We start from the raw sequence: 55,496 nt of genomic DNA, 5'->3' as shown, positions 1-55,496 counted from the left end.
GGGCAGCGTCGGCAGCAGCTCGTACGGGTCCGGGGCGATCGGTCGTTCCAGGGTCATCGGGACGGCGTCCTTCCGGGTCTGGGCAGATACCTGCCCTTCATACCCCGTTTCGGGCCAACGAACGACCGACTGCGTCGGTTGTCCGGCAGCATCGGCCGGACGCTATGGTTGGCTGCCTGCAACTTTCCACGGGGGGAATACTTGCTAGGGATCTGGCGCGATTTTCTGGTCGCCGTCGTCACCGCGCTGCGCAAGCCGGACGAGCAGGCCCTCGCCGAGGAGCGCCGCCGCGCGATCGAGCGGCTGGCCGACGAGACGATCCGCGAGGCCCGACGGGACGAGCCCGAGGGTACGTAGCCGCGAAGCGAGTTGTGTTTTTAGCGTTTGTGGCGCATGCTCCACTCATGGTGACGACGGGTGAGGACCTTCTGACCACCGGCCAGGTTGCCAAGCTGCTTGGATCTTCGCGCCAGCAGGTCGTCAACCTGTGCGAGCGTGGAGAACTGCCGTTCGTGAAGGTCGGCGCACATCGGAGGATCAGGCGAGACCAGGTTGAGGCGCTGCTGCGCCCGAAGCCGGAACTGACTCGTGATCAGCTCAAGTCGCTGTGGCTGCACCAGGCGGTAGCGGGCAGTTTGGTCACCGACCCGGACGCGGTACTGGGCAAGGCCAGAGAGAATCTCGACCGACTCCTGCGGCAGCACCGAGAAACCATGACCGAGGTGTGGCTGAAGCGCTGGCAAGACAAGATCAACGAGGGTGTGAATGCCGTCCTCAAGGCGCTGACCTCGGATGATCCGGAAGCTGTTGAGCTACGACAGAACTCGCCCTTCGCTGGGGTCCTGTCACAGCCACAGCGCAAGAAGGTTCTTGAGTCCTTCACCCGCAGTGGCTGGGAGCGAGCCGCGTGAGGCGCGAGCAACTGGAGCACGTCCTGCGATCGGCGTGCCAGATCGTTGGAGACCCGGATGTCCTTGTCATCGGCAGCCAGTCGGTGCTGGGGGCGATCCCGGAGAGCAGACTTCCGCTGGAAGCCACCGCCTCGATGGAGGTCGACGTGGCATTCTTCGACGACCCGGACGACCACAAGGCGGACCAGGTCGACGGCGCTATCGGCGAATTCTCGCTGTTCCACGAGACGAACGGGTACTACGCCCAGGGCGTGAGCGTGTCGACCGCGAGGCTGCCCGACGGGTGGCGGGATCGGCTGGTTCTGGTGGAGTCCCAGAGCACCCAGCCGGGGCGCGGGTACACGCTCGAACCGCACGACTGCGTCGTGTCAAAGCTGGTAGCTGGCCGGGAGAAGGACCACGCCTTCGCCGACGCCCTGATCCGGGCCGGGATCGTCGACCCGGCAGTGGTCGCGGAGCGGATCGAGATGGTCGACGTCCATCCCTTGGTGCTGAAACGACTGAGGGACTGGATCGCCACCTACCTGCCGGCAACCTGACGGCTACGCGGCACTCTGCTGCTCGTCGGCGGAGGGTGTGGGATTCGAACCCACGAAGACATCGCTGCCTTACCGGTTTTCAAGACCAGCGCCATCGGCCACTAGGCGAACCCTCCCGGACCGCCACCCGCGGATGTACGGCCGTGGACAGTCTGCCACGCCGCCCGCCGGCCGGCTCGGCGTCCCTCCCGGAAGCGCCGGTCAGGCGGGTGCCGCTGCGTCCACTGTGGCGCGGACCGGAGTCACTCATGGGCATCGGGGCGTGCATCGCCAGCGTGCAGCGTCGTGATCGACTCGCGTTCCAGGGCCAAGCACCGACGACCGGCGCGCGCACCGGGGTGCGCCTGCGTCCTGCGGGGGCATCGGGTAAGACTGAGGCCATGCGAGCCATCACCGTTCCGCAGCCCGGTGGACCCGACGCGCTGGTCTGGGCCGAGGTCCCCGACCCGGAGCCCGGCCCGGGCGAGGTGATCGTCGCGGTGCGGGCCAGCGGAGTGAACCGTGCCGACCTGCTGCAACGGCAGGGGCACTATCCGCCGCCGCCGGGTGCGCCCGCGTACCTCGGGTTGGAGTGCTCCGGGGTGATCGACGCGATCGGCCCGGAGGTGACCGGGTGGGCCGTCGGCCAGGAGGTCTGTGCGCTGCTGGCCGGCGGCGGGTACGCCGAGCGCGTCGCCGTGCCCGCCGGGCAGCTGCTGCCGGTGCCGGCCGGCGTGGACCTGGTCGACGCCGCGGCGCTGCCGGAGGTGGCCTGCACGGTCTGGTCGAACGTGGTGGGGGTGGGCCGGCTCGGCTCGGATGACACGCTGCTGGTGCACGGCGGGGGCAGCGGGATCGGCACGTTCGCGATCCAGTTCGGGGCGGCCCTGGGCGCCACGGTCCTGGCGACCGCCCGCACGGCCAAGCACCCCCGCCTGCGCGAGCTGGGCGCGGCGGAGACGATCGACTATCGGGAGCAGGACTTCGTCGAGGAGGTCCGCAAGGCCACCGACGGCCACGGCGCGGACGTCATCCTCGACATCATGGGCGCGTCCTACCTGGGCCGGAACGTGGCCGCGTTGGCGACCGGCGGCCGGCTCGTGGTGATCGGGATGCAGGGTGGTCGCAAGGCCGAGCTGGATCTCGGTGCGCTGCTGGCCAAGCGGGCCAGCGTCGCGGCGACAGCGCTGCGCTCCCGGCCGCTGGCCGAGAAGGCGGAGATCGTCCGGGGCGTACGCGATGAGGTGTGGCCGTTGGTCGAGGCCGGCGCGGTCCGCCCGGTGGTAGACCGGCGGCTGCCGATGGCCGAAGCTGCCGAGGCGCACCGGCTGGTCGAGTCGAACGACCACGTCGGGAAGGTGCTACTCACCATCGGATGAGGCGCGGGGCAGCATGAGGCGGGCGCCGGGGCCCTCGCCGGCCAGCGTGTCTCCCGGGTTGTAGAGCGTGCAGCGTTGCAGGGACAGGCAGCCGCAGCCGATGCAGCCGTCCAGGTCGTCGCGGAGTTTGGTCAGCAGCCGGATCTTCTCGTCCAGCCGGCCGCGCCAGCTCGCGGAGAGCCGCTCCCAGTCCTGCGGGCTGGGCGTACGGCGGTCGGGCAGCGATTCCAACGCCTCGCGGATCTCGTCCAGCGAGACGCCGACCTGCTGAGAGATGCGGATGAAGGCGACCCGCCGCAGTTCGGTGCGGGCGTAGCGACGCTGGTTTCCGCCGGTGCGATTGGCGCGGATCAGACCGAGCCGCTCGTAGTAGCGCAGCGCGGACGGCGCGACGCCGGAGCGGACGGACAGCTCGCCGATCGTCAATGAGTCGTGCATCACCCGGTCCTTGAATTGAAGTGCACTTCAACTCAGAGGCTAGTGGCATGGCAACCACAGTCACCACCGACAGCGGCGCCCGGCTCCCCGGGCTGATCCGGCGCCTGACCGGCGACGAGAAACACGCGCCGAGCGCCCACTCCACCATCGACGTGATCCAGGTCCTCTACGACCGGGTGCTCCGGGTCAGCCCCGACACCGTCGACGACCCGGAGCGGGACCGCTTCCTGCTCTCCAAGGGGCACGGGCCGGCGGCCTACTACGCGGTGCTCGCCGCGCACGGCTTCGTCCCGGAGACCTGGCTCGACGACCTGGGCGGGCCGGACAGCCGGCTCGGTCACCACCCGGACCGGACGCTGGTGCCCGGGGTCGAGATCGGGGCCGGCTCGCTCGGCCACGGGCTCGGACTGGGCGTCGGCACCGCCCTCGGGCTGCGGGCCCAGGGCCTGCTCACCCCCCGGGTGTACGTGCTGCTCGGCGACGCCGAGCTGGACGAGGGCTCCAACCACGAGGCCATCGCGTACGCGGGGGCGACCGGCCTGGACAGCCTCACCGCGATCGTGGTGGACAACTCATCGGCCACTCACGGCTGGGCCGGGGGAATCGCCAGCCGCTTCACCGTCAACGGCTGGACCGCCGACACCGTCGACGGCCGGGACCACAACGCCCTGTACGCGGCGCTGACCGGGCAGCGACGAGGACGACCGCACCTGGTGGTCGCCCGCATCGAGAGCGAGGGATGACCACCATGCGAACCGCCTTCATCGACACCACCACCGCCCTGCTCGACGAGGACCCCCGTGCCGCTCTCGTGCTGGCCGACATCTCGGTCAGCCAGTTCGCCCCGGCGGGTCGCCGGCACCCGGACCGGGTGCTCAACGTCGGCATCCGCGAGCAACTGATGATCGGCGTGGCCGGCGGCCTGGCTCTGACCGGGCTGCGCCCGATCGTGCACTCGTACGCGACGTTTTTGGTCGACCGGGCGTACGAGCAGATCAAGTTGGATCTGGACCACCAGGGCGTGAGCGCGGTGCTGGTCAGCATCGGTGCCTCGTACGACGCCGCGGAGGAGGGCCGCACCCACCAGTCACCCGGTGACGTGGCGCTGTTCGACTCGCTCGGCGGCGGTTGGACCGTGCGGGTGCCCGGTCACCCGGACGAGGTGGCGCCGCTGCTCCGGGACGCCGCGGCGGGCGACGATCCGGTCTACGTGCGGCTCACCGAGCAGCGCAACGCCGAGGCGTATCCGGACACCGACCGACTACGGGTGCTACGGCGGGGCGGGCTGGACGCGCCTGTCGTGGTGGCCGTCGGGCCGATGCTCGGTGCCACGCTCGACGCGACCGAGGGAATGGACGTGACAGTCGCGTACACCCACACTCCCCGGCCCTTCGACACGGCCGGGCTGCGCGCGCTCGCCGGGACCGACGTGGTGCTCGTCGAGCCGTATCTGGCGGGAACGTCGAGCGCGGTCGTCGGCCGCGCCCTGGCGGACGTGCCGCACCGGCTGCTCACCCTCGGAGTGGGCCGGGCCGATCTGCGGCGGTACGGCGACGCCGCCGACCACGCCCGCTGGCACGGCCTGGATGCCGCAGGTCTACGGCGGACGATCAGCGCGTTCCTGGGATCAGCGCGCGGATGACGCGGCGGGACGGCGGCGGGCGCGTTCGCGACCGAGGATCCAGATCGCCTCGACGCCGTCCTTCCAGGTGATCTTCTTGCCCTCTTCGCGGCCGCGCGCCCGGTAGCTGATCGGCACCTCGTACGGGCGGATCCGGCGGCGCAGCAGCTTGCCGGTCACCTCGGCCTCCATGCCGAAGCCGCGCGAGCGCACCTCCAGCGACCGGTAGAGCGCCACCGGCATCAGCTTGAAGCAGGTCTCCAGGTCGCCGATGTACGAGTTGAAGAGGACGTTCGCCGCCATCGTGACGCCCTTGTTGCCCATCACGTACCAGAAGCTGTAGGCGCTGTGGCTGCCAAAGGTGCGATTGCCGTAGACCACAGTGGCCCGCCCGTCGAGCACCGGGGCGAGCAGCTTGGGGATGTCCTGCGGGTCGTACTCCAGGTCGGCGTCGAGAATGACCATGTATTCGCCCTCGGCGCTGTCGACCGCCGTCTTGATGGCCGCGCCCTTGCCCGCGTTGCGCTGGTGGGTGATGACCCGCAGGCGGGCATCGTCGGCACGACCGAGGACCTCGCCGGTGCCGTCCCGGCTGCCGTCGTCGACGATGACGAGCTCGATCTCGCAGGGGTAGTCAACCGCCAACGCCTGCTTGAGGGCATCCGCGATGCGTTCTTCCTCGTTGTAGACCGGCATGAGGATCGAGAGCTTCACGGGAATCTCCACGGTGGCGACGACACGTCGGGCATAGCCTAGCCTGGCTGGTCAGCCCGACGGTGGCCGCCACCGTCGGACAGCCGGCGTGGCGAATTCAGCCGGATGGTGTTTACTTCCCGCCATGTCGGCTGCCGGCTCCCTGCTCGCGGTGCTCCCCGCCGCCTCGGTGCTCCTGCTCACGGTCGCGACGAAGCCCCGCGGGGTCGACGCGGTGACGTCGTCACGACTCGCCGCGGTGCGCGCGGCCCTGGTCGCCGGGGCGTACGCGGTGCTCGTCGTCGAGGTGCTCGGCGTGCTGCACGCGCTGACCCGGCCGGCGTTCATCGCCGCCTGGCTGCTCTTCCTGCTCGCCACCGCGACGGCGGTGGGCCTGCGCTGGCACCGGGACACTCCGCCCGCCGAGGTGCCCGCCGCGGCGGCCCGACGGGTGCCGGTCGGCGCGGTGGTGACCGTCGGCGCCGGCCTGGAGACGTCCGTCCCGCTCACCGACCGCGACCCGGCGGGCGGGCGCGACGCCACGCCGGTCCAGACCGGTGAGGTACGTGCCGGCCTGCGCAGGGCAGCCGAGATCTGGCGTACGGCGAGTCGGGGCGAGCGGCTGCTCGCCGGCGGCATCGGCGGACTGGTGCTGCTGGAGTTGCTGGTCGCGCTGCTGGCCGAGCCGAACAACTTCGACTCGCAGACCTACCACCTGCCCAAGGTCGAGCACTGGGTGGCCCAGGGTGATCTGGACTTCTGGCCCACCGCCATCCACCGGCAGGTGACCATCCCACCCGGCGCGGAGTACCTGCTCCTGCACCTGCGCCTGCTCACCGGCTCCGACGCGCTGCACAACCTGGTGCAGTGGGCCGCCGGGGTGCTCTGTCTGCTGGTGGTCGCGCGGATCACCGCGCAGCTCGGCGGCGGCCGGCGGGCTCAGTTGATCACCACATTCGTGCTGGCCAGCACCCCGATGGTGGTGCTACAGGCGACCAGCACGCAGACCGACCTGGTCTGCGCGGCGTGGGTGGCGTGCGCGGCGACCCTCGTCCTGGACGGGCTGCGTCGGCGGACCGGTTGGGGGACGCTGGTCGGCCTGGGCGCGGCCACCGGGTTGACGGCGGTGACCAAGACCAGCGGCCTGATCGCGGTGGGCCCGCTGCTGGTGCTGTGGGGCCTGGCCCAGCTCCGGCTGGCCCTGGCCGACCGGGAACCGGCCGCCGGTCGGGTTCGGCCGGTCGGTCCGGTGGTCCGCGTCGTCGGTGGCTCGGCGCTGATCCTGGTGGTGGCGGCGCTGGTGGTCGGCCCGTTCCTGACCCGGGTGACCGCCGAGTTCGGGCATCCGCTGGGCCCTCCGCGGCTGCGGGAGTCGATCCCGATGGAACGGCACGATCCGGCGTCGGTCCTGGTCAACGCGCTACGGATCGGGCACACGGCGTTCGACACGCCGCTGGCGCCGCTGCGCAGCGCCAGCGCGGACGCGATCATCGGTGGTGCGGAGGCGATCGGTGTCGACCCCCAGGACCGGGCGATCACCTTCGGTCGGGAGGTGTTCCCGGTGCCCGCCTGGTACCCGGACGAGGACCGGGTGGCGTTCCCGATCGCCGGGGCAGTCGCGTTGCTCGGCGCGCTGGTCGCGCTCGTCCGCCCGCGCCGGCTCGACCCCGGGCAGGTGGGGCCGCTGCGCTCGTACGCCGTGGTGGTGCTGACCACCGTGCTGCTGCACACCGCGATGCTCAAGTGGCAGCCGTGGGGCAACCGGCTGCTGCTCTACGCCCTGGTCCTCGCCGTGCCGCTCGCCGGCCTGTGGTTGGACGCGCTCCTGCGCCGCCATGCGAGCCCGGAGCCCGGGGTGACGGCCCGGCGGCGGTCGGTGGCCACGGTGGTGACCGTCGCCGTGTTGGCCACCTCGGCGCTGGCCGGGGTGCTGGCGCTGTCGTACGGCTTCCCGCGCCGGCTCGTCGGCTCCGGCTCCGTCTTCACCACCTCGGACTGGGACACCCGGTTCCTGCGCCGGCCGCAGTGGGCCGACGAGTTCCGCTGGGCCGCGACCGCGGTCCGCGACAGCGGCGCGCGGCGGATCGGGCTGGTGGAGCAGAACGACAACTGGGAGTACCCGTGGTGGCTGCTGCTGCGCCATCCGGACGGCGGCTCGCCGGAGCTGGTGTCGTTGCAGTCGGTTCTGCCGGAACGGCCGCCGGCCGACCCCGCCTCAGTGGACGCGATCGTCTGCACCGGCAGTCAGCCGGCCTGCGCCAAGCTGGTCCCGGCCGGCTGGCGGTTGGAGTTCCGCGGCTACGTGGGCTACGCCCTGCCGCCCGGCCGCTGATCAACAGCCGCGCAGGGACGGGCCCCCGGGCTTACACCCGGGGGCCCGTCGCTCACTTGTCGCGCGGGATGAGGATGAGCCGGGCGACGCCCTTGTCACCGTCCTTGACGCCGGCGACGCCGAGCTTCGCGCCGACCTTGACCTCGCTCGGCTGCACCGTCGCGCGCCGCTCGACGACCCGCAGGTCATCGCCGAAGGTCCAGGTCATCGTGAAACCGTCGGTGGACTTGACGGTCATCGAGTCGCCGTCGATGGCGGTCACCTCGCCGCGCTGGACGGCGACCGTCTGCGTACCGTTGTCCTTGGTCTGCACCACCGCCTCGCCGTGCAGGGTGTTCTTGCGCAACTGCACGCGGGCCTGGTGGCGCTTGCGCCACTCCTCGCCGCGCTTCTGCCGGTCCTTGTCGCGGGCCGTCGGGGAGGCGCCCGGCGTCGGGGTGGCCGGGGCGGCGACGGTCTGCACGTCCAGGTCGGTGGCGTCGAAGCCCATCGCGGTCAGCGCCTGGCCCTCCACACCCATCGCGGCGGCGACCTCGACCGCGGCTTCCCGCGCGGGCTGGCTGGCCACCTCGGCCGCGCCGCAGCCGCTGACGCCGAGCGCGACCGCCGCGAGCAGTGCCGTGGTGCCGATGACGAATCCCCAACGTGGCATGACTCTCCCTCTCGTCCGTGGAGCCCTCAGCCTTCCCCGCGTCCACGAGCGGACCGTCAGGCCGATGTTCGGGTCAGGTAAGGATCACCGGGCAGCCGGACCGTGAAGGCGGCCCCGCCCTCGGGCGCGTGACCCGCGACGATCTCCCCGCCCAGCCGGCGGACCAGCCCGGCGGCGAGTGCCAGCCCCAGCCCGCTGCCCACCTTGCGCACCCCCCGGTAGCGCTCGTGCAACGCTCCCCGCTCGAACGCCACCGCCAGGTCGTCGTCGGTGAAGCCGGGTCCGCCGTCGCGGACCTCCAGCACACCGCCGTCCGCCGGGTCCGCACCGACCGGCCGGACCGCGAGCACCACCGGCGCCCCCGGGGGTACGACCCGCAGCGCGTTCTCCAGCAACCCGTCCAGCACCTGCCGGATCCGACCCGGATCGGTGTACGCGGACACCGGCTGACCGGGCGTCTCCACGCGGAACGACACACCCACCGCGGCGCACCGACCCGACCAGGTCGGCTCGGCGTCGACGGCCAGCCGGGTCAGGTCGACCGGCACCGGTTCCAGCGGAAAGTCGGCGGCCTCCAGCCGGGCCAGCGCCAGCAGATCGCCGATCAGCCGGTCCAGGTGCTGGGCCTCGGCCAGCATGGTCCGACCGGTGCCGGCGGTGCCGTCCGCGTCGATGACGCCGTCGGCCAGCGCCTCGGCGTACCCCCGGATCGCGGTCAGCGGGGTCCGCAGCTCGTGCGAGACGGAGAGCAGGAACTCGCGCTGCCGGCCCTCGCTGGTGGTCAGGGCCGCGGCCAGGCCGTTCAGCGCCTCGGCCAGGTCGGCGACCTCGTCCGGCGGTTCGACCGGCACCCGGACGGCGCGGTCCCCGGCCCGCAGTCGGGCGGCGGCGGTGGCCGCGACGCGGATCGGTCGGGCCAGGCGGCGGGCCAGCAGGAGGCCGGCGACCACGCCGGCGGCCAGCCCGGCCAGCAGCGGCAACCAGAGGCTGAGCAGCACCTGCGCCCACAACCCGTTCGACGAGGCGCGGGACAGCACCACCCCGTTGCCGCCGGGCAGCGCCCGGCCCTCCACCAGGGCGCGGTGGCCGTTGACCGGGCGGCGGGCCGACACGTTGCGGCCCTGCCCGATCCGCTGCACCACGCGGGCCGGCAGGCCCGACCGGTCGACGGCCCCGCGCCGGATCAGGTACGCGTCGATGCCCTGGTCGCGAAGTTGCTGGATGAGCCGCTCCTCGTCGGCGGTGCGCCCCCGGTCCAGCCGGGTGCGCAGCACCTCGGCGGCGAGTCGGGCCTGCGCGGCGAGCGCCTGCTGGTCGCGTCGCTCCGCGCCGCGGATCGCCAGTGGCACCGCGACGATGGCGGTGACGAGCACCGACACCAGTGCCACCGCGCAGGTGACCAGCACCGCGCGGGCGGTCAGCGTCCGGCCGAGCCGGCTGCGCCGGGGTGCGGCCGGCGGGCGGGCGCCGACCACCGGCAGTGCCATGGTCGGCGACTCGGCGCGCACGGGCTGCTCAGGCATCGACCGCGTACCCCACGCCCCGGTGGGTGCGGATGACGCTGGCCGGGCCGAGCTTCGCCCGCACCTGGGCGACGTGCACGTCCACCGTGCGGGTTCCGGCGTGCGCGGCGTAGCCCCAGACACCGGCCAGCAGCTCCTCCCGGGTGAAGACCCGGCCGGGCCGGGCCATGAGGTGCGCCAGCAGGTCGAACTCGGTGGAGGTGAGCTGCACCGGTACGCCGGCGGCGGTGACCGTCCGCCGGGCCGGGTCGAGGGTCACCGGGCCGACGATGCGCGGTCGTTCCGCGCCCTCGGGGCCCCCTGCGGTGCGGCGCAGCACCGCCCGTACCCGGGCGACCAACTCGCGCGGGCTGAACGGCTTCGTGACGTAGTCGTCGGCGCCCAGCTCCAGGCCGACGATCCGGTCCACCTCGTCGTCGCGGGCGGTGAGGAAGATGACGGGCGTCCAGTCACCGGCCTCGCGCAGCCGGCGGCAGATCTCGGTGCCGGGGAGGCCGGGCAGGGCGATGTCGAGGACGCAGGCGACCGGACGCAGCCGGCGGGCGGCGCTCAGGCCGGCCTCGCCGTCGCGTTCCAGGTGTACGCCGAACCCGTCCCGGGTGAGGTAGAGCCGGACCAGGTCGGCGATGGCCGGCTCGTCCTCGACCACGAGGACGAGCCCGCGGTGCGGCGGTTCGACGGTCACCGGCCCATGATTGCCGACCCGGTCGGCTCGGCGCGATCGGTGCGTGTTCGGGTTCGGTAAAGGCGACGTGAAGGGCGGCCGGCCGGTCGGGCGTCAGCGCGCGACGGCGGGGCGGAACGCGCTGGGTCGGACGGCGGCCGGCGTGTCGCCGATGGTGGCGACGATCCGCTCGCGGGGTGCCCGCAGGCGGGTCCGGAAGGCGTGGTTGAGCAGCGCGTCGAGCTGCCACACCTGCTTCGGGTGACTGGTGCGGACGAGGAACCGCTCGCGGATCCCGTCGATCGCGGTGGCGGCCAGCTCGACCGACCCCAGCCGGGGGTCCGGGCTCCAGGTGACGTTGCTCAGCTCGCGCAGCTCGGTGTTGAGGTGCAGGCGCAGCCGGTGCAGGAGCCGGGTCTGCTGGGTCACCACCAGTCGGCGGTGGGTGAGCAGCAACAGGTAGTCGCCGGTGACCGGGCGGTCGGGGCGGCTGCAACGGGTGACCAGGATGGTGGCGTCACCGGAGCCGACGCAGCGTCGGAAGACCGGCATGTGCCGGCTCACGGTCTGCACGGCAAGGCCGGCCTCGGTGGCGGCCGGGAGGAACGTTCGGGAGAAGACGTCCATGACCTGCCCAACGACCTCCCCGGCGCGGTGACGTGGGTCACGTCCAAATTTTGGAAGTTCCACGCCGCGCGTCGCACCGCCTGTCCGACTTCCGACTTGGACGGATGCCGGTCAGTGGTCGGGCTGAAGCGGGGTGGCGGCGAACAGCTCGGCGAGCCATCCGGGCACCGCCTCGGCGTACTCCGCGCGGGCCGGGTCGGCCGTGTCCAGAGCCCGCCGCCAGGAGAGCGACCGGCTCACCGCGCCCAGGTTCATGGCCAGGTCGGCGGCCTCGACAAGGGTGCGGCGATCGTAGCGGTCGGTCCACGCCTCCAGGTAACCGTCGCGCAGCCGGGCCAGGCCGGCGTCGTCCGCCGACAACGCGGTGGCGTACCGGATGGAGCGCAGGGTCACCAGCAGCGTGCCGAACGGGTGCGCCACCGAGGCGTCACCCCAGTCGAAGTAGCGGTACCCGGCCGGGCCGGCGAAGACGTTTCCGTCGTGCAGGTCGTCGTGCTGCACGGTGGCCGGGATGCCGATGTCCGCGAGCCGGCGACACCGCTGCGCGTACGCCGGAAGCTCCGCCCGCAGCCGCTCGTACGTCGCGACGGCGAGCCCGCCCTCCGCGCCGACGCGCAGCGACTCGTGATCGTCGAGCAGTTCGGCGAGCAGTTCGGGCAGCACCTCCGGGCGGTGGTCCGGGACGCCGAGGGCGACCAGCTCGGCGGCGTGCGGCGCGGTGGCGAGTTGGAGTGCCGCGTACCCGGGCAGCGCCCGCTCCCAGTGCGCCAGGTCGGGGTCGCGGCCCAGCACGTCACGCAGCGACTCGCCGCCGTCGGGAAGCAGCGACCAGCCCCGCTCCCGGTCCACCCCGATCGGGGCCAGCACCCGCTCGGGCGTCAGCCCGGCCAGCGTCGCGATGAGGACCGCCTCGTGGGCCGTGCCCCGGTTGTTGGCCTTGAACCAGACCGGCCCGTCGTCGGTCGGCACCCGCCAGACCAGCGACCACGGCCGGACCCGCGGCTCCATCGGCCCGGTGACCCGGCGACCGGCGTTGCCGAGTTGCTCGTCGACCCAGGATCGGGCCTGCGCCTGCCACTCGTCGCTGGACCAGTCGGGAGCGCGCTCGTCGGCGATCGTCGTCACGATGGGCACCCTAGGCTGCGTGCCCGACGCGGGGCGAGACCATTTCCCGCCGATGCTCCTCGGCCGGCGGCGAACTGCGGGCTCAGACCAGCGCGATGCTCCTCGGCCGGCGGCCGAGCTGCGGGGGTCAGACCAGCTCGACGATCGTGGCGTTGGCCATGCCGCCGCCCTCGCACATGGTCTGCAGGCCGTAGCGGAGCCCGTTGTCCCGCATGTGCTGCAGCATCGTGGTCATGATCCGGGCGCCGGAGCCGCCGAGCGGGTGCCCGAGGGCGATCGCGCCACCGCGCGGGTTGAGCCGCTCCGGGTCGGCCTCGGTCTCCGCCAGCCAGGCCAGCGGCACCGGGGCGAACGCCTCGTTCACCTCGTACACCCCGATCTCCTCGATGCCCAGCCCCGCGCGGCGCAGCGCCTTCGCGGTGGCCGGGATCGGCGCGGTGAGCATGGTGACCGGGTCGTCGGCCGCGACCACGGCGGTGTGGATGCGGGCCAGCGGGCGCAGACCGTGCCGGCTGGCCCACTCGGACGTGGTCACCGCGAGCGCGGCGGCGCCGTCGGAGATCTGGGACGCTGATCCGGCGGTGACCACGCCGTCGGCGCGGAACGGGGTGGCCAGTTCGCCGAGCTTGTCCAGCGAGGTGTCCCGGCGGATGCCCTCGTCGGCGGTGAACTTGCCACCGTCGGCGAGTGGCACCGGAGTCAGCTCCGGGGCGAACGCCCCGGCGTCCTGCGCGGCGGCGGCCTTCTCGTGGCTGGCGAGCGCGAACTCGTCGAGCTGCGTACGCGAGAGGCGCCACCGGCGGGCGATCAGCTCGGCCCCGACGCCCTGGTTGAAGGGCAGCGGCGCGTCGTCGGCGAAGCCCTCGACACCCCGGTAGCGGGCGCGGAGCTGGTCGCTGAACGGCATGCCGCCCGCCACACTGGAGCCCATCGGCACCCGGGTCATCGACTCCACCCCGCCGGCGACCACCAGGTCGGCCTGGCCGGAGAGGACGGTCGCGGCGGCGAAGTGCAGGGCCTGCTGGCTGGAGCCGCACTGCCGGTCCAGCGTGGTGCCGGGCACCGTCTCGGGCCAGCCGGCGGCGAGCACCGCGTTGCGGGCGATGTTCCAGGACTGCTCGCCGACCTGGGACACGCAGCCCCAGAAGACGTCGTCGACCTGCGCCGGGTCCAGGCCGGTGCGCTCGGCGAGGGCGCGCAGCACGTGCGCCGACAGGTCGACCGGGTGGACACCGGCGAGGCTGCCCTTGCGCCGCCCGACCGGGGTACGCACCGCGCCGACGATGACCGCGTCACTCATGTTTACTCCCCGGTAACTTGGGCTGCCCCGATCCTACGTCGTCCGTGGAACCTTCGTCCGCCCGCGGGCCGAGGTGCCACGACTCCCGGCATCCGCCGACCGCTGGCATGCTGGGCGGGTGGACGAGATCTCCCCGGTGCGGCAGTGGCGGGTGCCGACGAACCTGCCGGTGGCCAAGCTGGCCGGCGCGGTCCTGCTTGTCGCCCTCGGTCTGCTCTTCGCCGACGGCGACCCGATCCGGCTGGTCGTGGCCGGTGTGGCCGCCGCCGCGCTGGCCGCCTGGGCGGTACGGGACCTGGTCGCGCCGGTCCGCTTGACGGCCGATCCGGCGGGGCTCACCGTCATCCACGGCTTCGCCGGCCGGCGGCTGCTGCCCTGGGCGACGGTCGAGGCGATCACCGTGGACCGCCGGCAGCGGTGGGGGCTGACCGGCGAGGTCCTGGAGATCGACGCGGGCGAGTCGCTGCACCTGTTCGGCAGGTACGACCTGGGGGCCACCCCCCAGGAGGTGGCCGCCGAGCTGCGCGCCGCCCGCCGGCACCCCTGAACCGTCAGCTCAGCAGTTGCGCGGTGCGGAACAGGATCAGGCCGAGCAGGATCAGCAGGATGATCGCGCCGCCCACGGCCTGCACCAGCGTGCGTCGACCCCGTGGCGCGTACGCGAGCACCACCGCCATCGCCCCGCCGACCACCAGGCCGCCGAGGTGCCCGGGGATGGAGATGCCCGGCACGGTCAACGTGAACACCAGGTTGATCACCAAAATCGGGATCACCTGGGAGATGTCCCGGCCGAGCTTGCGCTCGATGATGATCAGCGCGGCGAAGAGGCCGAACACGGCCGTGGACGCGCCGGCCGTCGCCGAGTTCTGGGCGCTGAACAGGTAGGCGGCCACGTTGCCGCCGAGGCCCGCGACCAGATACAGCGCGCCGAAGCGCAGCGGCCCGAGGTTGGCCTCCAGCGACCGGCCGAGCACCCACAGCGCCCACATGTTGAGCAGCAGGTGGATCACGCCGTAGTGCAGGAACATCGCGGTGATCAGCCGATACCACTGACCCTCGGCGATGCCGCCGAGCGTGCCGTCGGGGAAGACCGCCAGCCCGAGCACCGAACCCCAGTTGGTAAGCGGGGTCCCGCCGCCCATCAGCCCGCCGAAGCCGGAGCCGCCGACGGCCGCGTCCCCGCCCCGGTCGGAGGCGATGGACAGCAGCATGACCAGCACGTTCAGGGCGATGATGCCCTTGGTGACGTAGCCGTGCCGGCCGGCCGTACCGCCACCGAAGGCGGTACGCGCCGGCCGGACACTACGACGTCCCTCGTTGACGCACTCCGGGCACTGGTGCCCGACGGACGCCTCCCGCATGCAATCCGGACAGATCGGCCGGTCGCAGCGGGTGCACCGGACGTAGGTCTCCCGACCAGGGTGCCGGTAGCAGACCGGGGTGGTCGGCGGGGACTCGCTCACCGGGCCGATCCTCCGTCCGCCACCGCGCGGTTCACCGACGCTGGCCGGCGCGGTGCTCCGGAGCGCTCAATCATGCGAGCAAAGGTACCTCGCGGGTTCGTCAGGCGGCAGACCGCTCGATCTCGACCCGCTCGATGACGACGTCCTGCAGCGGACGGTCGCTCGGGCCGGTCGGGGTGTTCGCGATCGAGTCGACGACCTTCACCGACTCCTCGTCGGCGACCTGGCCGAAGATGGTGTGCCGGTTGTTGAGGTGCGGGGTCGGGGACACCGTGATGAAGAACTGCGAACCGTTGGTGCCCGGTCCGGCGTTCGCCATCGCCAGCAGGTACGGCCGGTCGAAGCGCAGCTCCGGGTGGAACTCGTCGGCGAACTTGTAGCCCGGCCCGCCCCGACCGGTGCCGGTCGGGTCGCCCATCTGGACCATGAAACCGCTGATCACGCGGTGCGAGATGGTGCCGTCGTAGTACGGCCCACTGCCCGGCTGACCGGTACGCGGGTCGGTGTATTCCCGGTTGCCCTCGGCCAGGTCGATGAAGTTGCGGACCGTCTTCGGAGCGTGGTTTCCGAAGAGCTCCAGCCGGATCGGGCCAGCGTTGGTGTGCAAGGTGGCGTAGACAGCCTCGGCCACGGGTACTCCTCACTCGTTGGTCAGTTCCATGCGGATCCTCCCATGTGCCCGATCTGGCATCGCGGAGGCATCCGAAGGTGGAGGATGACGAAGGAACAACTCCCAGGAGGTAGGACCGTGTTTGGAATCGGGCGGCGTCAGTCCCAGGGTCAGCTCGCCAAGGCAGAGCTGAACCAGAGCATCAGCCACCTGATGCAGGCAGCCAACCACGCCGCCAAGGGCGCCAGCGCGACCGTCGGTCCGCGGGTCCAGGTGGCCCGGGGCTACGTCGGGCCAGCTGCGGTGAAGGTGCGCGACCGCGCGTCGACCGGCTGGGGAACCACACTCACCACGCTGGCACCGCTGGCGGCGGCCGCCCGGGACGGCGCCGCACAGGCAGGGCCGATGACCAGGAAGGCCAAGTCGAAGACCATGCGGATCACCGGTAAGAAGAAGCAGCCGCGCCGTCGCGGCTCGATGATGACCGGCCTGCTGGCCGCGGGCGCCATCGCCGGCCTGGCCGGTGCGGTCGCCCTGCGTCGCCGCCGGGAGCAGCAGGAGTGGGCGGAGTACGACCCGACCCGCACCCTGGAGCCGATGCGCGACGAGGTCGACTCGATCGAGGTGCGCACGCCGGCAGCGCCGACCGCGGCCAAGGGGACCGACGGGTCCGCCATGGCGGGGGTGACCGGCGCCGGCAGCTCGGCGGTGGCCGGCGGCGACAGCGCCAGCACCACCGACACGGCCAAGCCGGGCAGTGTCCGCCCGACCGGCAAGGTCCCGTCGGTCGCCGAGGGAGCCACGGACGTCTCCGGGCGCCCGACCGACGACCTCAACAAGGCGCTGGGCAAGGACACCGCCCGCACCAACGGCCGCCGCTGACCCCCGGCACAGCAGCGCAGCGAGCGCCGGCGACGCGGGTTCTTCCCGCTCGCCGGCGCTTTCGCGGTTTCTTGCCGGCTCTTTCGCGGTTCAGAGCCTTTCGCGCCGGCCCTCGCTGCCGCAGGTCAGAGCCAGCCGTTGCGGCGGAACCAGCGGTAGAGGGCCAGGGAGACACCGAGCATCAGGGCCAGGGCCACCGGATAGCCGTACGTCATCTTCAGCTCGGGCATGTTGTGGAAGTTCATGCCCTCGACGCCGGCGATGGAGGTCCACACCGCGGCGATGGCCGCCCACGCGGCGATCTTGCGCATGTCGTTGTTCTGGTCGACGGTGACCTGGGCCAGCCGCGCCTGGAGGATCGAGTTCAGCAGGTCGTCGTACGAGTTCACCTGCTCGACGGTGCGGCTCAGGTGGTCCTGCACGTCCCGGAAGTACCGCCGGATCTCCTTGGGCACATCGCGGTTGACCTGGGAGGTCACGTTCATCAGCGGTCGCTGCAACGGGATCACCGCCCGCTTGAACTCCACCAGCTCCCGCTTCATCTGGTAGATCCGCTGGATCCGGCCGTGGCTGTTGCGGTCGAAGACCTCGGCCTCCAGCACGTCCAGGTCGTCCTCGAGCTGCTCGGCCACCTCCAGATAGAGGTCGACCACCCGGTCGGTCACGCCGTACGCCACCGCCCACGGGCCCTGGAGCAGCAACTCCTGCTTGGTCTCCAAATCGGCGCGGACCGGCGAGAGCCGGCAGGCGTCACCGTGTCGGACACTGATCAGGAAGTTCGGGCCGATGAAGAGCATCACCTGACCGGTCTCGACGACCTCGGAGGTCTCGGTCAGCTCGGTGTGCTCGCAGTACCGGGCGGTGCGCAGCACCAGGAAGCTGACGTCGTTGAACCGCTCCAGCTTGGGTCGCTGCTCGGCCTTCACCGCGTCCTCGACGGCCAGCTCGTGCAGGCCGTACGTCTCCGCGATGGCGGTCATCTCGGCCAACTCCGGCTGGTGCAGCCCGATCCAGACGAAGCCGTGCTCCTCCCGGCGTGCCGCCTCCAGCGCGTCCGCGTACGTCCAGTCGCCGGGCTGCCGCTTGCCGTCGATGTAGAGCGCGCAGTCGACCACTCCGCTGCGGCCGGTGCCGGTGGGGGCCGGAGTGGGCGGCGATCCGTCGGCGTTGAGCATCCTGGTCACCGCCCGGACCGGGGACGGCCAGGCCCGGGGTCGCAGCACCCGGGACGTGTTCGGCGGGACCGTCCGGCCCTGCTCTGCCCGATCCGTCATCGCGACACCTCCCCGCGCTCGCCTGCGGCTTGCAGGCTACGCCGATGGTCGCCACCGGCAGGTGTGACGGCGGTCGCGGGTGCGGCGCCGGGCGGGCCGGGCCGCATCGGGGGGTGAAGGACGACACGGCCCACCCGGCGCCCGTGGGGGCGGGGGTTGTGCTGCACGCGTGGCCCGAGGTGGCGGCGGGGTGCCCCCCGCTGCAGCTGACGGGTGACGCTCGCAGCATTGTGAGCCGCCGGCCGCCCGCTGGGGAGTCCCGGGACGGCCGGCATCGTCGTTCTGTCGGAAACCCGACAGAAATCAGCTCCGGATGGCGTCGACAGCGGACGCGAGCCGGCGGACACCTTCGTCGATCTTGTCGGCCGTCACGGCCGAGAAGGCCAGCCGCAGGGCGTGCCGCCCACCGTCGAGAACGAAGTCACTGCCCTTGACCACTGCGACACCGTGCTCGGCCGCCGCCGGGGCGAGCTTGTCGACCAGCACGTCCTCGGGGAACTCCACCCACAGGAAGTAGCCGCCGTCGGGCTCCACGAACCGGGCCTGCGGCAGGTGCCGGCGCAGCGACTCGGCCAGCACCCGGGCGCGTTCGCCCAGCGCCGACCGAACGGTCTCGATCGAGCGGTCGATGTCGCCGGAGACGCAGAACTGGTGCACGATCGCCTGCGACACCATGCCAGGCGAGATGTAGAGGCTCGTCGCGTTCTTGGCGATGTCGGCGATCAGATCCGCCGGACCGACCAGATAGCCGACCCGCACGCCCGGGCAGACGGTCTTGGTGAAGCTCGACGCGTGCACGACCACGTTGCGGGTGTCCAGCGAGAGCATCGACGGCAGCGCCTCGCCGCGGAAGCGGATGTCCGCGTACGGGTCGTCCTCGAAGATCGTGAACTCGTACTCGGCCGCCAGGTCGAGCAGTTCGCGGCGCTTCTCCAGCGACAGGGTCATGCCGGCGGGGTTCTGGTAGTTCGGGATGACGTGGGCGAGCCGGGGGCGGACCCCGGACTCCAGCAGCTTGCGCAGCTCGGCGGTGTCCAGACCGTCCGGCTGGACCGAGATGCCGTGCAACTCGCTGCCCATCCGCTGGAGGTTGAGCAGCGTGCGGTCGTACGTCGGACGCTCCACCACCACCGCGTCGCCGGGACGGACCAGGTGGTCGAAGAGGAAGGCGTCGGCCTGGAGCGAGCCGTTGGTGACCAGCACCTGGTTGGCTTCCACCCCGTGCTTCTCGGCGATCCACTTTCGCAGCGGAAGGTAACCGACGGAGGTGCCGTACGCCGTGACCCCCGCGGGATCGGCGTCGAAGGCGCGTACGGCGGCGGCCTTGAGCCCCTCGACATCGACGATGTCCAACGAGGGCGCCCCACGGGCAAAGGAGATCAGCTGCTCGGCGGTCATGGATATTGAGCGTACGGGCGGCGGCGGGCGACGCGCGGACGGCACGGCGATGTCCGCATCCTGAGCCACCGGGACGGGTGACCCGGGTCGGCCGGTCGACGTCAGATCAGACCGGAAGTGCGAGCGAGTCGTGCTGCGTCGCCCGGGAAAGGCCCTCAAACTGCACGCCGAGCGCGTCGAGGAGCTGGCTCCAGTCGAAGTAGGAGCGCCACGCGACGATCCGGCCCCGGCGGGCCCGGACCACGTCGGCAACCTCCCAGCTCACCGACCGGCCGGTCGGAGCGACGGTGCCGTACGGCGAATGCAGGGTGCCGGTGTGGGTGCCGTGCAGGCGCAGCTCCACGGCCGCGCCGCCGGACGTGCGCACCGCGCCCAGCGGGTCGACCCGCAGGTCCGCGAAAGCGCCCGTCCAGGTACGCAGCAGCGCGGGCAGCTCGATCGGCCGGACCGTGACACCCGGCATGGCGTAGAACGCCTCCGGGGCGTACAGGTCCGGCAGTCGGGCCACGTCCCGCCGCAGAAGCATCGCGTACTGCTGCTCGACCAGGCGCTCCGCGTCACGCATCGGGCCCTCCCCCACGGGCCACGGCATCTCCGCGCCCGCGAGGGATCCTTACCCGTCGATCCGGCCTGGCACACCTCGCGCGGGTCAGGTCGTGGCGGCCACCTGACTCTCCGCCCAGACCCGCATGATGTCCCGCACCGAGATCACCCCGGCCACCTCCCGGCCGTCGAGCACCACCAGGTGCCGGAAGCCGCCGCGGGCCATCGCGGCGGCGGCCTCGGCGACCGTCCACTCCGGCCCCGCGTAGACCACGTCCCAGGTCAGGTGGGCGCCGGTGCGTTCGGTGTCGCAGTCGAGGCCCGCGCCGATGGCCTTCAACACGTCGCGTTCGGTCATGATCCCGATTCCCTCGGACTCGGGGTCGATCACGACCGCCGACCCGACACCGCGGGCCGACATCATTCGGGCCGCCTGACGCAGCGTGTGCTCCGGACCGACGACGAGGACCTGGCTGGACATCGCTTCCCGTACCTGCATCACACATCACCCCTTTGGGACGGTGGCATTCGGTACGCACATGGTCGTCCGTGGATGTTTCCGGGACAAGACCGGACATCGTCGCGATGCGGCGTCGCTCGCTACTGTCGACGCGTGTCCACCGAGCCCCTGCGCTGCGCCGGCGCGCTGATCGTCGACCACGACGGCCGAATCTTCTTCCAGCGCCGCTCACCCCACCGACGCCTGCTTCCCAACTGCTGGGACGGCAACGACGGTCTGATCCGGCGGATCGCGGAGGAGGGCTTCGCCGCCCTGCGGTCGATCGATCGGTGAACACTGTCGAGCTGGCGCCGCACCGGGTCGCCGGGCTGCTCGCCCCGGCCGTGGACCGGACCTTCCGCGCCGGCATGCTGGCCGGCCGCGACGGCGGGGGCGCAGAGCTGAGCCAGCGGTACGGCGGGCCGACGGCGAACGGCTTCCTGGTGGACCTGCGCACCCGGCTCGCCGCGCCGGGCGGCACCGTCGACGGGCCGGGTTTCGCGGCGATCACCCGCTACGCCGACCCGGTCACGGTCCGCCGGGCGGTGGACAAGCAGGTGGCGTACGGCATGCTCCACCGCCGCCCGGACGGGTCCCTCTGCGCCACCGAGCGGGGCACCGCCTTCCTCACCGAGCTGTACCAGGTGCACGCCGAGGTCACCGAGGAGCTGTGGGCCGGGCACGACGAACGGGTCACCCGGCTCGTGGCGGCGCTCGGCCGGCTGCTGACGTACGCCCTGGTGCTGGCCGACACCGACGGCGACCGGAACGGGTCGGCGTTCGCGGCGCTGGCGCCCCCGCACGAGCCGGACGGCACCCCGCCCGGCGTGCTGCTGCTCAACCGGCTCGGCACGCTGCGCCACCACCGGGCCGACGCGCACGCCGCCGCCTGGACGGCCGCCGGACACACCGCGTCCAGCGTCGCCGCCCTACCCGCCGGCCCCGAGCGGCTCGCCATCGAGCTGGAGACCGACCGCCGGGCGGCCGGTCCGTACACCGCGCTCGACGCAAAGGAGCGGCTGACCATGCTCGCCGACCTGGCCGCGCTGCCCGGCTGACCCGGTTGGCCGGAGCGGCACGGCCGGCCGGCGCTATCCTCCAGCGGTGACGGGAGCAGGACGAGGGAGGATGTCGCGATGATCGGAATGGTGCTCGCGGCCGGAGCGGGACGACGGCTGCGCCCGTACACCGACACCCTGCCCAAGGCGTTGGTGCCGGTGGACGGCGAGACGACGATCCTGGACATCGCGCTGGGCAACCTGGCCGAGGTCGGGCTCACCGACGTCGTGATCGTGGTCGGCTACGCGGCGGACGCGGTCCGCGAGCGGCAGGCCGACCTGGAGAAGAAGTACGGGGTCACGCTCACCCTGGTGCACAACGACAAGGCCGAAGAGTGGAACAACGCGTACTCCCTCTGGCTGGCCCGGGAGTACTTCGCCCGCGGGGTGCTGCTGGTCAACGGGGACACCGTGCACCCGGTGAGCATCGAAAAGACGCTGCTGGCCGAGCGCGGCCCGGGCATCCTGCTCGCCGTGGACACCCTCAAGCCGCTGGCCGAGGAGGAGATGAAGACCACCTTCGACGCCGCCGGCCAGCTCACCCGGATCACCAAGATCATGGACCCGGGCGAGGCGTACGGGGAGTACATCGGCGCGACGCTGATCGAGCCGCAGGTCGCCGACGCCCTCGCCGACGCGCTGGAGGCGACCTGGCGACGGGACCCGAACCTCTACTACGAGGACGGCTACCAGGAGTTCGCCGACCGGGGCGGGGAGGTGCGGGCGGCGCCGATCGGCGACGTCCCGTGGGTCGAGGTCGACAACCACGCCGACCTGGCCCGCGCGCGGGAGATCGCGTGCCGCTACTAGCTCGGAGCGTCCTCACCCCGCTGCACATCGACGTGCGACGCGGGGCGGTCGCCGACCTGGGCGCGATCCTGGCCGACGGGCGGATCTCCTCCGGGGGTGACGTCGCGGTGGTGGTCGGCCCGGGTCAGGGCGCGCAGATCGCGGAGCTGATCCGACCGTCCCTGCGCTCGGCGGACGTGTTCACCGTCTCCGGCGGGACGCTGGACGCCGCCGACGACCTGGGCGGCAAACTCCGCTCCCGCTCGTACGACGCGGTCGTCGGCATCGGCGGCGGCAAGACCATCGACGTGGCCAAGTACGCGGCGACCCGCCGAGGGCTGCCGATGGTGTCGGTGGCGACCAGCCTCGCCAACGACGGGATCGCCTCCCCGGTGGCCAGCCTGATCACCGACGGGATCAAGGGCTCCTACGGCGTGCACATCCCGATCGGGGTCATCGTCGACCTGGACTTCGTGGAGAGCGGTCCGGACCGGCACAACCGGGCCGGCATCGGCGACGTGATCAGCAACATCAGCGCACTCGCCGACTGGGAGCTGTCCCGACAGGTACGCGGCGAGCGGGTCGACGGGCTGGCCGCCTCGCTCTCGCGAGCGGGCGCCGAGGCGGTGCTCAACCACCCCGGCGACATGAGCGACGACGCCTTCGTGATCGTCCTCGCCGAGGCGTTGATCTCCAGCGGCCTGGCGATGGCGGTCGACGGCACCAGCCGTCCGTGCAGCGGCGGCTGCCACGAGATCATGCACGCCGTCGACTCGCTCTTCCCCGGCACCGCCTCGCATGGCGAGCTGGCCGGGCTGGGCGCGCTGTTCTGCACCTGGCTGCGCGGCGACCTGCGCCGCTTCGGGGAGATGTCGGCCTGCCTCGCCCGGCACGGCCTGCCCCGACTCCCCGCCGAGGTGACGCTCACCGACGACCAGTTCATCGAGGCGGTGCAGTTCGCCCCGCGTACCCGACCGGACCGGTACACGATCCTCGAGCACCTGGCCCTGTCGCCTACCGAGACGCGGGAGCGGCTGGCAGACTACGCCGGTGCAATCCGCGACCAGCTTGACTGAGCCCCGTCCCACAGTCGCCGACTTCCACCGGGTGAACCGGGGCGGCGGCCTGTTCAGCGAGTCGATCAGCCAGTGGCTGGGGGCCGTCTTCGCGCTGGTCGCGCAACGCCTCGGGCTCCGCCCGACCGCGCTGACCATCACCAACCTGGTCCTCGGCCTGGCCACCTCGGTCAGCGTGGTGGCGCTCGCCGGGCCGGTCGCTGACGGGGACGTACCGGCCTGGGTGGTCGGCCTGCTCGCCCTGATCGGCTGGCAGGTCGCGTACTCCCTGGACTGCGCCGACGGGCAGCTCGCCCGGGTGACCGGCCAGGGCAGCGCGGCCGGCGCCCGGGTCGACGTGCTCTGCGACGTGGCCGCGCAGATCGCCCTGGTGGCCGCCCTGGCCGCCACCGCCGTGGCGCAGGAGCCGTCCACGCCGACCTGGCTGGTGGCGACCTTCGCCGGCACCTGGATGGTCAACCTGGTGACCTCGGTGATGCAGTCCGGCCCGAACGCGGCCAGCATGGTCACCTCGACCTCGTTCCCGGTGCGCCTGGTGAAGCTGGTCCGCGACTACGGCGCGGTGATCTTCGTGGCCGCCCTGGTGCTGATGATCGCCCCCGCGCTGCTCTTCTGGGTGATCGTGGCGTTCACCATCGTCAACGGCGGCTTCCTCCTCGCCAGCATCGCCTTCTCCGCCCGCGCCTCCTGGTAAGGAAGGGCCCCCTACTATCGCCTTTTGCATAGGAAGGGCTCCTTATTAACCACCGCTGGGCGGCGCCTCCGTCGCCGACACCGCTGCCATCACGATGAGGACGCCGGTGTCGGCTTCGAACAACTCCGCCGACAAAGCTCCCTGCCTAACACTTGAGCGCTGCATGAACTCTCGGCAGATCCAGGTGCCTGGGCTTCGGCTGCCGCGTCCCGCCTTGATCGACTCCGTTGGGGCAAAGTGGGGGTATCGACCGTGCGGGAGGCAGGGGCCGCCGGCATGCGAGGTCGAGTGGGAGCCGTAGGCCGGGGGTCAATGAGGGCGGGCCACGCCGGCGTAGATGTCCAGGTGGCGCTTGATGACGACATCGGGGTGGAAAGTCTGCTCGTACCGCAGCCGGGCCGGTGCGGCGAGCGCGGCGGCACCGGCCCGCGCGACCGGGAGCGCTGCGGCCAACGCGGCCGGGTCCGGCGTGACCACCCAGCCGGCGGTGCCGGTGACCAGGCCGGCCGGCACCCCAGACGGACCGGCCGGCGGCGCGGAATGGCCTGCGACGGCCGAGGCGACGGCGGCCGGGCCGGTGCCGGCGGGCTCGTGCGGGGCGTCCGCTCCGACGAGGTACGGGATGCCGCCCAACGCGGTGCCGAGCACCGGCCGGCCGCTGGCCAGCGCCTCGATGATCACGGTCGGCAGGACGTCGTGCCACATCGAGGCCGCGATCACCACGGCGCTCGCCTCGACGGCGGCGCGTACTCCGGCGCGGTCGAGCTGACCGAGGTAGACCACGTCGGGTCGCTCGGCAGCGGCAGCCTCCACCAGCGGGCGCAGCTCGCCGTCGCCGGCGATCCGCAGCGTCCCCAGGGTGCCCACCGGATGGCGACGCCAGGCGTCCAGCAGCAGGTCGACACCCTTCTCGGGCGAGAGCCGGGCCATGTAGAGGAAGCCGTCACCCAGCGGGGCCGGCCGGCCCGGATCGGGTACGGCATTCGGCTTCACCACGATCCGATCGTCCGGAATGCCGTAATCGCGGAGGTGGTCGGCGATTGCCGTGGTGAGGGCGATGAACCGGTCCACCGAGCGCCAGGTACCCCGGTGTACGGCCAGGGTGGTCGCCATCAGCGCGCTCTGCGCCGTCGAGTCGCGGTAGCACCGGTGCTTGATCGCCGGCACGCCCAGCGCCCGACCCTTGCAGTCCTGGCAGATCACCCCGTCGCGGAAGTAGATCCCCGACGAGCAGACCTGCCGGTAGTTGTGCACCGTCTGCACCACCGGCACGCCGTGCCGGTGCGCGGTCCGCACCACCCAGGGCGAGATCAGGGGGTACGGGTTGTGCAGGTGCAGGACGTCCGGGCGGTGCTCGGTGAGCAGCCGGCTGAGGTCCTGCTGGGCACGCGGCGCCCAGATCGGCGAGATCGGCAGCAGCGCCTTCGCCGCCTTCGACATCGACGGGATCTCGTCCGAGCTGCGGATGAAGGGCAGCACCTCGACGCCGGCAGCGGTGAGCTGAGCGATCTCCGAGTCGACCATCGTGTTCTCGCCGGAGGGCTGAGCTTCCCGGTACCGGTTGTGCGCCACCACGATTCTCAAAGAGCTCGCCTTTCGTTCGCGACTGCGGGACTCGCAAGCTCATTCCTCGCGCTCACCGGAAAGAAGGCTACCGTTGGTTGGTGCCCGAACTACCGGAGGTTGAGGCGCTCGCGGGTTATCTGCGGCAGCGCGCGGTGGGGCGGCGTGTCGACCGGCTGGAAATCGCCGCGATCAGCGCCCTGAAGACGTACGACCCGGCACCCGCCGCGGTCGCTGGTCGGGCGGTGGTCGACGCTCGCCGGCACGGCAAGTTCCTCGACGTGGTCGTCGAGGGTGATCTGCACCTCGTGGTCCACCTGGCCCGGGCGGGCTGGCTGCACTACCGGGAGGCGTTTGGATCGACGACGCCGCTGCGACCCGGCAAGGGGCCGATCGCGGTGCGCGTCCGCCTCGACGACGGGTCCGGCTTCGACCTCACCGAGGCGGGCACCCAGAAGAAGCTGGCCGCGTACCTGGTCACCGACCCGGCCACCGTGCCCGGGGTGGCCAAGCTGGGCCCGGACGCGCTCGCCGCCGACCTGCCCACCTTCGCGGAGCGGCTGCGCAGTCGGCGTGGGCAGGTCAAGGGGGTGTTGACCGACCAGTCGGTGCTGTCCGGGGTGGGCAACGCGTACTCGGACGAGATCCTGCACGCCGCGAAGCTGTCCCCGTTCGCGATCACCGACCGGCTCACGGACGCCCAGCTCGCCACCCTGCACGCGGCGACCCGCCAGGTGCTCGGTGACGCGGTCGAGCGGTCCCTCGGCCAGCGTGCCGCCGAGCTGAAGGGTGAAAAGCGGTCCGGGTTGAAGGTGCACGCCCGCACCGGGCTGCCCTGCCCGGTCTGCGGAGACACCGTGCGGGAGGTGTCCTTCGCCGATTCGAGCCTCCAGTACTGCGCGACGTGCCAGACGGGCGGAAAGCCGCTCGCTGACCGACGGTTGTCCCGCCTTGTACGGTGAGTAATCCCACTCGGCGACTACGGAGCGGAATCGGCCAGACTGAGCCGAAGCTCCCGTCCACCGTTCTCGCCACACGCGCATCCATCGGTATAGTGGCCCGGTCCCCGGCTTCTGAAATGGTGCGGAGCCGGCCAGATCCCGCCGGCACCATCGGTCGCCAATCTCCTTCGGGGCGACGACCGGTCGGAGCCCGCGTGGGAGACTGGGACGGTGGGCGACCCGGGCCCTCACGCCGAGTGAGCGGCCCGTGTCATGCGGGAGGACATGGGTGAGGTGACGGCAAGCCTCCAGCGCCCGGTATCCAACGAAGGCCGGAGCAGACTCGTGCGGCACGTCGACAGCTTCGAGATCCAGCCGCCGACGCCGCCGTCACACAACGGCGTCCCCCGGTCGGCATGGGCCAGGGCGCGACGCCGTGTCTCCCGCTGGCACCGCCCCTACACCGCCATCCTGCTGCTGCTCGACTTCGGCGCGGCGGCGTTCGCCAGCTGGATCGCGATCCAGCTCTTCGACCAGGCCGCCTCCGGCTTCTCCGGCACCAACCAGAATCCGACCTGGTTCCACACCGTCTCGTACCTGCTGCTGCCGCTGGGCTGGGTGGTCATCCTCTGGAGCAACCGGGCGTACGACCGGCGCTACCTGGGGCTCGGGCCGGACGAGTTCAAGCGGGTCATCCGGGCCGCCGTCACGGTCGCGGCCAGCGTCTCCTTCCTCGCGTTCGCCACCAAGACCGCGCTGTCCCGGTGGACGGTCGGCACGGCCCTGCTCGGGGCGCTCCTGCTGATCCTGTGGGGCCGCCTCGTGGCTCGCTGGGCGCTGCACTACATCCGTCGGCGGGCCGGTCAGGCCGCGCACCGGATGGTGCTGGTCGGCACCCTGCCGGAGTGCCTGGAGGTCTACGCGGCGGTCACCCGCAGCCCGAACGCCGGGCTGGTCCCGGTCGCCATCCACATCACCGACGGGTATGCGGCGGCGCGCGGGATGCCGACGCCGGTGCCGGTGCACGCCGGGCGCGACGTGCTGGCCCTGGTCCGGGAGGTCGGCGGGGACACCATCGCCGTCTGTGGGTCGGCCAGCGCCGAGCCGGGCGAACTGCGCCGGCTGGCCTGGCAGTTGGAGGGCTCCGGCGTCGACCTGGTAGTCGCACCGCAGTTGACCGACATCGCCGGCCCTCGGGTGCACATCCGGCCGATCGAGGGTCTGCCGCTGCTGCACGTCGAGGAGCCGACCCTCTCCGGGCCGGCGCTGCTCGCCAAGAACCTGATGGACCGGGTCGCCGCCGGCTTGGGTCTGCTGCTGCTGATCCCCCTCTTCGTCGCCATCGCCGTGGCGATCCGCATCTCCGACCCCGGGCCGGTGTTCTTCCGCCAGCCTCGGGTGGGGCACGAGGGGCGCACCTTCCGGGTGTGGAAGTTCCGGACCATGTACGTGGACGCCGAGGACCGGCTGGCCAGCCTGACCGACCAGAACGAGACCGACGGCATGTTGTTCAAGATGAAGCAGGATCCCCGGGTCTTCCCGGTGGGCCGCTTCCTGCGGGCCTCGTCGCTGGACGAGCTGCCGCAGTTGATCAACGTGCTCTGGGGTGAGATGTCGCTGGTCGGGCCCCGCCCGCTGCCGGCCGACGACGGCGACTTCCTGGGCGACGTGCGGCGTCGACTGCTGGTCCGCCCCGGCATGACCGGTCTCTGGCAGGTCTCCGGCCGCTCCGACCTGTCCTGGGACGAGGCCGTCCGGCTGGACCTCTACTACGTCGACAACTGGTCGCTGGCGTACGACCTGAGCATCCTCTGGCGCACGGTCGGCGTGGTGCTCGCCCGCAAGGGCGCGTACTAGCGCCCAGGGCCGCGAGCCGTCAGGATCGCTGCGTGGGTGGCAACCTCTCCGCCGTCGTCGGCGTCGTATCGCTGGTCACCGCGCTGACCGCGGCCCTGCTGGCGGTGCTGCGGCTGCGCGCCCGGCGCGGCATCGCCACCGCCACGCAACGGGCCACCTACGAGGTGCTGCACACCGCCGGTCTGGCCGCCGAGCCGCTGCGGGCGGGGTTGAGCGCGGCGGGCGCGACGAAGGCCGTACGCCATCTGCGGGCCCTGGTGGGCGCGGTCGGGCTGGCGCTCACGGACGCCGACGAGGTGCTCGCCCTCGACGGGCGCGGGACGCACCACGGTGAGCAACTGCTGGCGGCGGCCCAGCGGTCGGTGGCCACCGGGCGCTCGACGGTGCTCGGGGAGTCCGACCTGCGGTGCGATCGGGTCGACTGCCCGATCCGCGGTGCGGTTGTCGCGCCCCTGCACGGGGCGGACGCCCGGGTGGTCGGCGCGCTGGTGGCGATCGCCGACAGCGCGCCGGCGCCGGGACTGGTCCAGGCCACCTTGGAGACGGCGCACTGGGCGGGCAACCAGCTCGCCCTGGCCGAGCTGGACTCGTCGCGGGAGCGGCTGGCGAGGGCGGAGGTCCGGGCGTTGCGGGCGCAGATCAGCCCGCACTTCATCTACAACGCGTTGACCGCGATCGGCTCGTTCGTCCGCACCGACCCGGAGCGGGCACGGGAGTTGATCCTGGAGTTCGCGGAGTTCACCAGGTACTCGTTCCGGGCGCACGGGGAGTTCACCACGCTGGCCGAGGAGCTGCGGTCGATCGACAGGTACCTGACGATCGAGCGGGCCCGGTTCGGCGACCGGTTGCAGGTGCGGTTGCAGATCGCCCCGGAGGTGCTGCCGGTGACGCTCCCGTTCCTCTGCCTTCAGCCGCTGGTGGAGAACGCCGTCCGGCACGGGTTGTCCCGCAAGCCGGGCGCGGGCATGGTGAGCATCGAGGCCCGGGACGCGGGCGCCGAATGCCACATCACGGTGGAGGACGACGGGGTGGGAATGGACCCGACCACGCTGACCGCCGGCATCGCCGAGCTGGCCCGCAGCACCGGTGACCCGGGGGACGACCCGGGCCAGCACGTCGGCCTCTCGAACGTCGACGAGCGGCTGCGGTCGGTCTTCGGGGACCGCTTCGGTCTGGTCGTCGAGACCGGGCTGGGCTCGGGCACCCGGGTGAGCATGCGGGTGCCGAAGTTCCACCCCGGCGTACGGGCCGGTTCGTGAGCGAGCGCAGCGAGCGAATGCGGGCGACCCGGTGAACGCCTCCGGTTTCCTCCGAGTGCTGGCGGTGGACGACGAGCCGCCCGCGCTCGACGAGTTGGCGTACCACCTGCGGGCCGACCCCCGGGTGGCCCGCCTGCACACCGCCGGGGACGCCACCGAGGCGCTGCGGCTGCTGCGCGACGGTGATGTGGACGTGGTCTTCCTGGACATCCGGATGCCCGGCCTGGACGGCATGGAGCTGGCCCGGGTGCTGCGCCGGTTCGCCCGACCGCCGGCGATCGTGTTCGTCACCGCGTACGACGACGGGGCGGTGGACGCGTTCGACCTGGGCGCCACGGACTACGTGCGCAAACCGGTACGCGCCGAACGGCTGGCCGAGTCGCTGCGGCGGGTGATCGGCTCACGGGTGGTGCCGTCGCATCCGGCGGCGCTGGCCCGGGCCGAGGAGGACCCGACCATCCCGATCGAGTTGGCCGGCACCACCCGGATGCTGCCCCGCTCGGCGGTGCGCTGGGTGGAGGCGCAGGGGGACTACGCCCGGCTGCACACCGCCGAGGGGTCGCACCTGGTGCGGGTCTCACTGGCCACGCTCGCCGAGCGATGGGCGGACGCCGGTTTCGTCCGGGTGCACCGGTCATACCTGGTGCAGTTGAAGTTGATCGCGGAGCTGCGTTTGGTGAACTCCGGGTACGTGGTGGTGGTCGACTCCACCGAGCTGCCGGTGAGCAGGCGGCACACCCGGGAGTTGAAGGACAAGCTGGTCAGGGCCGCGAAGCAGGACTGGAGTCGCTGACGCGGGAATACCTCCGACCTTCCCGTACGTTGTACGATAGTCCGTACGACTATCGGGAGGCCGCCGTGCACGACGCCCCGTTCGACGCCGAGACCGAGTTCGACAGCCAACTAGACCAACTGGTCCGACTGGACTACCCGGCCCTGGCCGGGATGCCCGAGAGCGCCTTCCGCGACCTGGTCGCCCCGCTGCGGGCCCGCGCGGTCCACGGCGCCGCCGGCCTGCCCGCGCCCACCGCCGCCCGGGTGCCGTTCCTGCTGGTCATCACGCGCGACCTGATCGGGGTGGAGCCCCGGCTCGCGCTCACCACGCTGGCCGGCAAGAACAAGCCCGGCTTCCTCGATCGGCACTACGCCGAGGACGACCTGCCGCGCTTCGACCCGATCAAGGAGCTGGAGGTGCCCGCCGGGCCGGCGTACCTCCTCTTCGACGTCGACCGTGGCGAGGAGTTCCGCAACCTCGCCCCCGCCGCGGCGATGGAGGGCATGACCGCCCAGGACCGGCTGCCGCTCACCATCGACGAGGGGCTCGCCTTCATCACCCTCCATCCGGCCGCGCTGGCCAGCAACAGGTGCTTCTCGCTCGTCGGCTCCCGGTGCGGCGACAAGCGGGTGCCGGCCCTGTGGATCAGCCAGGGCGCGCCGAAGCTGGGCTGGTGCTGGTACGGCAATCCGCACACCTGGCTCGGCTCCGCCTCGGCCCACCCGGTACGCGTCGGCCTGGAGTAACCGCTGCCGTTCCACGGAGGACGGTCGCCCGGTCGGGAGTTCCACGCCCATCGCCGGTGACCTATCCCCCGTGGGCCGACCTCGTACGGCGCGCAGGGACAGTGCGGGCGGAGCATGCTCAGGCCGCCCCACCACCCTCACGTTGGGATATCGATGCAGCTATTCCCAGCCCGCCGCGCCCTGCTGGCCGGTGCCATCATGGCAGCGCTCGTGCTGCCCGGCGCCACCCCGGCCCAGGCTGCGGCGACGGGCGCGGTCAGCGGACGACTGACCACCAGCGCCGGCACCGCCGCCGAGGTTCTGGTCCAGGTCTACCCGACAAGCTGGCGCAGTTTCCCTACCGGCCAGCGGCAGCATGTCCATGGACCTGGTCGTGCCGACCAGCTGACGGGTTCGACGTAGCGGGGCCGGTGGCACCACGCCACTGGCCCCGCTGCGTACCCGAATGAACGTGTGCGCTCAGTCCGGGAGCGGAAAGCGCGTCCAGGTCCTTCCGTCGCTGGTGAACAGCACGTGGTCCGCCCCGCTCACCGTCATGTCGTCCCGGCCGTAGAGCCAGGCGAGGCCCGGAGAAGCCCCGATCCCACCGTCGTTACGGCGGTACGCCTGCACGTTCGTAAAGTGCCGTCCCTCGTCTTGGCTCGTCCACAGCCGCGAGGTGAAGGTCGGAGGTGGAGTGGACTCGGGGGTAAACGTGTCCGACTCCGCAACCAGCAGAGCACCGTCCGCACCCACGGTGATCCGCAGCATCTCCTGTGTGTCGGGCAGATCCGTGCCGACGTCCGCCCAACTCCTGCCGCCGTCCGTGGTGCGCAACAACTGGACCGGCCCTGCCACCGCCGTCGGCGGCGTTCCCGGCGGTGCCGGGGGATCGACCAGCAGGTACGCCTCCTGCTTGTCGATCCCGACCACGGCCCGGACATCCGCCCCCTTCGCCGGCTGCCAGGTCGTCCACGTGGCGCCCCGGTCCACGCTCCGAGCAACGAGCATGACGTCGAGGCCGCCCGGCCAGTAGGTCACCCAGATCGCCCCGTCCGCAGTCGGGTAGATGCTGCGCGGCCGAGAGGGCGACGGCGGTTCGCCGCTGAGTTGGTAGACCGTCCCCGTCGTCGGGTCCACGGCCAGTGGTTGCTGGATCACGCTACCGCTGTCCTGGCTGAACACGGCACGGGCCTGCGTCGGAAATGCGGTCACCGCCACCATCGCCTGCGCTGCCTCCCGCCAGCTTCGCCCGTAGTCGGTGGAGAGCCTCAACAGCACACCGTCCCGGATGAGGTACGAGCGGTCGCTGAGAACGGCAAATTCCAGGTCGGCTTCCTCCCCGCCGTAGCCGTCGGCCCGACAGGACGTGGCCTGGTAGCGGGCCGCGTCGTAATCGGTCCAGCTGACGCCGCCGTCCCGGGTGTGCGCGAAACGGATCGCGCACGTCGAGTTGTGCACCGCCACTCCGGAATCCGGACCGGTCAAGAAGACCTCGCCACCCCGTGCCCGCGCAGGTGGAGGAGGGGCCGGCCTGGTCCAGCCGTCCTGGCCGCGGCCGGCGGTCAGCGGCACCACCGCCATGGCCGCGAAGACGACCACGAGAGCCAACGTCATCCCGCCGGCTCGCCGGCGCCGACGAGATTGGGCGACCGACATCAGGTCGTCCAGGGACGGTTGGCGAACGACGTCGGTGATCGCGTCGACGTCGAAGCCGCCGAACTCATGATTGGACATCGACCCTCCCGGTGTTCGTGCTGTCAGTTGCGTCGGAGTCGGTTGCGTCGGAGTCGCTGAGCAGCGACGCGAGCGCCTGCCGACCCCGGGAGAGGCGGGACTTGACGGTGCCGGCGGAAACGCCGAGCGTCGCCGCCACCTCGTCGATCGGCAGGTCGACCAGGTAGTGCAGGGCCAGCGCGTGTCGCTGCCCCTGGGGCAGTTCGCGCAACGCGGCGAGCAGCGCCAGGTGCTCGGGTGAGCGGTCCGCGACCGCCGGGGGCGGACCGATCCGACGCAGCAGCCCGTCCAGCACCCGCCGCCGCCGGTGACGACTACGGGCGACGTTCACCGCGACCCGGCGCAACCATGCCTCCGGGTTGTCGAGGCGGGTCAGCCGACCGGGTGCCGCCAGCGCCCGGGTGAACGCCTCCTGGACCGCCTCCTGCGCCTCGCACAGGTCGCCGGTCACCGCGTAGAGCTGGACCACCAAGCGTCGGAAACAGCCGGCGTAAAGCTCGACAATCAGATCACCGTCGGACACCCTCACCACCCCTCTTCACCTGTCCCACTCCTGGGCCGAGGGAAAGGTTCCGGGCGACAGTCAGAAGATGTCGGCCAGCGGCAGGGCCAGGGGGAACGGCTCGTCGGTGCGGTAGATCTCGCCGACCGGGAGGAGCGCTTGGTCGCGGTAGCCGCCCGGGCCGTTCGCGAGGACCGTCAACGTCTGTTTCCGGGGCTCCACCAACCAGTACCGGCCGATGCCGGCGGCCGCGTACTCGTGGCGTTTGAGCACCAGGTCCCGGCCAGCGTTGCTCGGCGAGATCACCTCGACGACGAGGAGCACATCGCTCGGGTCGAGCGCGGCGCCGCCGCTGGCCAGCGCGCTCTCCCGAGCGACGAAGAGATCCGGCACGAAGTACGAGGAGCGTTTGGCGCTCACCCCGATGTCCTGACCGACGAGCAGGCCGGCGGGGGCCTGCCGGTCGAGGATCCGACGGAGGCGGTTGGCGATCGCACCGTGGAAGACGTCCGCATGGGGGGACACGAGCAGGCTCCCGTCGAAGATCTCGTAGACCTGGTCGTCCTCGGGAAGAGCCTGGAGGTCGTCCACCGTCCAGGCGTCGCCCCAGCCGGGCCGGGCAGGATTGGTCACCGTCACACCTCCTCTCTACCGGACCACCCTGACAGCTGGCTCGGTCGTCCACAACGAGGCTCGGGGTTCGCTGAGGCCAACCGCAGCGGACCCCGGGTTATCCACAGGGGTGAACCGTTCTCCACAGGTTATTCACAATGCCACCCACTGATCTCCACGGTGGCTCCCTACAGTCAGACCCCATGAAGGAACGCCGCGTCCTGGTCGTCGAGGACGAACGCACCATCGCCGAGTCGGTCGCCGCCCGACTCCGCGCCGAGGGTTTCGCCGTGGAGATCGCCGCGGACGGCCCCAGCGCGGTCGAGCGGTTCCGGACCGGGCAACCGGACCTCGTCGTCCTCGACGTGATGCTGCCCGGCTTCGACGGCCTGGAGGTGTGCCGGCGGATCCAGGCCGTCCGGCCGGTGCCGGTGCTGATGCTCACGGCCCGCGACGACGAGACCGATCTGCTGGTCGGGCTCGCGGTCGGCGCGGACGACTACCTCACCAAGCCGTTCTCGATGCGGGAACTGGCCGCCCGCGTACACGTGCTGCTGCGCCGGATGGAACGGGCCGCGACTCCCGCCCCGCCCGCAATCCGCCTCGGCGACATCGAGATCAACGAGGCCGAGCGGCGGGTTCGCCGCTCCGGCGAGGACGTGCACCTCACTCCGACCGAGTTCGACCTCCTGATTCACCTCGCCGGGCGGCCCCGCACGGTGCTGCCCCGGGAGCGGCTGCTCGCCGACGTCTGGGGCTGGGCCGAGGGCACCGGCACCCGAACCGTGGACAGCCACGTCAAGGCCTTGCGGCGCAAGCTCGGCGCCGATCTCATCCGGACCGTGCACGGCGTCGGGTACGCCCTGGAGGTGCCCGCGTGACCAACCACCGACTGGTGGACTGGCTGGATCGGGTGCTGCCCCGCCCGCTGGACCCGGTCCGCTCGATCAAGATGAAGCTCGGCGTCCTGCTGGTCGCCTCCTGGGCCGTGGCCATCGGCTACTTCTGGTACGGCATCGGTTGGCTCCCGCCGGGCACCTCGATCACCGTCATCTGCATCGCGCTCGTCACCTCGCAGGTGCTCGCCCACGGGATGACCTCGCCGCTGCGCGAGATGACGGCGGCCGCCGGGGCGATGGCCCGCGGTGACTACACCCGTCGGGTGCGCGCCACCTCCCGCGACGAGGTGGGTGAGCTGGCCCAGGCGTTCAACAAGATGGCCGAGGACCTGCACGCCGCGGATCAGCGCCGACGCGAGCTGATCGCCAACGTCTCCCACGAGCTGCGGACGCCGATCACCGCGCTGCAGGGCGTACTGGAGAACATGGTGGACGGGGTGGCCGAGCCGGAGCCTGCGGCCCTGCGCGCGGCGCTGTCCCAGACCGAACGGCTCGGGCATCTCGTCGCCGACCTGCTCGACCTGTCCCGTCTCGACGCCGGGGTGGTGCCACTGCGCCGGGTCCGCATCGACGTCGCGGACTTCCTGGACGAGGCGGTGGAACATGCCACCGCCAGCGCCGCCGGGGCGGGGCTCGACGTGGACTTCCAGCTCCGCGACCTGGCGGCGCCGCTGACGGTACGCGCGGACCCGTGGCGGCTGCACCAGGTGTTCGCGAACCTGCTGGACAACGCGGCGCGGCACAGCCCACCCGGCGGCACCGTGCGGGTGAGCGCCGAGGAACACGCCGGCCAACTCCACTTCGAGGTGAGCGACGAGGGGCAGGGCATCCCGACGGCCGAGCGTTCCCGTGTGTTCGAGCGGTTCACGCGCGGCGACCGGGCGGCCGGCGGCGGGACCGGCCTGGGCCTGGCCATCGCCCGCTGGGTCGTCGAACTGCACGGCGGCCAGATCGGGGTCCTCGACCCGGTCGGCGCCGCCGGGAACTCCCAGCCCGGTTGCCGCATCCGGGTCACCATCCCGAGCAACGGGCCACACCGAGAAGAGGCCGCATGACCAGCCCCGGCAGCATGTCCGCACCGGCGACGGGACCGACCGGTCCGGCGACCGGACCGGTCGGACCGCAGCCCACCCCGCCCGGCCAGACCGGTCAACCCACTCCACCCGGCCAGCCCGGTCAGTCCACCCCGCCCGGTCAGCCCGTCCAGGCCGGTCAGCCCCGGTCCGGTCCCGGCCCGACGCCCCCGCCGGTGGCCGGCCGGCCGCACCCCTGGCCGCCGCAGCCGTGGCCGTCCCAGTCCGTTCCACCTCGGCCACCGTCACTGCTCGCGCAGCGCTGGCCGGGACCGACCGGCACCGCCCGTCCGCTGCTCCTGGGCGTGTTGACGGCGGCGGCGGTCGTCGGCGCCTCGGCGCTGACGGTTGTCCGTCCCGGACTGGGCTGGCTGGTCGCCGCCCTCGCGGCCACCGCCGCGCTCGCCACCGCCGGTTTCGTCCGGTCCGGCACGCCGTCCCCGGCGCAGGTCACCGAACGGGCCGCGCCCACCGCTCCGGGGTCACCGCCGGCACCAGGCTCATCGCCGGCACCGTCGCTGGCCAGCTCCGGGCCGACGTCCGCCGCCACGCCATCCGCGACGGAGAAAGCAACTCTCGCGCCGGCCACGACCGCCGTGCCGCAAGCGTCGCCTCCGGCCGCCGCGCCTGCCGCTCCCTCAGGGCCCGACACCACCGTGACGCCCGCCACGGCACCACCGCCGGCCGCCACCAGCGCCGCACAGCCGCCGACGGCCACGCCGGCCCAGCCGGCCGCAACGGCTGCGCCGACCCCGACCGCTCCGCCGATCCCGACCGCTGCGGCGGCATCGTCCGCGGCCGCGACCACCGTCCGTCCCGGTGCCACGGGGGCACCGGGGCGGGCGGCGCAGGTCGCCTGGACCGCCGCGACGGTCGCGCTGGTCGCCGTCGGTACGGTCCGGGCCGCCGGCTGGCTCTTCGTGCTCTGCCTGCTCGCCGCCGCGGTCACCGCGACGCTCGCGGTGACCGGTGGCCGGACCCCGTTCGGGATGCTGCTGGCCGCGACGCTGCCGCCGGCCGCGACGGTCCGCGCGCTCCCCTGGGCGGTACGCGGGCTGCACCGCACCCGCTCGTCCGGGCCTGGGATCGGGCGGATCGTGACCAGCCTGGCGATCTCGGTCGGTCTGCTGACGCTGTTCGGCCTGCTGTTCTCCTCCGCCGACGCGGTCTTCGCCGATCTGCTGGCGGGCCTCCTGCCGGACATCTCGCCGGGCAGCGTGGTCGGCTGGTTGGTACGCCTCGGGCTGATCGGCCTGGGCCTGCTCGGCGGCGCGTACCTGGTCAACCGGCCGCCCGACCTGGACAGTCTGCGGGCGAAGCCGGGCCGGCCGGTGCACCGGCTGGAATGGGCCCTGCCGCTGGTGCTGCTCGACGCCCTGTTCGCCGCCTTCGTACTGGTGCAGTTGACCGTGTTCTTCGGCGGCGCGGGGCACGTGTTGCGCACGGCCGGCCTCACCTACGCCGAGTATGCCCGGGGCGGGTTCTGGCAACTGCTCGCCGTCACCGCGCTCACCCTGCTGGTGATCGCCGTCGCGGCCCGCCGGGCACCGAAGGCCACCCGTGGCGACCGGCTGCTCGTCCGGGTGCTGCTCGGTGTGCTCACGGCGCTCAGCCTGGTCGTCGTCGCCTCGTCGCTCTACCGCATGCAGGTCTACGCCGACGCGTACGGCGCCACCCGGCTGCGGCTCTTCGTGGCGACCGTCGAGCTGTCGCTCGGAGTGCTCTTCGTCCTGGTCGGCGTGGCCGTGGCGCGGCTGCGGGCCGACTGGCTGCCTCGACTGGTGATCGGCACCGCGGTGCTGGCGCTGCTGGGGTTGGCCCTGGTCAACCCGGACCGACTGATCGCCGACCGGAACGTCGACCGGTACCTCGAAACCGGTCGCGTCGACCTCACCTACCTCTCCGGGCTGTCGGCCGACGCCGTACCGGCCCTGGCCCGGCTGCCCGAGCCGATGCGCACGTGCGCGCTTCGGGAGATCGCCTTCGAGTTGCCCGACGACGGGTTCTGGGCGACGAACCTCGGCCGGGAACGGGCCCGGTCCGTCCTGGACGCGACCCAGGTGACCAGCAGCACGACGAACTGTGCCGTTCAGGTGCGCTGGTGAGCGCGAACGCTTGACAATCGCGCTGGGCGGGCAAGACTGCCGGGGTGGCCGAGCAACTGTCTGACGTGGGGTCGGGCGCTGCGGTACCGCCGCCCCGGCGCGCCCGGATCGTGCTGGCCGACATCACCCGGCGGGACACCCGCTCCGAGCGGACCCGCGCCGAGCTGGCCCAGCAGACCCAGGTCGGCGAGGCGCTGGTCCGCGGTCTGGTCCGGGCGCAGCTCGCGCTGGCGTTGCGGCTGTCGCTGGTGGTCGTCATCGGGCTGGGCGGGCTGCCCTGGCTGTTCGCCATCGCACCGTCGCTCGGCCGGACCACCGTGGCCGGCGTCAATCTGCCCTGGCTGCTGCTCGGGTTGGTGTCGTTCCCGTTCCTGATCGCGGTGGGCTGGGCGTACGTGCGGCTGGCCGAACGCAACGAGCAGGACTTCACCGACCTGGTGCAGCGGCCGGAGCGCTGACGTGGGCAACGACTACGTGGTTCCGGCCATCGTCGCGGTCACCCTGGTCACCGTGGGGATCGGCTTCTACGGGCTGCGGCTGGCGCGGACCACGTCCGACTTCCTGGTCGCGTCCCGGGCGATCAGCCCGACCTGGAACGCCGCCGCCATCGGCGGGGAGTACCTGTCGGCCGCGAGCTTCCTCGGCGTCGCCGGCCTGGTCCTCAAGTACGGCGTGGATGTCCTCTGGTATCCGGTCGGGTTCGCCGCCGGCTACCTGGCCCTGCTGCTGTTCGTGGCCGCGCCGCTGCGCCGCTCCGGCGCGTTCACGCTGCCCGACTTCTGCGAGCTGCGGCTGGGGTCCCGTCGCCTGCGCATCCTCGCCACCGCCTTCGTGATCTTCATCGGTTGGCTGTACCTGGTGCCGCAGTTGCAGGGCGCCGGGCTCACCCTGGCCACGGTGGCCGGCTCCCCGTACCCCGTGGGCGCCCTTCTGGTGGCCGCCGTGGTCATCGCGAACGTGGCGCTCGGCGGGATGCGGGCGATCACCTTCGTGCAGGCGTTCCAGTACTGGCTCAAGTTGACAGCTCTCGCCGTACCGGTGATCTTCCTGGCGTTGCAGTGGCAGGCCGACGGCCGCCCGGCGGTGACGCCGCCCGACGGGCCGACGTTCCGGGCCGCGACCACCGTCGTGGTCGAGCACCGCGCGACCCTCACCATGGCCGACGGCGACATCCGAGAGGTACGCCCCGGCGACGAGCTGTCCTTCGCCGCCGGTGACCCGGTGCCGGAGGTGTCCGGGGTGGCCACCGACGCGGGGGACTGGTTGCTGCCCAGCGCGGCCGGCGACGACGACCGGGGCCTGTTCGGGACGTACTCCCTGATCCTGGCCACGTTCCTCGGCACGATGGGCCTGCCGCATGTGCTGGTCCGTTTCTACACCAACCCCGACGGCGCGGCGGCGCGGCGGACGACGCTGGTGGTCCTGGCGCTGGTCGGTGCCTTCTACCTGCTGCCCACCCTGTACGGGGTGCTGGGCCGGATCTACACCCCGCACCTGCTCATCAGCGGGCAGACCGACGCGGTGGTGGTGTTGCTGCCCGGCGCGGCCCTCGGTGACGGGCTGGTCGGGCGGCTGCTCGCCGCGCTGGTCGCGGCGGGAGCGTTCGCGGCTTTCCTCTCCACCTCGTCGGGGCTGCTGACCAGCGTCGCCGGGGTGATCTCGACGGACGTGCTCGGCCGGGGCTCGGTGCGCGGCTTCCGCCTGGCGACCATCATCGCCGGGGGTGTGCCAACGGCGCTGGCCCTGCACATCTCCGGGTTGGACGTGTCCCAGGTGGTCGGGTTGGCCTTCGCGGTCGCCGCGTCGAGCTTCTGCCCGCTGCTGGTGCTCGGCATCTGGTGGCGAGGGCTGACCGACCTGGGCGCCGCCGCCGGTGTGCTGGCCGGCGGCGGGGCGGCGATCGGGGCGGTGCTGGTCACGGTGCTCGGCCCGCCGCTGTCGGGCTGGCCCGCCACGCTCACCGAGCAGCCGGCTGCCTGGACGGTGCCGCTGGCGTTCACCGTGATGGTCGCGGTGTCCATGGCGACCCGTCGACGGGCGCCGGCCGACGTCGCCGCCACCATGCTGCGCCTGCACACCCCCGAGGCGCTGCGCCTCTAGAGCACCGCACCGGGCGGTGATCCACTCCAGGTCGGCGATGTGGGGGCACCCGCTCGTCTGTATAGCCCCACTCCGGCGATGCGGCGAGGGCCATGCTCAGTCGGTCGCCCTGGGGTGACCCGTGCCAGCGTGTTTGACCCAGCAGGTACGGGTGTCATGGTCGGGCAGGTACCAGATGCGGCCACCGGCAGTGACCCCGTACTGCCACTGCGGCAGTGTCTTCCCGTGGTGGCTGGCAGTGGCGAGAGAGCCCTTCAGGGGGTGATGCCGGCTGGTCGGCGGGGAGGGGCAGGGGTCGGATTCGATGGCGTCGAAGGCGGCGCGGGTGTTGGCCGCGGCCTGGCGACACAATTCCTCCCAGCCCTTGGCCGCGTCGTTCGTGGCGAACCGCAGGACGTATCCACCGGTGCGAGGTGGTGGCGCTGCCCGGTCGCCTCGCTTGGCGCTCACTCTGCCGCCGGGCGGGGCACCGCCCCGAAGTCGCCGGAACTGGGAGCGGCCAAAACCCGGTGCAGGTCGGAGTCCACGTGGATCTCGGCGGTGTGCCGCCACTCGGCGAGCAACTGGGACACGGCGGCGGTATTTCCCACCGCTGCGGCGGCCTCCGCCGTCTCGACGAATTCGTTGGCCATCCGCTCGCGGTCTTCGGGTGGCAGGAACCGCACCCATGGCAACACGGTCGGCAGCGCCTCACGCACCAGGGTCGGATCCCGGCGCACGACGCTGGCGAGCAGCCGGGCGGTCAGGTCCACCACCTCACCCTCGGCCGCCGCCCGATCGGCGGACATCAGCACCAGATCAGCGGCGTCGCGGCGGCGCAGCCGCACCGCACGAGCGCGGGACAACCGCTCGGCCGTCTCGGCCGGCTGCCGCAGCAGCTCCGAGAACGGCACGGATTCCAAGGGCATTGACACGACATCAACACTACTTCAGAAGTTGAGAGAAGGCTACGAACTACGCCTCGGGGATGATCGCGGGTCCGTCGGCCGCCGGAGGACGGAACTGGCGGTCGGCGGATAACGTTCGCTCCATGACTGGTGAGCACCCCGCGCTCGCGCTGCGTGGCCTGGCGAAGCGGTTCGACGGCACGATCGCGGTGGCGGGCGTCGACCTGGACGTACCGGCCGGCTCCTTCTACGGCCTGCTCGGCCCGAACGGCGCCGGCAAGACCACCACGCTGTCGATGGCGGTCGGGCTGTTGCGGCCGGACGCCGGTTCGGCGTGGGTGCTCGGCCAGGACGTGTGGCGCGATCCGGTCGCGGCCAAGCGGCTACTCGGCGTGATGCCCGACGGGGTGCGCCTGTTCGACCGGCTGACCGGTGCGGAGCTGCTGGCGTACCACGGACTGTTGCGGGGGATGGACCCGGCGGTGGTCGACCAGCGGGCCGCGGAGCTGCTCGACGTGCTGGCGCTCGGCGACGCCGGCCGGACGCTGGTGGTGGACTACTCGGCGGGCATGAAGAAGAAGATCGGCCTGGCGTGCGCGCTGCTGCACGGCCCCCGGGTGCTGGTGCTGGACGAGCCGTTCGAGGCGGTCGACCCGGTGTCGGCGGCGCTGATCCGCGACATCCTCACCCGGTACGCGGCCGGCGGTGGCACGGTGATCTTCTCCAGTCATGTGATGGAGGTCGTCGAGCGGCTGTGCTCACACGTGGCGATCCTCGCCCAAGGGGCCATCAAGCGGGTCGGCACGATCGCGGACGTCCGCGGCGGCCGGTCGCTGGAGCAGGTCTTCGTCGAGGTGGTCGGCGGGCGCACCGCGACCGGTGACGAGCTGTCATGGCTCTCCCGGTGAACGTCGCCGCCGCGCCCGCCGGACCGGCGCGGACGGTCTCCGCCCGGCACTTCGTGCGCCTCAAGCTGCGGGTGATGGGCAACAACTTCCGGGGTCAGGGCTGGCGGATCGCGCTGTTCATCGGTGGCGCGCTGGTCGGGCTGTGGTTCGCGGCCAGCGGCTTCTTCCTCTTCGCCGCGCCGGGCCTGGCCAACAACGGCAGGTACGCGGTGCTGGTCGCGGCCGCCGGCGGTGGCCTCCTGGTGCTCGGTTGGCTGCTGCTGCCCCTGGTCTTCTTCGGCGTGGACGAGACACTGGACCCGGCCCGGTTCGCGCTGCTGCCGCTTCCGCGCCGCACGCTGGTGACCGGCCTGTTCGCCGCCGCGCTGGTCAGCGTGCCGGTGCTGGCGATGTCGGTCGCCGTGCTGGGGCTGGTGCTGACCGCCTGGACGTTGGGCGGCTGGTCCGCCGGTCTGGTGGCCGTGGTTGGCGTACTCGCCGGGTTGCTGCTCTGCGTGGCCGCCAGCCGGGCGGTGACCAGCGCATTCGCCAGTATGCTGCGGTCCCGCCGGGTGCGGGACCTGGCGGCCGTGCTGCTGGCGGTGGCCGCCGCGCTGCTCGGGCCGTTGCAGGTCTTCGGCCTGGCGGCGCTGCGCGAGACGGACTGGACCCGGCTGACCGGCGCCGCGACGGTGCTCGGGTGGACGCCGTTCGGGGCCCCGTGGACCGCCGGCATCGACGTGGCGCAGGGACGGGTGTGGGCCGCCCCGCTCAAGCTGCTGATCACGGTGGTGGCGATCCTCGCCCTGCTGGCCTGGTGGTCCCGCTCGCTGGAGTCGGCGATGGTGGGCACGGCGAGCGCCGGCAAGGCCCCCGCGCGGCGCGGCGTCACCGGTGGGGCGGTCGCCCAACTGTTTCCCCGGGCCGCGGGCTGGGCCCGACGGGACCGGTTCGGCGCGCTGGTCGCCCGGGAGGCCCGTTACTGGTGGCGGGACGCCCGTCGCCGGGCCAACCTGATCACGATCGCGGTGATCGGCATCTTCGTACCCGTGTTGATCAACGTCACGGGTGGGGACTTCGCGGTCGAGGACGGCGCGGGGTTCACGGCGGCTGCCGGCGACAGCTCACCGGTCGTGGTCACCATCTCGATGCTCTTCGTCGGCGTACTCGCCTCGGTCACCCTGGCCAACCAGTTCGGCTTCGACGGCAGCGCGTACGCGGCGAACGTCGTGGCCGGCGTGCCCGGTCGGGTCGAGCTGCGCGCGCGGATGACCGCATTCTCGCTGTACGTCCTGCCGATGCTGGCGGTCGTCGCGGTGGTGCTGTCGGCGCTCCTTGCTCGGCCGGGTTGGATCGGGCTGATGCTGGGCAGCCTGGCCGCCACCTACGGCGCGGGACTGGCGGTGAACAGTTTCGTCTCGGTGCTCGCGGCGTATTCGCTGCCGGAGACGAGCAACCCGTTCGCGATGAACAGTGGGGCGGGCGTGGCGAAGGGCCTGCTCACCCTGCTGTCCATGATCACCACGGCGGTCGTCGCGGTGCCGATGGTGGTGGCCGCCGCACTGCTCGGCGACGCCTGGCTCTGGCTGGCCCTCCCGGTCGGCGCGGCGTACGGGCTCGGCGCGGCGCTGCTGGGCGCGTACCTGGCCGGTGACGTGCTGGACCGCCGTCAGCCGGAACTGCTGGCCACGGTCACCCCGCGTCGTTAACCGGCGTTCCGGCCGACGCCCTGGGCGGTCAGAGCGGCCTGGACGGTCAGAGCGGCCTGGGCGACGAAGTCACGCCACGCGGCCGGAGCGAAGGTGAGCGTCGGACCGGAGCGATCCTTGCTGTCCGTCCGGGGTCGCTCATGGTCGGGTTCGTCCTCGCGGGGATTGGGGCGCGGTGGTCGTACCGGAGGAGGAAGGCCGTGGTGCCGACGACCGTGCCGGACGGGCCACCGGCGTGGGTGAGGTGGCCGGCGGTGGCCGTGTCGCGACCGGGCCGAGCCGGCGCGAACCCCGGCGACGACCGGGCGGGCGGGCGGCGGCCGGACCCGCGCGGGCCGGGACGCGGCGTGTCGCGTCCGGAAGCCGGCCAGCACAGCGAGCGATATGACTCAGAGGTATAAATATGACTCGGAGTCATACCCCTCATCAGCGCATCGCCCTCCGGCGGGACCACGCGAAGGCCGGCCGGCGGCGCCGGGGAGCGCTGGTGAGCCGGCCGCACGTGCCGATGCGGCCACTGTGGCGGTGTCGGGGCTGCGGCGCGCACTGGCCGTGCCAGCCGGCGCGGCTGGCGCTGCTCGGCGACTACCGGCACGACCGCACCGCGCTGCTGGTCTACCTGGGCACCCTGATGGTGGAGACGGGGTTGGGCGCGGGGCCGGGGCGGCACAATGTTTCACGTGAATCATGAGCCGGGTGCCGAGATCCACCACACCGACCCGTTCGCGGTGCCGACCGGGCAGCGATCGCCGGTCCGCCGACTGCGGGGCCGGCTCGCCGCGCCGGTGACCCTCTGGACGGCGCCCGGTCCGGCGGGCCTGACCGTCTCGTCCACCCTGGTCGCCGAGGGGGAGCCGGATCGGCTGCTCGGGTTGATCGACGCGGAGTCCGACCTCTGGGCCGCTGTCGAGGAGTCGGGCCGGTTCGCGGTCGCGCCGCTCGGGCCGGCGCACCGCCAGCTCGCCGACCGGTTCGCCGGCCTCTTTCCCGCCCCGGGTGGGCTGTTCGCCACCGGCACGTGGACCGACACGCCGTACGGACCGGTGCCGGCCGACGCCGGCGGCTGGGTGGGCTGCCGCCTGGACACCGCCCGGGAGTACGGCTGGGGTCTGCTGGTGGAGGCCACCATCGACGTGGTCGACCTGGCCGAGGAGGCCACGCCACTGCTGCACTACCGGGGGCGCTACCACGAGCTGCCGGGCTGACCTGGGCGGCCCGCGAACCAACCGGTCACCGGAGTGACCTGGGTCACTCGGCGCAGCCAGCCAACCGCTCGGCGCACTCGGCGACCGGTGTCGATCTCGGCCTTCCCCGTTGGGGAGCGTGCTCTCTACGGTGCGCGGAAACTACCCCCGACGCCTGTGAAGGTGGTGATCCACAGATGTCCACGGACACACCCGCGCCGACCGCTTCCGAGCCGGACAAGTATCTGGCCGTGCAACGGTCGGACGAGTTCGCCGGGCTGCGGCGCGCGCTGCGCGGCTTCGTCTTCCCGATGACCGTCGCGTTCTTCCTGTGGTACGCGCTCTACGTCATTCTCTGCGCCTACGCCCGGGACTTCATGGGCACGAGGCTGTTCGGCAGCAACATCAATGTCGCGCTGGTCTTCGGCCTGCTCCAGTTCGTCTCCACGTTCGTGATCGCCTGGCTCTACTCCCGGTACGCGGACCGGAAGATCGACCCGGTCGCCGACCGGATCCGTGCCGAGATCGGGGAGGTGACCCATGAGAACGGTCCACGCGGCTGACCTGATCCTCGCGGCCGAGGCCCCCAACCACACGGCCCGCAACCTGACGATCACGCTGTTCCTGGTCTTCGTGGCGGTGACCCTGGGCATCACCATCTGGGCCAGCCGGCAGACCAAGACCGCGACCGACTTCTACGCGGGCGGTCGTTCCTTCTCCGGTTTCCAGAACGGCATGGCGATCGGCGGCGACTACATGTCCGCCGCCTCGTTCCTCGGCATCGCCGGCCTCATCGCCCTCTACGGCTACGACGGCTTCCTCTACTCGATCGGCTTCCTGGTCGCGTGGCTGGTGGCGCTCCTGCTGGTCGCGGAACTGCTGCGCAACTCCGGCCGGTACACGATGGCCGACGTGCTGGCCTTCCGGATGCGGCAGCGCCCGGTGCGGACGGCGGCGGCGGTCTCCACCATCACGGTGTCGATCTTCTACCTGCTGGCCCAGATGGTGGGCGCCGGCGCGCTGGTGGCGCTGCTGCTCGGCATCAAGCCGGGAACGACCTTCCTCGGCATGGACGCGGCCACCGCCAAGGTCGCGACCATCATCATGGTCGGCGCCCTGATGATCATCTACGTGACCGTGGGTGGCATGAAGGGCACCACGTACGTGCAGATCGTCAAGGCGTTCCTGCTGATGACCGGCGCGCTGCTGATGACCGTGCTGGTGCTGGCCAAGTACCACTTCAACCTGTCGGAGCTGCTCGGCGCCGCCGCCGCGTCCTCCGGCAAGGGCGACCGCCTCCTGGAACCGGGCCTGCGCTACGGCGTGGAGGTCGCCGGGAACGCGACGCAGACGTTCTACAACAAGATGGACCTGCTCTCGCTCGGCATCGCCCTGGTGCTCGGCACGGCCGGTCTGCCGCACATCCTGATCCGCTTCTACACCGTGCCGACCGCCAAGGCGGCCCGCAAGAGCGTGCTCTGGGCCATCGGCATCATCGGCACCTTCTACCTGCTCACCCTGGCCCTCGGCTTCGGCGCGGCGGCAATGGTGGGTGGCGAGGCGATCACCGCGCAGGACAAGGCCGGCAACACGGCCGCACCACAGTTGGCCGAGGCGCTCGGCCTGGAGTTCTTCGGCGGCGACCTGGGCGGAGCGGCCCTGCTGGCGATCATCGCGGCGGTCGCCTTCGCCACCATCCTGGCGGTGGTCGCCGGGTTGACCCTGGCCTCCTCGTCCAGCCTGGCGCACGACTTCTACGCGAACGTCCTGAGAAAGGGTGAGACGTCGGAGCGCCAGGAGGTACGGGTCGCCCGGATCTCCGCCCTGGTGATCGGCGCGATCTCCATCCTCCTGTCGATCTACGCGCAGAACCTCAACGTGGCGTTCCTCGTGGCTCTGGCCTTCGCGGTCGCCGCCTCGGGCAACCTGCCGGCGATCCTCTACAGCCTGTTCTGGCGGCGGTTCAACACCTCCGGCGCGGTCTGGGCGATCTACGGCGGCCTGCTCTCGGCCGTGGTGCTGGTGTTCTTCTCACCGGTGGTCTCGGGCGCGGCGACGTCGATGTTCCCGGACCACGACTGGCAGTGGTTCCCGCTGTCCAACCCGGGCATCCTGTCCATCCCGTTCGGCTTCCTGTGCGGGTGGATCGGCACCCTGGTCTCGAAGGAGCACGACGAGGACAAGTACGCGGAGCTGGAGGTCCGCGCCCTCACCGGCGCCGGCGCCCACTGACCGCGACACCTTGTTAAGAAGGGCCCCCTGTACAACGTCAGGCGTTAACAGGGGGCCCTTCCTTAATTCCGGGGGTCGGTAGGCTGACCGGCATGAAGGTTGCTGAGCGCTTCGGGTCCGGTCACCGCGTTCTCGTCACCGGCGGCGCCGGTTTCGTCCCGTCGCACCTGGTCGACTCCCTGATCGCCCGGGGCTGCACGGTGGTGGCGCTGGACAACTTCGTCACCGGCTCCAAGGAGAACGTCGCCCACCTGCTCGACCGGCCAACCTTCACCCTGGTCGAGGCGGACCTCTCCGACGGCCTGCCGACGCACCACCCGGCCCTGGCCGAGCGGTTCGACGCGATCCTGCACATGGCCTCGCCGGCCAGCCCCACCGACTTCGCGCAACTGCCGGTGGAGATCCTCCGGGTCGGCTCGGTGGGCACCCTGCACCTGCTGGAGCGCGCGGTCGCCGACGGCGCCCGGTTCCTGATGGCCTCCACCTCCGAGGCGTACGGGGACCCGAAGGAGCACCCGCAGCGCGAGACCTACTGGGGCAACGTCAACCCCATCGGCGTCCGCAGCGTCTACGACGAGGCGAAGCGCTTCTCCGAGGCGGCCACGATGGCGTACCACCGCTACCGCGGGCTGGACGCGGCGATCGTCCGGATCTTCAACACGTACGGCCCGCGGATGCGCCCGGACGACGGCCGGGCCATCCCCACCTTCATCTCCCAGGCGCTGCGCGGCGAGCCGATCACCGTGCACGGCACCGGCAACCAGACCCGGTCGATCTGCTTCGTCGAGGACCTGGTGCGGGGCATCCTGCTGCTGCTCGACTCGACCGAGACCGGCCCGGTCAACTGCGGCACCGAGCACGAGATGTCCATGCGTCAACTCGCCGAGTTGATCGTGTCACTCTCCGACAGCAGCTCGCAGGTGACGTACATCACCCGCAGCTCGGACGACCCGGAGATGCGCCGCCCCGATCTGACCCTCGCCCGTGAACTGCTCGGATACGAGCCGACCGTGACGCCCGAAGACGGCCTGCGACGCACGATCGAGTATTTTCGGGCGCGGCTAGGGTAACCAGGTCAACCGCGGAGCACCGATCGCTGAGTGTCGCCTGAGGGCGGTAGTGGCTTCCGCTACGTACCCTGAGTTACATGTCAGCGACCCCTGCCGGCGTTCCTCACCCGCACCTGCACCGCAGCGCCGGGCGCGCTTCGGTGCCCGGCCCCGACCGTGGCGCCTCCGGACGCGCGCGTCCCGCCGAGGCGCGCTGGTACCCGTCGTACGACGAGCAGCAGCCCGGCCCGGGCGGCCCGACGGGGCCGACGGGACCTGGCGGGCCCGGTGGCGCCGGCGGGCCGGGACGGCGTGGCCCCCGGCCGCGCTGGGGACGGATCGGCCTGGTGGCCGGGATCGCGGTGCTGGTGTTGGCGCTGGTCGGCGGCCTGGGCACCTGGCTGTACGCGCGCAACCTCAACAACGATCTGGCCCGCACCGACCCGTTCGCGGAGATCACCGGTGGTCGGCCGGCGAAGCCCGTCGACGGCGCGTTGAACATCCTGCTGGTCGGCAGCGACTCCCGGGACCCGGACGCGCCGGTCGACACCAAGAGCCAGTGGCGGGCCGACACGGTCATCGTCATGCACATCCCGGCCGACCACCAGTCGGCGTACCTGGTCTCCATCCCGCGTGACCTGTACGTGCCGATCCCGCAGAACGCCGGAGCGGACTGCGGCTCCGGCCAGCGCGCGAAGATCAACGCGGCGTTCGCGTTCGGTGGCCTGCCGCTGGCGGTCCGCACCGTGGAGTGCTTCACCGACGTCCGGATCGACCACGTGATGGCGATCGACTTCGGCGGGTTCAAGGAGGTCACCGACGCCCTCGGCGGGGTGGACCTGAAGGTGGAGCGGACGATCACCTCGATCCACAAGCCGTACCGGACGTTCACCAAGGGCACCAACCACATGGACGGCGCGGAGGCGCTGGACTGGATCCGGCAGCGCAAGCAGTTCCCGGACGGCGACTTCGCCCGGATGCGGCACCAGCAGGAGTTCCTGCGGGCGCTGATGGACAAGGCGGCGAGCACCGGCACCCTGGCGAACCCGAAGAAGCTCAACGACTTCCTCAAGTCGGTGACCGCCGCGGTGACCGTCGACCAGGGCTTCTCGGTGACGGACATGGCGGTGCAGTTCCGCAACCTGCGCGGGCAGAACCTCACGTTCCTGACCAGCCCGAACTCGGGCAGCGACACCATCAACGGCGAGTCGGTCGTGGTGTCCGACCGGGAGAAGGCGCTGGCGATGTACCAGGCCATGTCGGCGGACACCATGGCGGACTGGGTCAAGGCCAACCCGCCGAAGAGCAACGACGGCGGCTGAGCGCGGCGGCGGCACGGGGGGTCGGTCGGACACGAGACGAACTCACCGTTTCGGTGATCGAGTAAAGCCGATCGCCCGGTTGACGGAGCCTGTCGTCCCAATTGGCTCCAGATGAACTCGCAAAGTCGAATTGATGTACGTACAGTGGTGCCGCCCCCTCCTGATCACGAGCTGGAGCACGAATGCCGGTTCAGGCCAGCCGTCGCCCTTCCTCCGCCGGATCCGCCGCGCCGAGCGGCCGGATCGCCGCGTCCATACCGGTGCAGCCCGGCCCGTCGAGCGGTGGCCCGGGCGGTCGCCCGCCGGGTGGCGGCAACGGCCGGACGGGCGGGAAAGGGCCGGCGAAGAAGCGGCCCCGCCGCAAGGATCCGCTCTGGGCCCGACTGACCGTGATCTTCGGTGCGGTGCTGATGCTCAGCAGCGGGGTGGCCATCGTCGGCACCAAGGTGCTGATCGGCCAGGCGACCGGGGACATCGCCCAACGCAACCTGCTCGGTGATGCCGGCAAGACCGACGCCGAGGGCGGCGCGAGCCTCGACGGCCCGATCGACATGCTGCTGCTCGGCGTGGACGCGCGGGAGCGTTGGGCCGCCGACGACGTCCGCTCGGACAGCATCATCATCCTGCACATCCCGGCCTCGCACGACCAGGCGTACCTGATCTCGATTCCCCGCGACACCGAGGCGCAGATCCCGCCCTTCAAGAAGAGCGGCTTCACCGGTGGCACCGACAAGATCAATGCCGCGTTCCAGGCCGGCGCCCGCAACGGCGGCGGCTGGGAGGGCGGCGCCCAGCTGATGGCACAGACCATCAAGCGGCTCACCGGCGTCAGCTTCGACGGTGCGGCGATCATCAACTTCGGTGGCTTCAAGAATGTCATCGACACCCTCGGCACCGTCAAGATCTGCGTGAGTCACGAGGTCAAGTCGAAGCACATGTCGTTCGTCGACGGCAAGCCGATGTGGAACGCCGACGCCAAGAAGACCGGCAAGCGGATGACCCCGGTGGTGCACAAGAAGGGCTGTCAGGAGATGGAGGGCTGGGCGGCCCTGGACTACGCCCGACAGCGCTACGGACTGCCCGGCGGCGACTACGACCGTCAGCAGAACCAGCAGCAACTGATCAAGGCGATGGCCCGCAAGGCCACCGACGGCGACATGCTGACCAACCCGGCCAAGCTGAACCAGCTCATCAAGGCGGCCGGCAAGGCGTTCGTCCTGGACACCGGCGGCGTGCCGATCGAGAACTTCATCTTCACCATGCGAGGGGTCACCGCGAACGAGCTGACCATGTTGAAGACCAACAACGGCAGCTTCAACGGCAACGGCAACAACCGCGAGGCGTTGAACGAGGAAACGATGCAGATGTTCGAGGCGCTCAAGCAGGACAAGCTCGCCGAGTTCGTCTTCGCCCACCCCGAGGTGATCTCCGGCCGCAAGTGACGGCCGCCACGTCGCCCGAAGCCACGTCGCCCGAGGCGGCCTCGCTTCGGGCCGTGTCGCTGGAAGTCGCGAAAGGCCGGCGACCGGCCCGCTACCGACCGTAACCTGACGTGAGCAGGTTTCACGTATCGGCTGCGGGGAGGCGATCACGTCCAGGTGGGGCCGGAACGCAGCGGGCCGGGCACGCCCGGCCGCGCCCCGCCGCGCCCGCTGGTCACGCCTCCTGCTCGGCGTCGGTGTGGCCCTCGTCCTGCTGGCCGGGCTCGCCCTGATCGGGCTCAAGACGCTGACCCACCGGTACGACCGTACGGTGACCAAGGAGCAGCTGCTCGACGCCGACGCCCGCACCGACCGGACCAACCTGGACGGGCCGCTCAACTACCTGCTCATCGGCACTGACCGACGCGCCGGCAGCACCGAACCGGACCAGCGCTCGGACACCATCCTCATCGTGCACGTGCCCGCCGGGCGGCGGGAGGCGTACCTGATCTCCATCCCGCGTGACCTGCTGGTCACCATCCCGCCCGCGAACGGCTTCGGCGGCGGTCCAGACAAAGTCAATGCGGCGTACGAGCACGGCGGCGGTGGACAGGCCGGCACCCGACTGCTCTCCGTCACCCTGAACCGGCTCACCGGCATCCGCTTCGACGGCGCCGCGCTGATCGACTTCTCCGGCTTCCGGCAAGTGATCGACCTCCTCGGCGGGGTGCAGATGTGCGTGGACACCGAGGTCCGCTCGATCCACACCAACCACGTCTTCCCCACCGGCTGCCAGCGGATGAACGGGACGCAGGCGTTGGACTACGTACGGCAGCGCTACGACCTGCCCAACGGCGACTTCGACCGGCAGCACCACCAGCAGCAGCTCCTGCGGGCGATGCTGGACAGCGCCGACCACGCCGACCTGCGCAACGACCCCGTCAAACTGGACCAGGTGCTCCGCGCGGTCGGCGGCTCGTTGACCGTCGACACCAACGGCGTACCCCTGGAGGACCTGCTCCTCGCGCTCCGCGCGCTGCCGCCCGACGGGATGCACGGCGTCCAGGTGCCCTCGTCGCCGCAGACCATCGACCAGGTCTCGTACGTGGTGCTCGACAACGGCGGCAACGGGCTCTTCGAAGCCGTCCGGGGGACCCGCGTACCGGCCTGGACGCAGGCCAATCCGCGTTGGGTGAGCCGGTTGTGACCGTACCGACGGCCGGGTCGGTGCCGATCCGGCCCGCGAGGATCTAGTGTTGCTTCCTGTGTTCGGACCCCAGGTTCCCACCGTGCCCGTGACCGAGATCGCCGACGACACCTACCTGCTCGACGTGCGGGAGGCCGACGAATGGGCGGCCGGCCACGCGCCCACCGCCCACCACCTGCCGATGATGGAGCTGCCGGCGCGGCTGGCCGAGGTGCCCACCGACCGGGACGTGGCCGTCATCTGCCGCTCCGGTGGACGTTCCGCCCAGGTCGTCGCCTACCTGGTCAACAACGGCTGGGAGCAGGTGCGAAACGCCGACGGCGGGATGCGCCAGTGGGCAGCGGTCGGCCGTCCGGTGGTCGACGTGAACGGGCAGCCCGGCCAGGTCATCTGAGGCGGCCGGGATGGGCGGGCCTCTGGTCTTCGCGCACCGCGGCGCCTCGTACGACCTTCCGGAGCACACCCTCGCCGCGTATCTGCGCGCCCTCGACGAGGGTGCCGACGGGCTGGAGTGCGACGTCCGGCTGACCCGGGACGGGCATCTGGTCTGCGTACACGACCGGCGACTGGACCGCACCAGCAACGGCCGCGGTCTGGTCAGCGCGCGCACCCTCGCCGAACTGGACGCGCTGGACTTCGGGTCCTGGCATCCGGGCAGCGCGCCGAGCGGTGACCTGCCACCGGACGAGTCGCACACCCGGCTGTTGACGCTGGCCCGACTGCTCGACGCGGTGCTCGCCGCCGGGCGGCCGGTCCGGCTGCTGGTGGAGACGAAACACCCGTCCCGCTACGGCTCGAACGTGGAGCGGCGGCTGGTCGACCTGCTGCGGCGGTACGGGCTGGCCGACCCGGCGCCGGACGACCCGGTCCAGGTCACCGTCATGTCGTTCTCCCCGCTGGCGGTACGACGGGTCCGGGAGCTGGCCCCCGCGCTGCCCACGGTGCTGTTGCTGGAGGTGCTGCCGCCCTGGCTGCGGCTGGGCCGGCTGCCGTTCGGCACCCGCATCGCCGGGCCGGGCATCGGTCTGGTCCGGGCCCGACCACGCCTGCTGCCCGCGCTGCGCGCCGCCGGCAACCAGGTGTACGTCTGGACGGTCAACGAGCCGGCCGACCTGGAGCTGGTGCTGGCCGAGGAGGTGGACGGGATCATCACCGACCGACCGGCACACGTCCTGGCCCGCCGGGACCGCTGAACGGGCCTCGACGCCGAGCTGGCCGTCCAGCGTGCCGACCGCCGGCAGCGCCTACACCTACGCCTACGCGGCAACCGGGGGTGCCGAAAGCCGGGCCGGCGGGGCAGACTCGGCACATGCCGGAGCGTATCGATTTCCCCGCTCTTCTCGCCGGCCACACCGTCGCCATCGAGTCGATCAATGCTGGAGACGCGGGCCTACCGGTCCTCACCCAGCTTCTCCGGGTGACCCAACCAGCGCTCGGCGCGACCGGAATGGCGTTCGTCGAGTTCGGCCCGACCGGTGGCCGGGTGATCGCGGCGACCGGCGCGGCGGAGTGGACGCTCGGCCGACCGCTCGCGGTGGACGACCCGGACACCGTCTGCCTGCTCTCCGGGCCACGGGTGAGCCAGGTCCGGGTGGCCGAGCTCAACGGCAAGCTCGCCGCTGAGCTGGCCGGCAGCGGGTTGCGCCGGATGGTGGTGTCCCGGGCCGAGATCGGCGGTCACACCGTCGGCAGCCTGCACGCCCTCTACCCGGGCGACGACGAGCCGGGCGCCGAGCAGCAGGGGGTGCTCGCCTACCTCGCCTCGTGCATCGCGCACATGTACGGCGACCAGAGCGGGCTGCCGGTGCACGGCGACGGGCCGGTGGTGGCGGCACTCGCCGACGGGCTGGCGGTGGTCGACCGGGACGGCCACGTCCGGCTCTGGAACCCGGCCGCCGCCCAGGTCACCGGCCGGACAGCGGAGCAGGCGTTGAGCGGCCCGCTGCCGTTCCCGATGCCGCCCTCCGGCCAGGTCCGCGACCACCGGTTGCCGGACGGGCGCTGGCTGCGCATCACCTCCGGCGACCTGCCCGGCCCGGGCGCGCTGCGGGTGGTCACCTTCCGCGACATCACCGACCAGCAGCGCCGCGATCACGACCGGGAGCTGTTCGTCGCGGTCACCAGCCACGAGCTGCGCACGCCGGTCACCGTCATCAAGGGGTACGCGGACACCCTCACCGACCACTGGGAGTCGCTGACCGAGGGCGACCGGCGACAGGCCGCCCGAGTGATCGGGCAGCGCGCCAACGAGTTGGCCCGGCTGGTCGACCGGCTGCTCTCCTCGGCGGCCGAGGCGGGGCCGGGGGACGACCCACCGACCCCGTTCGACCTCGGTGAGGCGTTGCGCGCCACCATCGTGGACCTGCCGGCGGAGCTGCGGCACCGGCTGACGCTGCGCCTCCCGGCCGACCTGCCCAAGGCGCTCGGCCACCGGCCCAGCCTGACCACCGTGCTGACCGAGCTGGCGACCAACGCCGGCAAGTACTCGCCGCCGGGCTCCCCCATCGAGATCACCGCCGGGGTGGACGGCCAGTTGGTCGCGTTCCGGGTCAAGGACCGGGGCATCGGCATCCGGCCGGAGCACGTGGAGCGGGCGTTCGACCGGTTCTGGCAGGGCGAGTCCGGCGACCGGCGCGGCTACCCGGGAGCGGGGCTCGGCCTCTATCTGGTCCGCCGGATCGTTGAACAACAGAATGGATGGGTATCCCTACGTCCGAGGACCGACGGCGGTACGGTCGCAGAGGTGCGGCTACCGCGCGGTTGACCGACGGTGACGCGACGTGGAGGCGACGGTGGCAGCGGCAGCGAGGGATCGGGCGTGGTGCGTGGTGGTTCCCCACCACCCGGCCGGGGCACGGCTGGCCCGGCACCGGCTCGCGGGTGAGCTGGCGGACGTCGTACCCCCGACGCTCTTGGCGGATCTGATCGCGGTGCTCGCGGAGCTGGTGGGCAACGCGGTGCGGCACGCCCGACCGCTGCCCGGCGGAGTGGTCCGGGTGGCCTGGCGGTTGCGACCCTCGGCGGAGGGCGCAGTGATCCAGTTGGGGGTCACCGACGGCGGCGCGAGCACCGGGCCCCGGCTCCGGACGGCCAGCACCGACGCCGCGGACGGGCGAGGGCTGCACATCGTGGCCGGTCTGGCCACCCGCTGGGGTGTCGAGCGGGACGGCATGGGCCAGCGCGTCTGGGCCGAGTTCGACCCGGCGCCGACACACCTACCGGATCTGGTGCCGGCGGGCTGAGTACGGCGCGGCCCGGTCTCGGCGAGCGCGGGTTGGCCGAGGAGACGTTGCAGGACACCTTCGTCGCGGTGTGGCGTGGTGCTGACCGCTTCGAGCACCGGTCAGCGGTGCGCACCTGGCTGTTCGGGATCTGCCGCCG

At 72.0% G+C, this 55,496-nt stretch carries 60 protein-coding genes, 1 tRNA gene and 1 pseudogene (2 of these 62 running past the window's edge); 39 read left to right on the top strand and 23 right to left on the bottom strand.

Annotated features, from left to right (window positions below; all coding sequences use genetic code 11):
• On the bottom strand, positions 1-57 hold the 5' portion of the coding sequence (locus tag OG505_RS27760) for a YbhB/YbcL family Raf kinase inhibitor-like protein (protein ID WP_405428961.1). Its footprint begins 486 nt before the window's first position; 57 of the gene's 543 nt are visible here — the first part of the coding sequence; its start codon is at positions 55-57; its stop codon lies beyond the left edge, outside the window.
• 144 nt (positions 58-201) lie between these two features.
• On the opposite strand from OG505_RS27760, the gene OG505_RS27755 reads away from it, so the two are divergent.
• The 3 genes from OG505_RS27755 to OG505_RS27745 are packed head-to-tail and all read left to right on the top strand — an operon-like array spanning position 202 to position 1,450.
• A complete protein-coding gene (locus OG505_RS27755) occupies positions 202-357 on the top strand; it encodes a hypothetical protein (protein WP_405428959.1) in 156 nt (51 codons plus the stop codon).
• 47 nt (positions 358-404) lie between these two features.
• The gene (locus OG505_RS27750; RefSeq protein ID WP_405428957.1) at positions 405-911 is read left to right on the top strand and encodes a helix-turn-helix domain-containing protein; all 507 of its coding nucleotides are present in this window, start codon (positions 405-407) and stop codon (positions 909-911) included.
• Positions 908-1,450, top strand: a complete 543-nt coding sequence (locus tag OG505_RS27745; RefSeq protein ID WP_405428956.1) for a DUF6036 family nucleotidyltransferase — start codon at positions 908-910, stop codon at positions 1,448-1,450. Before OG505_RS27750 ends, OG505_RS27745 begins: the two co-directional genes overlap by 4 nt.
• 29 nt (positions 1,451-1,479) lie before the next feature.
• Here OG505_RS27745 and OG505_RS27740 read toward each other — a convergent pair.
• Positions 1,480-1,566: transfer RNA gene (locus OG505_RS27740), tRNA-Ser, on the bottom strand.
• A gap of 264 nt (positions 1,567-1,830) precedes the next feature.
• Between OG505_RS27740 and OG505_RS27735 the strand changes: the two genes are divergently transcribed.
• On the top strand, positions 1,831-2,808 hold the full coding sequence (locus OG505_RS27735; RefSeq protein WP_405428954.1) for an NAD(P)H-quinone oxidoreductase: 978 nt from the start codon (positions 1,831-1,833) through the stop codon (positions 2,806-2,808).
• On the opposite strand, the gene soxR is transcribed toward OG505_RS27735, so the two are convergent.
• The gene (gene soxR, locus OG505_RS27730) at positions 2,791-3,246 is read right to left on the bottom strand and encodes a redox-sensitive transcriptional activator SoxR (RefSeq protein ID WP_405428952.1); all 456 of its coding nucleotides are present in this window, start codon (positions 3,244-3,246) and stop codon (positions 2,791-2,793) included. The two genes, OG505_RS27735 and soxR, sit on opposite strands and share 18 nt — an antisense overlap.
• Positions 3,247-3,293: 47 nt before the next feature.
• Here soxR and OG505_RS27725 point away from each other — a divergent pair, with 47 nt between their 5' ends.
• Together OG505_RS27725 and OG505_RS27720 are read left to right on the top strand one after the other, a co-directional pair.
• Entirely contained in the window at positions 3,294-3,989 is a 696-nt protein-coding gene (locus OG505_RS27725; protein WP_405428950.1) for a transketolase, read from the top strand.
• A gap of 5 nt (positions 3,990-3,994) precedes the next feature.
• Complete coding sequence (locus OG505_RS27720; RefSeq protein ID WP_405428948.1) at positions 3,995-4,888, top strand: transketolase family protein; 894 nt, start codon at positions 3,995-3,997, stop codon at positions 4,886-4,888.
• On the opposite strand, the gene OG505_RS27715 is transcribed toward OG505_RS27720, so the two are convergent.
• Entirely contained in the window at positions 4,874-5,581 is a 708-nt protein-coding gene (locus OG505_RS27715; RefSeq protein ID WP_405434754.1) for a glycosyltransferase family 2 protein, read from the bottom strand. The two genes, OG505_RS27720 and OG505_RS27715, sit on opposite strands and share 15 nt — an antisense overlap.
• A gap of 124 nt (positions 5,582-5,705) precedes the next feature.
• Here OG505_RS27715 and OG505_RS27710 point away from each other — a divergent pair, with 124 nt between their 5' ends.
• On the top strand, positions 5,706-7,892 hold the full coding sequence (locus OG505_RS27710; protein WP_405428947.1) for a glycosyltransferase family 39 protein: 2,187 nt from the start codon (positions 5,706-5,708) through the stop codon (positions 7,890-7,892).
• Positions 7,893-7,944: 52 nt separating this feature from the next.
• Here OG505_RS27710 and OG505_RS27705 read toward each other — a convergent pair whose 3' ends face one another.
• The 6 genes from OG505_RS27705 to OG505_RS27680 form a co-directional block, all read right to left on the bottom strand.
• The gene (locus tag OG505_RS27705; protein ID WP_405428945.1) at positions 7,945-8,544 is read right to left on the bottom strand and encodes a hypothetical protein; all 600 of its coding nucleotides are present in this window, start codon (positions 8,542-8,544) and stop codon (positions 7,945-7,947) included.
• A gap of 56 nt (positions 8,545-8,600) precedes the next feature.
• Positions 8,601-10,067 carry an ATP-binding protein gene (locus OG505_RS27700; protein WP_405428943.1) on the bottom strand — a complete coding sequence of 489 codons (1,467 nt, stop codon included), beginning with the start codon at positions 10,065-10,067 and terminating at the stop codon, positions 8,601-8,603.
• Complete coding sequence (locus OG505_RS27695) at positions 10,060-10,752, bottom strand: response regulator transcription factor (RefSeq protein WP_355063482.1); 693 nt, start codon at positions 10,750-10,752, stop codon at positions 10,060-10,062. Before OG505_RS27695 ends, OG505_RS27700 begins: the two co-directional genes overlap by 8 nt.
• A gap of 93 nt (positions 10,753-10,845) precedes the next feature.
• Positions 10,846-11,358 (bottom strand): hypothetical protein, encoded by a 513-nt coding sequence (locus OG505_RS27690; protein WP_007453632.1) that lies wholly within the window; start codon positions 11,356-11,358, stop codon positions 10,846-10,848.
• Positions 11,359-11,469: 111 nt separating this feature from the next.
• Positions 11,470-12,483 (bottom strand): aminoglycoside phosphotransferase family protein, encoded by a 1,014-nt coding sequence (locus OG505_RS27685; RefSeq protein WP_405428941.1) that lies wholly within the window; start codon positions 12,481-12,483, stop codon positions 11,470-11,472.
• A 127-nt stretch (positions 12,484-12,610) separates the two neighbouring features.
• Complete coding sequence (locus OG505_RS27680) at positions 12,611-13,783, bottom strand: thiolase family protein (protein WP_405428939.1); 1,173 nt, start codon at positions 13,781-13,783, stop codon at positions 12,611-12,613.
• A gap of 118 nt (positions 13,784-13,901) precedes the next feature.
• Here OG505_RS27680 and OG505_RS27675 point away from each other — a divergent pair, with 118 nt between their 5' ends.
• Positions 13,902-14,330, top strand: a complete 429-nt coding sequence (locus OG505_RS27675; protein ID WP_405428937.1) for a PH domain-containing protein — start codon at positions 13,902-13,904, stop codon at positions 14,328-14,330.
• Positions 14,331-14,334: 4 nt separating this feature from the next.
• On the opposite strand, the gene OG505_RS27670 is transcribed toward OG505_RS27675, so the two are convergent.
• Positions 14,335-15,246 carry a rhomboid family intramembrane serine protease gene (locus tag OG505_RS27670; protein WP_405428935.1) on the bottom strand — a complete coding sequence of 304 codons (912 nt, stop codon included), beginning with the start codon at positions 15,244-15,246 and terminating at the stop codon, positions 14,335-14,337.
• 100 nt (positions 15,247-15,346) lie between these two features.
• A complete protein-coding gene (locus OG505_RS27665; protein ID WP_405428933.1) occupies positions 15,347-15,877 on the bottom strand; it encodes a peptidylprolyl isomerase in 531 nt (176 codons plus the stop codon).
• 84 nt (positions 15,878-15,961) lie between these two features.
• Between OG505_RS27665 and OG505_RS27660 the strand changes: the two genes are divergently transcribed.
• Positions 15,962-16,738: a hypothetical protein gene (locus OG505_RS27660; RefSeq protein WP_405428932.1), complete on the top strand. Its 777-nt coding sequence runs from the start codon at positions 15,962-15,964 to the stop codon at positions 16,736-16,738.
• Between the two features lie 125 nt (positions 16,739-16,863).
• Here OG505_RS27660 and corA read toward each other — a convergent pair whose 3' ends face one another.
• The 4 genes from corA to OG505_RS27640 all read right to left on the bottom strand — a co-directional run bounded on the left by corA (position 16,864) and on the right by OG505_RS27640 (position 20,452).
• Positions 16,864-18,012, bottom strand: a complete 1,149-nt coding sequence (corA, locus tag OG505_RS27655) for a magnesium/cobalt transporter CorA (RefSeq protein ID WP_405428930.1) — start codon at positions 18,010-18,012, stop codon at positions 16,864-16,866.
• A gap of 303 nt (positions 18,013-18,315) precedes the next feature.
• On the bottom strand, positions 18,316-19,410 hold the full coding sequence (locus OG505_RS27650; RefSeq protein ID WP_405428928.1) for a PLP-dependent aminotransferase family protein: 1,095 nt from the start codon (positions 19,408-19,410) through the stop codon (positions 18,316-18,318).
• Between the two features lie 106 nt (positions 19,411-19,516).
• Positions 19,517-19,975 (bottom strand): ester cyclase, encoded by a 459-nt coding sequence (locus tag OG505_RS27645; protein WP_405428926.1) that lies wholly within the window; start codon positions 19,973-19,975, stop codon positions 19,517-19,519.
• A gap of 84 nt (positions 19,976-20,059) precedes the next feature.
• The gene (locus OG505_RS27640; RefSeq protein ID WP_234582610.1) at positions 20,060-20,452 is read right to left on the bottom strand and encodes a cyclic nucleotide-binding/CBS domain-containing protein; all 393 of its coding nucleotides are present in this window, start codon (positions 20,450-20,452) and stop codon (positions 20,060-20,062) included.
• 114 nt (positions 20,453-20,566) lie between these two features.
• Here OG505_RS27640 and OG505_RS27635 point away from each other — a divergent pair, with 114 nt between their 5' ends.
• The 5 genes from OG505_RS27635 to OG505_RS27615 all read left to right on the top strand — a co-directional run bounded on the left by OG505_RS27635 (position 20,567) and on the right by OG505_RS27615 (position 24,069).
• Complete coding sequence (locus tag OG505_RS27635; protein ID WP_405428925.1) at positions 20,567-20,746, top strand: hypothetical protein; 180 nt, start codon at positions 20,567-20,569, stop codon at positions 20,744-20,746.
• The gene (locus tag OG505_RS27630; protein ID WP_405428923.1) at positions 20,743-21,510 is read left to right on the top strand and encodes a hypothetical protein; all 768 of its coding nucleotides are present in this window, start codon (positions 20,743-20,745) and stop codon (positions 21,508-21,510) included. Before OG505_RS27635 ends, OG505_RS27630 begins: the two co-directional genes overlap by 4 nt.
• 78 nt (positions 21,511-21,588) lie before the next feature.
• On the top strand, positions 21,589-22,320 hold the full coding sequence (locus OG505_RS27625) for a sugar phosphate nucleotidyltransferase (RefSeq protein ID WP_405428922.1): 732 nt from the start codon (positions 21,589-21,591) through the stop codon (positions 22,318-22,320).
• Entirely contained in the window at positions 22,308-23,375 is a 1,068-nt protein-coding gene (locus OG505_RS27620; RefSeq protein ID WP_405428920.1) for an iron-containing alcohol dehydrogenase family protein, read from the top strand. The genes OG505_RS27625 and OG505_RS27620 overlap by 13 nt, the downstream gene beginning before the upstream one ends.
• Positions 23,350-24,069 carry a CDP-alcohol phosphatidyltransferase family protein gene (locus OG505_RS27615; protein WP_405428918.1) on the top strand — a complete coding sequence of 240 codons (720 nt, stop codon included), beginning with the start codon at positions 23,350-23,352 and terminating at the stop codon, positions 24,067-24,069. The genes OG505_RS27620 and OG505_RS27615 overlap by 26 nt, the downstream gene beginning before the upstream one ends.
• Positions 24,070-24,378: 309 nt before the next feature.
• Here OG505_RS27615 and OG505_RS27610 read toward each other — a convergent pair whose 3' ends face one another.
• Complete coding sequence (locus OG505_RS27610) at positions 24,379-25,653, bottom strand: glycosyltransferase family 4 protein (RefSeq protein WP_405428917.1); 1,275 nt, start codon at positions 25,651-25,653, stop codon at positions 24,379-24,381.
• Between the two features lie 80 nt (positions 25,654-25,733).
• On the opposite strand from OG505_RS27610, the gene OG505_RS27605 reads away from it, so the two are divergent.
• From OG505_RS27605 to OG505_RS27580, 6 genes are all read left to right on the top strand, one after another.
• On the top strand, positions 25,734-26,594 hold the full coding sequence (locus OG505_RS27605; RefSeq protein WP_357491849.1) for a DNA-formamidopyrimidine glycosylase family protein: 861 nt from the start codon (positions 25,734-25,736) through the stop codon (positions 26,592-26,594).
• A 264-nt stretch (positions 26,595-26,858) separates the two neighbouring features.
• Positions 26,859-28,430: a sugar transferase gene (locus OG505_RS27600; protein ID WP_405434752.1), complete on the top strand. Its 1,572-nt coding sequence runs from the start codon at positions 26,859-26,861 to the stop codon at positions 28,428-28,430.
• Positions 28,431-28,462: 32 nt separating this feature from the next.
• On the top strand, positions 28,463-29,689 hold the full coding sequence (locus tag OG505_RS27595) for a sensor histidine kinase (RefSeq protein WP_405428915.1): 1,227 nt from the start codon (positions 28,463-28,465) through the stop codon (positions 29,687-29,689).
• A gap of 31 nt (positions 29,690-29,720) precedes the next feature.
• Positions 29,721-30,482, top strand: coding sequence for a LytTR family DNA-binding domain-containing protein (locus OG505_RS27590; protein ID WP_007453674.1), 762 nt, complete (start codon positions 29,721-29,723; stop codon positions 30,480-30,482).
• 29 nt (positions 30,483-30,511) lie between these two features.
• Positions 30,512-31,210, top strand: a complete 699-nt coding sequence (locus OG505_RS27585; protein ID WP_405428914.1) for a DUF5701 family protein — start codon at positions 30,512-30,514, stop codon at positions 31,208-31,210.
• A 153-nt stretch (positions 31,211-31,363) separates the two neighbouring features.
• A complete protein-coding gene (locus tag OG505_RS27580; protein WP_405428912.1) occupies positions 31,364-31,612 on the top strand; it encodes a hypothetical protein in 249 nt (82 codons plus the stop codon).
• Between the two features lie 57 nt (positions 31,613-31,669).
• Here OG505_RS27580 and OG505_RS27575 read toward each other — a convergent pair whose 3' ends face one another.
• Genes OG505_RS27575 through OG505_RS27565 form a run of 3 tightly spaced genes read right to left on the bottom strand, consistent with a single transcriptional unit; the run spans position 31,670 to position 34,061 of the window.
• Complete coding sequence (locus tag OG505_RS27575) at positions 31,670-32,926, bottom strand: WD40/YVTN/BNR-like repeat-containing protein (protein WP_405428910.1); 1,257 nt, start codon at positions 32,924-32,926, stop codon at positions 31,670-31,672.
• Complete coding sequence (locus OG505_RS27570; RefSeq protein WP_405428908.1) at positions 32,913-33,449, bottom strand: RNA polymerase sigma factor; 537 nt, start codon at positions 33,447-33,449, stop codon at positions 32,913-32,915. The genes OG505_RS27575 and OG505_RS27570 overlap by 14 nt, the downstream gene beginning before the upstream one ends.
• 60 nt (positions 33,450-33,509) lie before the next feature.
• On the bottom strand, positions 33,510-34,061 hold the full coding sequence (locus OG505_RS27565) for a Uma2 family endonuclease (protein ID WP_344363596.1): 552 nt from the start codon (positions 34,059-34,061) through the stop codon (positions 33,510-33,512).
• A gap of 182 nt (positions 34,062-34,243) precedes the next feature.
• On the opposite strand from OG505_RS27565, the gene OG505_RS27560 reads away from it, so the two are divergent.
• From OG505_RS27560 to OG505_RS27540, 5 genes are read left to right on the top strand one after another with little or no spacing between them, the layout of a single operon-like run.
• Complete coding sequence (locus OG505_RS27560; RefSeq protein ID WP_405428906.1) at positions 34,244-34,921, top strand: response regulator transcription factor; 678 nt, start codon at positions 34,244-34,246, stop codon at positions 34,919-34,921.
• Complete coding sequence (locus OG505_RS27555; RefSeq protein ID WP_007453683.1) at positions 34,918-35,994, top strand: cell wall metabolism sensor histidine kinase WalK; 1,077 nt, start codon at positions 34,918-34,920, stop codon at positions 35,992-35,994. The genes OG505_RS27560 and OG505_RS27555 overlap by 4 nt, the downstream gene beginning before the upstream one ends.
• Positions 35,991-38,117, top strand: a complete 2,127-nt coding sequence (locus tag OG505_RS27550) for a DUF4153 domain-containing protein (protein WP_405428904.1) — start codon at positions 35,991-35,993, stop codon at positions 38,115-38,117. The genes OG505_RS27555 and OG505_RS27550 overlap by 4 nt, the downstream gene beginning before the upstream one ends.
• Before the next feature lie 44 nt (positions 38,118-38,161).
• Positions 38,162-38,575, top strand: a complete 414-nt coding sequence (locus OG505_RS27545; RefSeq protein WP_007453686.1) for a hypothetical protein — start codon at positions 38,162-38,164, stop codon at positions 38,573-38,575.
• 1 nt (position 38,576) lies between these two features.
• Entirely contained in the window at positions 38,577-40,217 is a 1,641-nt protein-coding gene (locus OG505_RS27540; RefSeq protein WP_405428902.1) for a cation acetate symporter, read from the top strand.
• 96 nt (positions 40,218-40,313) lie between these two features.
• Here OG505_RS27540 and OG505_RS27535 read toward each other — a convergent pair whose 3' ends face one another.
• Both OG505_RS27535 and OG505_RS27530 read right to left on the bottom strand, forming a co-directional pair.
• On the bottom strand, positions 40,314-40,667 hold the full coding sequence (locus tag OG505_RS27535; RefSeq protein ID WP_405428900.1) for a hypothetical protein: 354 nt from the start codon (positions 40,665-40,667) through the stop codon (positions 40,314-40,316).
• On the bottom strand, positions 40,664-41,125 hold the full coding sequence (locus OG505_RS27530) for a hypothetical protein (RefSeq protein ID WP_405434750.1): 462 nt from the start codon (positions 41,123-41,125) through the stop codon (positions 40,664-40,666). The genes OG505_RS27535 and OG505_RS27530 overlap by 4 nt, the downstream gene beginning before the upstream one ends.
• Positions 41,126-41,247: 122 nt before the next feature.
• Here OG505_RS27530 and OG505_RS27525 point away from each other — a divergent pair, with 122 nt between their 5' ends.
• Both OG505_RS27525 and OG505_RS27520 read left to right on the top strand, forming a co-directional pair.
• Positions 41,248-42,012 carry an ABC transporter ATP-binding protein gene (locus tag OG505_RS27525; protein ID WP_266247300.1) on the top strand — a complete coding sequence of 255 codons (765 nt, stop codon included), beginning with the start codon at positions 41,248-41,250 and terminating at the stop codon, positions 42,010-42,012.
• The gene (locus tag OG505_RS27520) at positions 41,997-43,700 is read left to right on the top strand and encodes an ABC transporter permease (protein ID WP_405428898.1); all 1,704 of its coding nucleotides are present in this window, start codon (positions 41,997-41,999) and stop codon (positions 43,698-43,700) included. The genes OG505_RS27525 and OG505_RS27520 overlap by 16 nt, the downstream gene beginning before the upstream one ends.
• Here the strand turns inward: OG505_RS27520 and OG505_RS27515 are convergent.
• On the bottom strand, positions 43,697-44,074 hold the full coding sequence (locus OG505_RS27515; protein WP_405428897.1) for a DUF397 domain-containing protein: 378 nt from the start codon (positions 44,072-44,074) through the stop codon (positions 43,697-43,699). The genes OG505_RS27520 and OG505_RS27515 overlap by 4 nt on opposite strands.
• A gap of 134 nt (positions 44,075-44,208) precedes the next feature.
• Here OG505_RS27515 and OG505_RS27510 point away from each other — a divergent pair.
• The 12 genes and pseudogenes from OG505_RS27510 to OG505_RS27455 form a co-directional block, all read left to right on the top strand.
• A pseudogene (locus tag OG505_RS27510) lies at positions 44,209-44,905 on the top strand (flavin reductase family protein).
• A 176-nt stretch (positions 44,906-45,081) separates the two neighbouring features.
• A complete protein-coding gene (locus OG505_RS27505) occupies positions 45,082-45,447 on the top strand; it encodes a DUF485 domain-containing protein (RefSeq protein ID WP_405428895.1) in 366 nt (121 codons plus the stop codon).
• The gene (locus OG505_RS27500; RefSeq protein WP_405428894.1) at positions 45,425-47,116 is read left to right on the top strand and encodes a cation acetate symporter; all 1,692 of its coding nucleotides are present in this window, start codon (positions 45,425-45,427) and stop codon (positions 47,114-47,116) included. The genes OG505_RS27505 and OG505_RS27500 overlap by 23 nt, the downstream gene beginning before the upstream one ends.
• 92 nt (positions 47,117-47,208) lie before the next feature.
• Positions 47,209-48,186: an NAD-dependent epimerase/dehydratase family protein gene (locus OG505_RS27495; RefSeq protein ID WP_355240412.1), complete on the top strand. Its 978-nt coding sequence runs from the start codon at positions 47,209-47,211 to the stop codon at positions 48,184-48,186.
• A gap of 77 nt (positions 48,187-48,263) precedes the next feature.
• Entirely contained in the window at positions 48,264-49,487 is a 1,224-nt protein-coding gene (locus OG505_RS27490; protein WP_405428892.1) for an LCP family protein, read from the top strand.
• Positions 49,488-49,669: 182 nt separating this feature from the next.
• On the top strand, positions 49,670-50,929 hold the full coding sequence (locus tag OG505_RS27485) for an LCP family protein (protein ID WP_405428890.1): 1,260 nt from the start codon (positions 49,670-49,672) through the stop codon (positions 50,927-50,929).
• A gap of 238 nt (positions 50,930-51,167) precedes the next feature.
• Positions 51,168-52,115, top strand: coding sequence for an LCP family protein (locus OG505_RS27480; RefSeq protein WP_405428888.1), 948 nt, complete (start codon positions 51,168-51,170; stop codon positions 52,113-52,115).
• A 58-nt stretch (positions 52,116-52,173) separates the two neighbouring features.
• Positions 52,174-52,509 (top strand): rhodanese-like domain-containing protein, encoded by a 336-nt coding sequence (locus OG505_RS27475; protein ID WP_405428886.1) that lies wholly within the window; start codon positions 52,174-52,176, stop codon positions 52,507-52,509.
• A 10-nt stretch (positions 52,510-52,519) separates the two neighbouring features.
• On the top strand, positions 52,520-53,308 hold the full coding sequence (locus OG505_RS27470) for a glycerophosphodiester phosphodiesterase family protein (protein WP_234582634.1): 789 nt from the start codon (positions 52,520-52,522) through the stop codon (positions 53,306-53,308).
• 116 nt (positions 53,309-53,424) lie between these two features.
• On the top strand, positions 53,425-54,879 hold the full coding sequence (locus OG505_RS27465) for an ATP-binding protein (protein ID WP_405428884.1): 1,455 nt from the start codon (positions 53,425-53,427) through the stop codon (positions 54,877-54,879).
• A gap of 61 nt (positions 54,880-54,940) precedes the next feature.
• A complete protein-coding gene (locus OG505_RS27460; RefSeq protein ID WP_363719150.1) occupies positions 54,941-55,357 on the top strand; it encodes an ATP-binding protein in 417 nt (138 codons plus the stop codon).
• Positions 55,264-55,496 carry the beginning of an RNA polymerase sigma factor gene (locus OG505_RS27455; protein ID WP_405434748.1) on the top strand. It continues 319 nt past the right edge of the window, so 233 of the gene's 552 nt are visible here — the first part of the coding sequence; its start codon is at positions 55,264-55,266; the stop codon falls past the right edge of the window. The genes OG505_RS27460 and OG505_RS27455 overlap by 94 nt, the downstream gene beginning before the upstream one ends.

Origin of the sequence: Micromonospora sp. NBC_00617, assembly GCF_045161355.1 — a bacterium.
Taxonomy (GTDB): domain Bacteria; phylum Actinomycetota; class Actinomycetes; order Mycobacteriales; family Micromonosporaceae; genus Micromonospora.
This window is presented reverse-complemented; position numbering and strand designations above follow the sequence as displayed.

What these genes read in the sequence shown, in the direction of transcription:
- OG505_RS27750 (WP_405428957.1), top strand. Translation starts at nt 405, where the DNA reads ATGGTGACGACGGGTGAGGACCTTCTGACCACCGGCCAGGTTGCCAAG.
- OG505_RS27735 (WP_405428954.1), top strand. Translation starts at nt 1,831, where the DNA reads ATGCGAGCCATCACCGTTCCGCAGCCCGGTGGACCCGACGCGCTGGTC.
- soxR (WP_405428952.1), bottom strand. Translation starts at nt 3,246, where the DNA reads ATGCACGACTCATTGACGATCGGCGAGCTGTCCGTCCGCTCCGGCGTC.
- OG505_RS27725 (WP_405428950.1), top strand. Translation starts at nt 3,294, where the DNA reads ATGGCAACCACAGTCACCACCGACAGCGGCGCCCGGCTCCCCGGGCTG.
- OG505_RS27720 (WP_405428948.1), top strand. Translation starts at nt 3,995, where the DNA reads ATGCGAACCGCCTTCATCGACACCACCACCGCCCTGCTCGACGAGGAC.
- OG505_RS27710 (WP_405428947.1), top strand. Translation starts at nt 5,706, where the DNA reads ATGTCGGCTGCCGGCTCCCTGCTCGCGGTGCTCCCCGCCGCCTCGGTG.
- OG505_RS27705 (WP_405428945.1), bottom strand. Translation starts at nt 8,544, where the DNA reads ATGCCACGTTGGGGATTCGTCATCGGCACCACGGCACTGCTCGCGGCG.
- OG505_RS27700 (WP_405428943.1), bottom strand. Translation starts at nt 10,067, where the DNA reads ATGCCTGAGCAGCCCGTGCGCGCCGAGTCGCCGACCATGGCACTGCCG.
- OG505_RS27690 (WP_007453632.1), bottom strand. Translation starts at nt 11,358, where the DNA reads ATGGACGTCTTCTCCCGAACGTTCCTCCCGGCCGCCACCGAGGCCGGC.
- OG505_RS27680 (WP_405428939.1), bottom strand. Translation starts at nt 13,783, where the DNA reads ATGAGTGACGCGGTCATCGTCGGCGCGGTGCGTACCCCGGTCGGGCGG.
- OG505_RS27660 (WP_405428932.1), top strand. Translation starts at nt 15,962, where the DNA reads ATGACGAAGGAACAACTCCCAGGAGGTAGGACCGTGTTTGGAATCGGG.
- corA (WP_405428930.1), bottom strand. Translation starts at nt 18,012, where the DNA reads ATGACGGATCGGGCAGAGCAGGGCCGGACGGTCCCGCCGAACACGTCC.
- OG505_RS27650 (WP_405428928.1), bottom strand. Translation starts at nt 19,410, where the DNA reads ATGACCGCCGAGCAGCTGATCTCCTTTGCCCGTGGGGCGCCCTCGTTG.
- OG505_RS27645 (WP_405428926.1), bottom strand. Translation starts at nt 19,975, where the DNA reads ATGCGTGACGCGGAGCGCCTGGTCGAGCAGCAGTACGCGATGCTTCTG.
- OG505_RS27640 (WP_234582610.1), bottom strand. Translation starts at nt 20,452, where the DNA reads ATGCAGGTACGGGAAGCGATGTCCAGCCAGGTCCTCGTCGTCGGTCCG.
- OG505_RS27625 (WP_405428922.1), top strand. Translation starts at nt 21,589, where the DNA reads ATGATCGGAATGGTGCTCGCGGCCGGAGCGGGACGACGGCTGCGCCCG.
- OG505_RS27600 (WP_405434752.1), top strand. Translation starts at nt 26,859, where the DNA reads ATGGGTGAGGTGACGGCAAGCCTCCAGCGCCCGGTATCCAACGAAGGC.
- OG505_RS27580 (WP_405428912.1), top strand. Translation starts at nt 31,364, where the DNA reads ATGCAGCTATTCCCAGCCCGCCGCGCCCTGCTGGCCGGTGCCATCATG.
- OG505_RS27575 (WP_405428910.1), bottom strand. Translation starts at nt 32,926, where the DNA reads ATGTCCAATCATGAGTTCGGCGGCTTCGACGTCGACGCGATCACCGAC.
- OG505_RS27560 (WP_405428906.1), top strand. Translation starts at nt 34,244, where the DNA reads ATGAAGGAACGCCGCGTCCTGGTCGTCGAGGACGAACGCACCATCGCC.
- OG505_RS27550 (WP_405428904.1), top strand. Translation starts at nt 35,991, where the DNA reads ATGACCAGCCCCGGCAGCATGTCCGCACCGGCGACGGGACCGACCGGT.
- OG505_RS27530 (WP_405434750.1), bottom strand. Translation starts at nt 41,125, where the DNA reads ATGCCCTTGGAATCCGTGCCGTTCTCGGAGCTGCTGCGGCAGCCGGCC.
- OG505_RS27525 (WP_266247300.1), top strand. Translation starts at nt 41,248, where the DNA reads ATGACTGGTGAGCACCCCGCGCTCGCGCTGCGTGGCCTGGCGAAGCGG.
- OG505_RS27520 (WP_405428898.1), top strand. Translation starts at nt 41,997, where the DNA reads ATGGCTCTCCCGGTGAACGTCGCCGCCGCGCCCGCCGGACCGGCGCGG.
- OG505_RS27505 (WP_405428895.1), top strand. Translation starts at nt 45,082, where the DNA reads ATGTCCACGGACACACCCGCGCCGACCGCTTCCGAGCCGGACAAGTAT.
- OG505_RS27500 (WP_405428894.1), top strand. Translation starts at nt 45,425, where the DNA reads ATGAGAACGGTCCACGCGGCTGACCTGATCCTCGCGGCCGAGGCCCCC.
- OG505_RS27495 (WP_355240412.1), top strand. Translation starts at nt 47,209, where the DNA reads ATGAAGGTTGCTGAGCGCTTCGGGTCCGGTCACCGCGTTCTCGTCACC.
- OG505_RS27490 (WP_405428892.1), top strand. Translation starts at nt 48,264, where the DNA reads ATGTCAGCGACCCCTGCCGGCGTTCCTCACCCGCACCTGCACCGCAGC.
- OG505_RS27485 (WP_405428890.1), top strand. Translation starts at nt 49,670, where the DNA reads ATGCCGGTTCAGGCCAGCCGTCGCCCTTCCTCCGCCGGATCCGCCGCG.
- OG505_RS27470 (WP_234582634.1), top strand. Translation starts at nt 52,520, where the DNA reads ATGGGCGGGCCTCTGGTCTTCGCGCACCGCGGCGCCTCGTACGACCTT.
- OG505_RS27465 (WP_405428884.1), top strand. Translation starts at nt 53,425, where the DNA reads ATGCCGGAGCGTATCGATTTCCCCGCTCTTCTCGCCGGCCACACCGTC.